This is a genomic window from Streptomyces sp. NPDC093598, from assembly GCF_044764825.1.
Classification (GTDB): Bacteria; Actinomycetota; Actinomycetes; order Streptomycetales; family Streptomycetaceae; genus Streptomyces.
On the sequence record NZ_JBIWIV010000001.1, the window covers coordinates 620587 to 676070 of the forward strand.

Here is a 55484-nt window from a genome sequence, read left to right on the forward strand (position 1 = left end):
GCCCCCAAGGGCTCCGACGAGCTCCGTCCAGGGGGGACCCCCACCGTCCAGCAGACCTCCTCCGGCCCCGGCCGGCACCGTGGTGAGGTTTCCACGCAGGACGGCGAGACGGCTCCGCGCGGACGCCACCGCAAGCCGGTGGCGGAGACCGAGCAGGCCGTGACCGCGGCCTGACGGCACGCCGGTCACCAGACGGCGAACGGCCCTTCCCGCCACAAGCGGGGAGGGCCGTTCCGTGTCACTCATCCGCGTTTCAGTCCGAGCACCTCCGTCGCCGCGAACGTCTCCCCCGCCGGCCGGTCCGCGTAGTACGGCCCGAGGACGGACTCCAGCTCGTCGTACGTGAAGGTGTCCTGCTTGCTGTCGAACTTGGCGGCGACCCGCGGCCGTTCGACGACGGCGACCGTCCCGCCGTGCACCACGAGGAGCTGCCCGTTGACGTGGGCGGCGGCCGGTGAGGCCAGATAGCCGACGAGCGGCGCGACATGTGCGGGGGCGAGCGGGTCGAGGCCGGTGCCGGAAGGCTGCTCGACACCCGCGAAGACGTCCTCGGTCATCCGGGTGCGGGCGCGGGGGCAGATGGCGTTGGCCGTGACGCCGTACCTGCCGAGGGCGAGGGCGGTGGAGGTGGTGAGGCCGACGATCCCGCCCTTGGCGGCCGCGTAGTTGGGCTGCCCGGCGGAACCGGCGAGGAACGCCTCCGAGGAGGTGTTCACGATCCGCCCGAACACCGGCTCCCCGGCCCGCTTGGACCGCTCCCGCCAGTGCGCGGCGGCGAACCGGGTGGTGTTGAAGTGACCCTTGAGGTGCACGCGGAGAACGGCGTCCCACTCCTCCTCGGACATCGAGAACACCATGCGGTCGCGCAGGATGCCCGCGTTGTTGACGAGGATGTCGAGCTTGCCGAACGCGGCGACGGCCGACTCGACGAGCGTGCGCGCCTGTGCGAAGTCGGAGACGTCGCCGGTGTGCGCGAGGGCGGTCCCGCCCGCCGCGCGGATCTCGGCGGCGACCTCCTCGGCGGGCCCGGCCGAGGCCTCGCCGGTGCCGTCGCGGCCGGGCTGTCCGTAGTCGTTGACGACGACGGCGGCGCCGAGCCGGGCGAGTTCCAGCGCCTCGGCCCGGCCGAGCCCGCGGCCCGCGCCGGTGACGATCGCGGACAGTCCCTTCAGGGGCAGCGCCATGGGGTGGGCCCTCACATCTCGATGCAGGTGCGCAGGGCCGTCCCGGTCCGCATCTGGTCCAGGGCCTCGTTGATGTCGGCGAACGGGACCCGGTGGGTGATCAGGCCCGCCAGATCGACCCGGCCCGCGCGCCACAGTGCGATGGTGCGTTCGTAGGAGCGCAGCACGTCTCCGCCGCCGTACATGGACGGCAGGATCCGCTTCTCGTCGAAGAACAGCTCGAACATGTTGAGCTGGAGGAAGTCGTCCATGGCCCCGGCGCCGACCACCACGAGCGTGCCGCCGCGCCGGGTGCTGTCGTACGCGGTGCGTGCCGTGGCGGACTTGCCGACGACCTCGAAGACGTGGTCGAAGCCCTCGCCGGCGGTGATCTGCTGTGTCGCGTCGGGCAGTTCGTCGGGGGCTATGGCCCGGGTGGCGCCGAACTTCAGCGCGGACGCGCGGCGCGCGGCGATCGGGTCGACGGCGACGATCTCGGCGGCGCCCTTGAGCCGGGCGCCCTGGATCACGGAGATGCCGACGCCCCCGCAGCCGATGACCGCCACCGAGGAACCGGCCTCCAGGTCGGCCGTGTTGAGCGCGGCACCGAGGCCGGTGGTCACTCCGCAGCCGATGAGGGCGGCGATGTCGAAGGGCACGTCGTCGGGTATCGGCACCGCGCAGCCGGCGTCGACGACGACCTCCTCGGTGAAGGTGCCGGTACCGGCGAAGCCGAAGACGTCCCCGCCGGGCCGCTTGAAGTTGGGGGTGCCCGCGTTCATGAACCCGGCCAGGCACAGCTCGGTCTGCCCGCGCTTGCAGGCGGGGCAGGCACCGCAGGCCGGCAGCCAGCACACCACGACCCGGTCACCGGCCTTCAAGTGGCCGACGCCCTCCCCGACTTCGAGGATCTCCCCCGCTCCCTCGTGCCCGGGCACGAACGGCGCGGGCTGCGGCAGCACCCCGCTCATCGCGGACAGGTCCGAGTGGCACAGCCCCGTGGCGCGCACCCGGATCCTCACCTTGCCGGGCCCGAACCCCACCGCCTCGACGTCGTCGAGGACCTCCAGCTTGTCCTGGCCGATCTCGTGCAGTACGGCTGCGCGCATGGTGCGGGCTCCCCTCGTACGGCGTTCTGGACTCAGGTGTGTTCGACGACGGTGTCGGCGAGGACGGGCGCGTCGTCCCTCTCGACGGCGCTGACGGCGACCCGGGTGGACTCGGGCGTGTGCCACATGCGGATCCGCAGGGTCTCCCCCGGGTACACGACCCCGGCGAACCGGGTGGCGTAGGACCGCACCCGGGTCACGTCGCCGCCGAGCAGCGTGTCGACGACGGCCTTGAGCGTGATGCCGTAGGTGCACAGGCCGTGCAGGATGGGCCGTTCGAATCCGGCGACCTTGGCGAACTCCGGGTCGGCGTGCAGGGGGTTCCAGTCGCCGGAGAGGCGGTAGAGGAGGGCCTGGTCCTCGCGGACCGGCCGCTCGACGGCCTGGTCGGGTTCCCCGGCGGGGGGTTCGAGTCGGGCGGACGGGCCGCGGTCGCCGCCCCAGCCGCCCTCGCCGCGGATGAAGATCTGGGCGTCGTTGGTCCACAACGGGCCGTCGGCGTCGGCGACGTCGGTGCGCAGCACGAGGACGGCCGCCGTGCCCTTGTCGTACACGGCGGCGATCCGGCTGGTCGCGGTGGCGGTGCCCGCCGCCGGGAGGGGCCGGTGGATCACGAGGCTCTGGCCGCCGTGCAGGACGCGGGCCAGGTCGACCTCGACGCCGGGCATGGACAGTCCGCTGGTCACACCGGGCTTTCCGCCACCCGCGACGGTGGCGAAGCTCGGCAGGACGTGCAGCCGGGACTCCAGGGTGTAGCGCAGTTCGTCGGGGTCGGTGGCGGGGCTGCCCGCGCCGATGCCGAGGTGGTAGAGCTGCACGTCCTTGTGGTCCCAGGAGAGCTCGCCGGTCCGGGGTCCGGCCGCGAGCGCCTTGGCTGCGTCGATGGGCATGGGGCTCCTGATCGCCGGGAGAAGGACCTCGGTACGGCCGTCCGCACCGTCGGCCGCACCGAGGCCGTCTGGGACCGAACTGGAACACGAACTGGAACGCGTTCCAGTCCTGCGCCCTCTGTATAGCCGAGCCCCCGGCAGTTGTGAAGTCTCCTGACACTGTGTCAGATTCCAGTGGCGATGACATCACCTGGTCCGGCCGGCTCCGACGGCACGGGTCTGACCGGGCTGACGGAACGCCTCGCGGTGGCGGGCGGTTCGCTGACGGCGGGGGCCTCGGGCCAGGGGCGGGTCCGCGGTGACGGCGGAGCCTCCGCTCGACGCGGGGGACGCACAGCCCACGGGGGCAGGACGCTTCCGCAGCGACGCGGACGTGTACGTTGGCCGGTGGTCCGCGCCACCACACGTCGAGAGCGCCGGCAACGGCTGGGGGAACGGGAGCACATGGGACGCGTCGCCGTCATCACCGCACCGAACATCGGGTACCGCAACACGGGCATGCTGACCGTGGACTTGGCGTTCGAGTCCCTGCGGCGGCGGATGGAGACCGCGTTCGACGCCACCTGGTACACGCTGCACACGCCGGAGACCGTGCCGCTGCGCGACGCTGCGCGCGGCACCGAGTTCCCGTTCCGCTTCCGTCCGCTGGCCGAGCATCTCGACTCGCTCCGCGACCATGACGCGGTCGTCTTCTGGGGCGACTTCCTGCACACCCGGCACTACCTGGCGCAGGACGCCACGAACCGCCTGCTCGACTTCGGCTTCGCCGCGGACCGGGACGACGCCCGGGGGCAGCTGAACCGGGCCCTGCTGTTCGCGGACCAGCCGGACGAGCTCCTCGCGCGGACCCTCAGCTACGGCGGGACGATCCTGCACAACACGCAGTCCGACTACGAGGACAAGGAGTACGGCCCGCTGTTCTCCCGTCTGGTGAGGCGCAGTCACCGGATGTGGGTGCGCGATCCGCTCTCGGCGGCGAAGGTCGCGCATCTGCGCGGGGACCGTGCGACCGACCACTTCGGTTCGGACGCGGCGCTGCTGTCCCGCCCCGGCGACCTGGACCACCTCCCGACCACGCCGTGGTCCCGGTCGCTCCCCGACGGCGGCGCGATCGGTGTCTTCCTCGGCGCGCGTACGCCGGTGCCCGACTGGCTGCCCGCCTTCTGCCAGAGCCTGTCCGACCGGCTGGGCGCCCCGCTGGAGTGGCTGCCCTGGTTCGACCGGGACGTCCCCGCTCCGGTCGGCCACATCGCGGCCCGCCCGGGCGATCCCACCGTCGGCGACCTGGTCGGGGTCCTGCCCCGCTACCGGCTGGTCATCACCGACACGTACCACCTGGCCGTCAATGCGTGGGGCGCCGGTACCCCTGCGGTGTGCGTCGGCGCGCCCGAGCCGACCCCCAAGACGCACGACGACTACCTGACGCTGAGCGATGTGAAGAAGCACGTCTTCCACATGGCGTACGACGCCACGGACTTCTATCTGACGACCCAGGAGGGGCACGGGCGGGACCTCGACCGGATCGCCGGCCTCCTGGAGGGCGGCGGAGCGGAGGCCGTCGCGGCGCGCATCCGCGATCACGCCGACCACTCGGCGACGTCCTTCGTCCGGACGCTGACCTCGCTGCTGGACACGCCCCGCCCCACTCTGGGCCCGTGACCGACCGGCCGATCCGCGTACTGCTCGCCGAGGACCAGGTGGCGGCGGGCGACGCGATCCTGGACGCGGCCCTCGCCCACCGCCCCGACGTCGCCCTCCTCGACATCGAACTCCCCGGCAGGAGCGGCCTGGACGCCGCCGCCGACCTGCGCGACCGGGTCCCCGACTGCCGCGTGCCGATGCTCACGGCCTTCGGCCGCCCCGGCTACGTGCGCCGCACCCGGAAGCGCATGGAAGCCCTGCGCGAGGCCCGCCGCCAGGGCCGGCTGTAGTCCTACGCCCGCTGGAAGAGCGCGGTCCACAGGAAGGACTCGCCGAAGCACTCCGACTCCTCCGGCTCGTCGCGCATCCGCCGCAGTTCGAGCTCGGTCAGACCGGAGAAGATCCCGCGCAACGCCTCGGGCGTGTACGCGAGCCCGCCCCGCAGTCCGGCCGCCTCACGGTAGAAGTCCGCGTCGGACAGCTCCGAGCCCATCCCGCCGGCGCCGGCGGCGAAACACGTGAGGCCGAACAGGCCACCGGGCGCCAGGAGTTGCTCCAGCAGGGCGAGATAGCTGACCCGGCGGTGGGGAGGCAGGTGGTGGAAGCAGCCGGAGTCGTGGACGAGGTCGTAGGGTCCGGCGAGTTCCGTACCGGCGAGCGCGAAGGCGTCCCCGCAGTGGAACCGTACGCCCTCGGCTCCCGCCTCACGGGCGCGCTCCCGGGCCCAGTCGACCGCTGCCGAGGACAGGTCGACCGCGTCGACCTCGTAGCCCCGCGCGGCCAGATACAGCGCGTTGCGCCCCGGCCCGCATCCCAGATCGAGCGCCCGACCTCCGCGGACCGGCCCCCGCTCCACGGCGGCGACCAGGCTTTCGTCCGGCTTCGCCACGAAGAACGGCACCGGCCGGGAACGGTCGGTGTAGAAGCCGTCCCACCAGTCGGCACCGCGCCCCGTCCACCGATCGGCCTCGGGTGCGAACAGCCCGTCGAGCAGGGCGAGTACGTCGTCGACGGTGCGTATGTTCCGGTCCATCCGGTCCCCCTTCCGCGTCCGCCCACGGTAGGTCGCGAGGGGCTGAAAGACCAGGTCAGGGCGGGTAGCCCGGCATCAGCGAGAGGCCGTGCACGGGCCGCCGCGCGGCGGGGAGGCACCCCGGGGACGGGCCACACCGCCCCCTGACCGACGAAGCGGCGGCGCACCCGTGGCGGGCCGTCACGCCCCCGTTCCCGGCCACGCCGGCCGCGGTTTTTTTCAGGCGCCCTGCCGCTCCCCGGCCTTCCGCGGCAGCCACACCCACATCAGCACCACCCCGGCCGTCAGCACCCCGGCGCCCACCCGGAACGCGAGTGCGTAGCCCTCGGTCAGGGCCCGCGGAGTCGTGCTGCCGGCCGACTCGGCCGCCGCCAGGGTGGACAGGACGGCCAGGCCCAGGGAACCGCCCATCGTGCGAGACGTGTTGACGAGGCCCGAGACCAGGCCTGCCTCTTCGGGGGCCGTGCCGGACGTGGCCAGGGAGGCGAGGGGGGTCGCGGCCAGGCCCGCGCCGAGCATCATGAGGACGCCGGGGACGAGGATCGCCGTGGCGTAGGAGCCGTCGGGGGTCATCGTGGACTGCCAGGCGAAGCCCGCCACGGCGACCAGGGTGCCGAACGCGGCGACGTTGCGCGGGCCGATCGGCCGCATCAGGCGGGGTGCGAGCTTGGAGCCGAGGATGACGGCGAGGGAACTCGGGACCAGGGCGAGGCCGGCCTCCAGCGGGGTGTAGCCGAGGACGTTCTGGGCGTAGAGGGTCATGAAGAACCACATGCAGAACATCGCGGAGCCGCACAGGAACATCGAGACGTTCGCCGCGGAGACCGAGCGGACGCGCAGGAGGCCGAGCGGCATCAGCGGACTCGCCGTGCGGGCCTCGACCGCGAGGAACGCCCCGAGCAGGACCAGCCCGGCGAGCAGCGGCAGCAGGGTGGCCGGTGCCGTCCAGCCCTCCGCCTCCGTCTGGGAGATGCCGTAGGCCAGCGTGCCGAGACCGGCCGTGACGAGCAGCGCGCCCGGCAGGTCGAGGCGCCGCCCGTCCCCGGCCCGGCCCTCGGTGAGGAACCAGGCGGCGGCGCACAGCACCACGGCCCCGACGGGCACGTTGATCAGCAGCACCCAGCGCCAGGAGAGGGTCTCCACCAGCAGCCCGCCGACCAGGCCGCCCGCCGCGCCGCCTCCGGCGCCGACCGCCGTCCAGGTCCCTATCGCCCGGGCCCTCGGGGCCCCTTCCGGCACCGATGCCGTGAGGATCGTCAGCGTCGAGGGCGCCAGCACCGCCGCGCCCAGTCCCTGCACGGCCCGCGCCACCAACAGTTGCCAGTCGTCCTGCGCCAGCCCACCGGCGGCCGAGGCGAGGGTGAACAGGCCCAGCCCGACGAGGAACATCCGCTTGCGGCCGTAGAGGTCCCCGGCGCGCCCGCCGAGCAGCATGAACCCGGCGAAGGCGATGGCGTAGGCGTTCACCACCCACTGCAGGCCCTGCTCGCTGAGCCCCAGCCCGGTCCGCATCGACGGCAGCGCCACGTTGACGACGGACACGTCCAGCACGACGAGGAACTGCCCGGCGCAGGTGAGCGCCACCACGAGCCACATCGGCGGCGCTCCGCGCGCACGCAGGCGGGAGAGCCGGGAAGAACGGGCCGTGGCGGTGTCGGCGGACTCGAGCATGGGTGTCATGCTCTCAACCGCCTTGCACCCCTTGCATCGGGATTTCGCCGGGCCAGGGCCTCCGCCCCTGGCCCTAGGACTTCGGCAATCCCAAGGGAAGGTCAAGTTTTCGTTAGGGTGCCAAAGCAACGGAATAGTTGCCTGGAGATACAAGGTTCAGAGCCCACGTAACCCTGACGCTCCCCGGCCTGGAGGCCCCCTTCCATGACGCAGACGACGACAGACCGCCCGGCCGGCAGAGCGAGCGGGGCCGTGGTCCCGGTGCTCGCGTTCGCGGGCATCGTTGTCGCGGTGATGCAGACCCTGCTCGTTCCGGTGATCAAGGATCTGCCGCAACTGCTGGACACCACCCCCAGCAACGCCACCTGGGTCCTCACCTCGACCCTCCTCTCGGGCGCGGTGGCCACTCCCATCATGGGCCGCCTCGGCGACCTCTACGGCAAGCGCCGCATGCTGATCCTGAGCCTGGCCGTGATGGTCGTCGGCGCCCTGGTCAGCGCGCTCACCAGCGATCTGCTGCTCATGATCACCGGCCGTACGCTCCAGGGCTTCGCGATGGGCGCGATCCCGCTCGGCATCGGCCTGATGCGCGACATGCTGCCCCGCGAGAAGCTCGGCTCGGCGATGGCCCTGATGAGCTCCTCCATAGGCGTCGGCGGCGGCCTCGCCCTGCCCGCCGCCGCCCTGGTCGCCCAGCACAGCGACTGGCACGCCCTCTACTACGGCGCCGCCGGCCTCGGCGTGGCCGCCATCGCCCTCACCCTGCTCGTCGTACCGGAGTCCCCGATGCGCGCCGAGGGCACCTTCGACCTGCCGGGCGCGCTCGGCCTGTCCGCCGGGCTCGTCCTGTTCCTGCTGCCCATCACCAAGGGCAGCGACTGGGGCTGGACCTCCGGCACCACCCTCGGCCTGTTCGCCGCGTCGGCGGTCGTGCTCGTGCTGTGGGGCGTGATGGAGCTGCGTCTGAAGGCCCCGCTGGTCGACCTGCGCACCACGGCCCGCCCGGCCGTCCTCTTCACCAACCTCGCCTCGATCATGGTCGGCGTCTCCTTCTACGTCGTCTCCCTGGTCCTGCCCCAGCTGCTCCAGCTGCCCGAGTCCACCGGCTACGGCCTCGGCCAGTCGATGGTCGTCGCGGGTCTGCTGGTCGCGCCGCTCGGCCTGACGATGATGTTCACCGCGCCCGTCTACGCCCGGCTGTCCGCGAAGTACGGCCCCAAGGTCACCCTGATCCTCGGCCTGCTGATCATCGCGATCGGCTACGGCGCCGGCCTCGGCCTGATGAGCGCCGCCTGGCAGAGCCTGGTCATCTCGGTCCTGCTGGGCGCGGGCATCGGCCTCGCCTACTCCTCCCTGCCCGCGCTGATCGTGGGCGCGGTCCCGGCGTCGGAGACGGGTGCGGCGAACGGCCTCAACACCCTGATGCGTTCCATCGGCACGTCGGTGTCGAGCGCCGTGATCGGCATGGTGCTGGCGAACACCGCGAACAACGTGGGCGGCGTCGAGATCCCGACCATGCACGGCTTCCGGGTCTCCTTCCTGATCGCGACGGGCGCGGTGGCGGTGGGCCTGCTCCTGGCGCTGTTCCTGCCGGGCCGGCGGCCGTCGAACGGGCCGCAGTTGCGCGCGAGCAGCGAGGAGGACGCGGCGCTGGAGCGCGCCGAGCAGGTCCTGCGCGGCTTCCGGGGCCGGGTCCTGACCGCCGACGGCTCCCCGGTCGCCCGCGCCAAGGTCACGCTGATCGACCGCCGCGGCCGCCAGGCCGGCGCGACCCTCTCCGCCGAGGACGGCAGCTACGCGCTCATCGTCCCCGCCCAGGGGTCCTACGTCGTGGCCGCGCGCGCCACGGGGCACGGCCCGCTCGCCTCGTCCGCGACCCACGCGGGTGACGAGCGCCCGGTCGACCTGGACCTGTCGCTGCCGGGCGAGACGGTCTCCGCCTGACCTTCCGCCCGGCCCCGCTACTCACCGGTACCCCCTGTCGTGCTCTCGGCAGGGGGTACGGCACGATGGGCGCCCTGACCGTCGTACGACCGAGAGGAACCCCATGCCCGCGGCCCCGAAGCCCGAGATCCTGGCCGCGTTCGAGGCGGCGAAGGGGTTCATGCCCGCCGGTGAGGGCCTGGCGCTGTACGCGGCGGCCGTGGAGGCCGGGCGGCTCGGACTGCCGCTGCTGGAGGTCGGCACGTACTGCGGCCGGTCCACGATTCTGCTCGCCGACGCGGCCCGCGAGGCCGGAGTCAGCGCGCTCACCGTCGACCACCACCGCGGCAGCGAGGAGCAGCAGCCCGGCTGGGAGTACCACGACCCGGAGACGGTCGACCCCGAGATCGGCGTGATGGACACGCTGCCCACGTTCCGCCGCACGCTGCACCGGGCGGGCCTGGAGGAGCACGTGGTGGCGCTGGTCGGGCGTTCCCCGCGGATCGCCGCGTTCTGGCGGACGCCGCTGGGGTTCGTCTTCATCGACGGCGGCCACACCGACGAGCACGCCACCGCCGACTACGAGGGCTGGGCCCCGCACGTCGCCGAGGGCGGCCTGCTGCTCATCCACGACGTCTTCCCCGACCCGCAGGACGAGTTCACCGGCCAGGCCCCGTACCGCGTCTACCTCCGGGCCCTCGCCTCCGGCGCGTTCACCGAGGTCTCGGCGACGGACTCGCTGCGCGTCCTGCGGCGCACCGGCCCGGGCATCTGAACGAACGGCTGGGCGGGTGAACTGCGCCCCCCGCACCCCTTCCCGGTCGGCCCACGGACGGCGTGGCGAGTCGGCGGGCGAGAGCCGCTGCCCAAGGATCCGGGCGCGTGGCACACACCTTCGCAGAGCTCGTGGAGAAGCAGCGCGCGGCGGACGAGGCGTACGCCCTCGTGCGTCAACTCCAGGACGCGTACGGGCCGCCCACCCAGACCAAGTGGAGCGACCAGCAGACCACCACCTGGGAGACGGCCTGGCGCGCCTGGCGCGATCTCGCCCGGGACGTCCAGGCTGCGGTGACCGGGTACGCGCAGCAGGAGGGCACACCGCGCCAGGAGATCGAGGCGCGGGTGAAGGAGGCGGTACGGCACGGGGACGGCGGCGGGAACGGGACGTAGCCGCCGCCCGACCGGACCGTCCGCGGCCCACCGCCCCCGCGGACGGCCGCTAGGGTGGCAGGCGTGTCGTACGCAGGCCCGGACTTCGAACCTCCCCAGCCCCGCCGCCCCCGGCGCGGCCCCCTGACCGTCGCGCTCGCCGCGCTGGTGCCGGGGGCGCTGCTCGGCTGGCTGGTGTACGAGACGGTGGGCGGTTCGGGGGACGACGGGGGCTCGGGGCAGGCGAGCGTACGGTCCTCCTCGCCCGCCGCGTCGAGCGCGCCCTCCGACGACGCCAAGGAGCCGAGCGCCTCCCCGAAGCCCTCGGACCCGCCCCCGGACTCGCCCTCGGCCTCCGCGCCCGCCGCCTCCGGCCCGCTCAAGGGCAAGGTCGTCGTCATCGACCCGGGGCACAATCCGAGCAACTTCCAGCACGCGTCCGAGATCAACCGCAAGGTGAACATCGGCACGAACTGGAAGGAGTGCGACACCACGGGCACATCCACCAACGACGGTTACACCGAGGCGAAGTTCACGCTGGACGTGGCGCACCGGATGCGCACGCTGCTGGAGAAGCAGGGTGCCACGGTGAAGCTGACGCAGGACGGCGACCGGCCGTACGGGCCGTGCGTGGACGAGCGGGCCCGGATCGGCAACCAGGCGAAGGCCGATGCCGTGGTCTCGATCCACGCGGACGGCTCGGGCGCGGGGAACCGCGGCTTCCATGTGATCCTGCCCGGCGCGGTCCACGCGGGCGCCGCGGACACCCGGGCGATCGTCGGCCCCTCCCGCGATCTCGGTGAGCGCGTCGCGGGCCGCTTCGTGGCCGTCACCGGCAGCGCGCCCTCCAACTACATCGGTGACGGCGGCGGACTCGTCACGCGTAAGGACCTGGGCGGTCTCAATCTGTCAACGGTTCCCAAGGTGTTCATCGAGTGCGGCAACATGCGCGATAGCAAGGACGCGGCGTCGCTCACCAGCGGCGCGTGGCGACAGAAGGCGGCGCAAGGGATCTCTGAGGGAATCGTGAGTTTCCTGCGCGGGTAGTCCCGGACCGGCAGATCCCGGCGGACACCCTGATCGGGCGGACGATAGGGTCCTCCTTACGATGAGGGGCCACCCCCGCGCTTCACACCGAGTCCGGACGGCGGCATGGTGACAGCGACGCCTCTACCGACGATGAGACGACCTACGAAGGACCTGAAGTGAATATCCGCTCCCTCACTCGGGGCGACGGCGTGGTGATCGGAGCAGCGGTATTGCTGTTGATCGCGTCGTTCCTCGACCTCTACTCGTTCGACAATGTCCCCGACAGCGTCGACCTCCCCAGCCTGTGGGGCAGCGGCCCGGTCGTGTTCAGCGTCGTGCTGGCCGGGATCATCGGCGCCGCGCTCGTCGTCGTGGCCCGTGGCCTTCCGCAGGCCCCGAAGATCGCGGGGATCGAGCTCGGCCAGTTCGGCGCCGCCTTCACGGTGTTCGCCGCGTGGAGCGCGCTCGGCAACATCTTCGACGTGCCCGGCGGCTTCGACAACATCGGCGACAACGCGAGCGACGGCGCCCCGAGCCCCGGCATCGGCCTGATCCTCGCCCTCGTCGCCACGCTGCTGCTCGCCGCCGCCGCCCTCGCCACCCCCCTCGTCCCGGCCCTCAAGGGCGCCCTCCTCCCGGCCCCCCGCCCGGCCGCCCCGCAGCCCTACGGCGCCCAGCCTCCCGGCGGTTACGGCTACCCGGGCGCGCAGCAGCCCGGTGGTTACGGCCACCCGCAGCCGGGCCAGCCGCAGCAGCCCGGGCAGCCGTTCGGCGGCCAGCCCCAGCAGGCCCAGGCGCCGCAGCCGCCGGCCGGGGACTTCTCCCCGTTCTGGTTCGCGGTGCCGGTGCCGCGGCCGCTGTTCGCGGAGGACGGCTCGCCGACGCCGATCGCCGAACTCGCGCCGGGCACCTGGTACCTGGCCGTCGAGCAGCGCGGAGCGGCCCTGGTCGCCCAGACGCAGGACGGCCGCCGCGGTGTCCTGCAGGACACGTCGGGCATCCAGCGCGGCTGAGCCCCCTCGGCCTCTCACGGCCCCTCGCCCTTCCGGGCGGGGGGCCGTTGTCGTACAGTCGGCGTCCCGTCAGCTGACACACCGTCAGGAGGCAGGCATGCGGCTCGGTCTCGCGCTCGGCTACTGGGGCCGCGGCCCCTCCCCCGGCCATGTGCACCTGGCGCAGGAGGCCGAGCGGCTCGGCTACGACTCCGTCTGGACGGCGGAGTCATGGGGCTCGGACGCCTTCACCCCGCTCACCTGGATCGCGGCCCACACGTCCCGCATCCGCCTCGGCACCGCGGTCGCGCAGATGGCGGCCCGGTCGCCGGTCACGACCGCGATGCACGCCCTCACCCTGGACCACCTCTCCGGCGGCCGTGTGATGCTGGGCCTCGGCCTGTCCGGCCCGCAGGTCGTCGAGGGCTGGTACGGCCGTCCGTTCCCCGCCTCGCCGCTCACCGCCACCCGTGAGTACGTCGACGTGCTGCGGCAGGTGCTGCGCCGCGAGGCCCCCGTCGAACTGGCCGGCCGCTTCCACTCCCACCCCTACCGGGGCCCGGACGCCACGGGCCTCGGCAAGCCTCTCAAGCCGATCACGCACCCGCTCCGCCCGGACCTGCCGATCCTGCTCGGTGCGGAGGGGCCGAAGAACGTCGCTCAGACGACCCGGATCGCCGACGGCTGGCTGCCGTTGTACTGGGCGCCGACCCGCCCGGAGGTCTACGGCCCGGCCCTGGCCGACCTGCCCGAGGGCTTCCTGGTCGCGCCGATGGCGCAGGTCCGGGTCTGCGACGACGTGTCCGAGGGCCTGCTGCCCGTCAAGGCGATGCTCGGCTTCTACATCGGCGGCATGGGTCACGCGTCCCGCAACTTCCACGCCGACCTGATGGCACGCATGGGCTACGAGGAGGAAGCCCGCCGGATCCAGCGGTTGTTCCGCGACGGCCGCCGGGAGGAGGCCGTGATCGCCGTCCCTGACGCCTTCGCCGACGAGATCTCCCTGGTCGGGCCGCGTGAACGCATCGCCGAGCGGCTGGAGTCGTGGCGGAAGGGGCCGGTGACCGACCTGCTGGCCCTCGCGCCCGACCCGCACACCCTGCGGGTGCTCGCCGAGCTCGGCTCCCGGTGAGCGGCGGTGTCACCAGACGATAACCACCCGCGGGGAACGTGGGTTGCGACAGGAAGCGCACGGCGAAGGCCGTCGGAGGCGACTCGACGGGCCGGGTTTCATCCAGAGTTCAAGGGCAATCCGGAAGGTATGTCCCCTCGATATCGCAACGGTGCGAATCAAGCCGGCACGATCGTCGCGGTCGTGGCCGACATCATGGCCCTGATCCTGGGTCTGTGGATCCTGATGTACCTGCTGGACGCCAACCCCGGCAACTCGTTCGTCCAGTTCATCCACGACGCGGCCCGCTGGCTCGCCGGCTGGTCGCACGACCTGTTCACGTTCGACGAGGCGTGGGCCCGAGTGGTCTGCGGCTACGGCCTGGCAGCGGTGGTGTACCTGTTCGTCGGCCACGCCATCGCCAACCGAGCACACCGGCACTGAAGATGCCCGATGGGGCTCGCCCCTCAGGGGCGCGGGGAACTGCGCGAGCAAGCACATACAACCCGCGCCCGCCGAGCTCGGCGAGCCCCCCCGGCTCTCAGGCGCAGCAGTCCGACTCGAGCCCGACGGGCAAGTCCGCACCACCGAACACCTGGCACGTCGCCTCGTGACCCCCGAGCGCGGCCACGGCCAGCAACAGCGACCCGGCCGTCCATGTCGTGAGTTCACGGGGCCAGACCGCGTCGTCGTCGAAGACGTACCCGGTCCAGTACAGCCCGCTCTCCGGATCGCGCAGGTGCTGGATCGACTGCAGGATCTCCAACGCCCGGTCGGACTCCCCCATCGCCCACAGCGCGAGCGCGAGTTCCGCGGACTCGCCCCCCGTCACCCACGGGTTGGGAACCACGCAGCGCACCCCCAGCCCGGGGACGACGAACCGGTCCCAGTCCTCCTCGATACGGTTCTTGGCCTCCGCACCGGTCAGCGCACCGCCGAGCACCGGGTAGTACCAGTCCATCGAGTACCGGTTCTTGTCGAGGAACCGCTCGGGGTGGTGGCGTATGGCGTGCCGCAGCGCGCCCGCCGCCAACTCCCAGTCCGGTTGCGGCTCTTCCCGCTGCTCGGCGATGGCCAGCGCGCAGCGCAGGGCGTGGTGGATCGAAGAGCTCCCCGTCAGCAGGGCGTCCGTCGTCTCCGTACCGTCGTCGTCGCGCCGCCAGCCGATCTGGCCGCCCGGCTGCTGGAGGCGCAGGACGAACTCCACCGCCGCGTACACCGCCGGCCACATCCGGTCCAGGAACGCGTCGTCGCCGGTGGAGAGGTAGTGGTGCCAGACGCCCACGGCTATGTAGGCGACGAAGTTGGTCTCCCGGCCCCGGTCGGTGACCGCGTCGAACTCGCCGTCGGTGTAGGCGGCGTACCAGGAGCCGTCGTCGTTCTGGTGCCGGGCCAGCCACAGGTAGGCCCGCTCGGCGGCCTCGTGCTCGTCGGCCGTGTCGAGGGCCATGGCCGCCTCGACGTGGTCCCACGGGTCCAGGTGGTGCCCCCGGAACCAGGGGATCGCCCCGTCCTCGCGCTGCACGGCGAGGATGCCGGCGACGGTCGCGGCGGCCTCCCCCGCGGTGAGGACCCCGGGCAGGACCAGATGTTCCGTCCGGGGAGTGGTCACTTGGCGTCCGCCCCGGTGTCGGCCAGACGCGGCAGGTGCGGCTTGGTCGCGTACGCCACGAAGCTCTTGCCGATCAGCGGGTTCAGCGCCTGCTCGGCGACCCGGGTGGCCAGCGGCTTCTTCATGATGTCCCAGACGAGCAGCTTGTGGTACGCCCGCACCGGCAGCGCCTTGTCGTTGTCGACGCCGAACGCGCACTTGAGCCACCAGTAGGGCGAGTGCAGGGCGTGGGCGTGGTGCGTGCCGTAGGGCTCGAGGCCGGCTTCGCGGATCTTCTCCAGCAGTTCGTCCGCCTTGTAGATGCGGATGTGACCGCCCTCGACCTCGTGGTAGGCGTCGGAGAGGCTCCAGCAGACCTTCTCGGGGCCGTAGCGCGGGACGGTGACGGCGATGCGCCCGCCGGGCTTCAGTACCCGCACCATCTCCGCGAGGACGCCCTTGTCGTCCGGGATGTGCTCCATGACCTCGGAGATGATCACGACGTCGAAGGACTCGTCGGGGAAGGGCAGCGCGAGGGCGTCGCCCTCCATGGCCGTGGCGGTGGCGCCCTCGGGGGCCTCACCGGCTTCCTTCATCGCCGCGAACCACTTCGCGACCTCGCGGATCTCCTCGGCGTTCTGGTCCAGCGCCACGACCTGCGCGCCGCGCCGGTAGCACTCGAACGCGTGCCGCCCGGCCCCGCAGCCGAGATCCAGGACGCGGTCGCCCGGGGCGAGCGGGAACCGGGAGAAGTCGACGGTCAGCACGTGGCCCTGCTTTCGGAGTTGACGCCTTCTACATCTGCCGGGGCTGCGGAGACAGCACCTGCTGTGCCTGCGGGGGCTGTGGGTACAGCACCTGTGGGGGCTGCGGAGACAGCACCCGTCGAGGGGGCCGGACGGCCGGAAGCCCGCGGCACGGCGCGCATCCCGGCCCTGTCGATCTCCTCGCGGTACCGGGCCACCGTGCCCTGCGCGGCCCTGGCCCAGGTGAAGTGCCGCAGCACCCGCTCACGTCCGGCCGCGCCGAGCCGTGCGCGCAGTTCCGCGTCACCCAGCAGGCGGCTCAGGCCCGCGGCCAGGGCGCCCGCGTCGCCGGGCGGTACCGCAAGGCACGTCTCCCCGTCCCGGCCGGCGACCTCGGGGATGGCCCCACCGGTCGTGGCGAGGAGCGGCGTCCCGGTGGCCATGGCCTCCGCGGCCGGCAGCGAGAAACCCTCGTACAGCGACGGCACGCACGCGACCTGCGCCGAGCGGACGAGGTCGACGAGTTCCGCGTCGGAGATGCCCTTGACGAACTCGACCGCCCCGGCGAGGCCGTACCGCTCCATCGCCTGGGCGACCGGCCCTTCGGTGGGCCGCTTGCCGACGACGACGAGATGGGCGGCGGGGTGCTCCGTGCGCACCTTCGCCAGCGCCTCGACGAGATGGACCAGGCCCTTCAGCGGTACGTCCGCGCTGGACGTCGTCACGATCCGGCCCGGCACGACCGGCACCGAGGGATCCGGCGAGAACAGGTCGGTGTCGGCGCCGATGTGGACCACGTGGATGCGGTCCTGCCGGACACCGAGGTGGTCGATGATCTCCTGCTGCGAGGTGCCGGAGACGGTGAGCACGGACGGCAGCCGGCGCGCGACACGCTTCTGCATGCGCGTGAAGGCGTACCAGCGCCGCACCGACCAGCGCCGCTGCCGGCCCTCCGCGGCGTCCAGCTCCAGCTGCCGGTCGACGGTGATGGGGTGGTGGATGGTCGTCACCAGGGGCGCGCCGACATCGCCCAGCAGGCCGTAGCCGAGGGTCTGGTTGTCGTGCACGACGTCGAAGTCGCCGCGGCGGGCGCGCAGGTGGCGGCGGGCGCGAAGCGAGAACGTCAGGGGTTCCGGGAAGCCGCCCGTCCACATGGTCGCGACTTCCAGCGCGTCGATCCAGTCGCGGTACTCGCCGCGTCCCGGCGTGCGGAAAGGATCCGGCTGGCGGTACAGGTCGAGGCTGGGCAGCTCGGTGAGGCTCAGCCCGTCGTAGCCCTCGTCCAGGACGGGATACGGCTGGGCGCCGATGACCTCGACCCGGTGGCCGAGGCGGGCCAGTTCGCGCGAGAGATGCCGGACATAGACGCCCTGCCCGCCGCAGAACGGGTTCCCTTTATAGGTGAGGAGCGCGATGTGGAGCGGTCGCAAGCCGTCGGCAGCGGGGCCCTGGGGAGCCCCGGCCTCCCTGGCCTCTGCGGTCACTCTGGGCCCCCTTCTCCCTGCACTGTCCCGCGAGATTACGCCGGGACGCTAATCTAGAACAAGTTCCAGACTTGATCGTTCGGAGGCTCTGAATCTACCGGCAGGTAAGGGCGCTGTGACCAGTGGATCAGGTGATTCACGCCACGGCCGGTGCCGTGCCATGCTGTGTGATCACTCGTCCTCACGGACGGTCACGGAACGGGATCGACTCATGCCCGCAGAAGCCAAGGTGAGCGCCAAGGTGAACAAGCCGGCCAAGGTGGAAGCCAGAGCGGCAGCCCCCGCCTCCCCGCCCCTCACGGAGCGGCAGGAGGCCCGCCGTCGCCGCATCCTGCACGCGAGTGCGCAACTGGCCAGCCGGGGCGGCTTCGACGCCGTGCAGATGCGCGAGGTCGCGGAGTCCTCGCAGGTGGCGCTCGGCACGCTGTACCGCTACTTCCCTTCCAAGATCCACCTGCTGGTCGCCACGATGCAGGACCAGTTGGAGCACATGCACGGCACGCTGCGGAAGAAGCCCCCGCAGGGCGAGACGGCCGCCGATCGGGTCGCGGAGACGCTGATGCGGGCCTTCCGGGCGCTGCAACGCGAGCCGCATCTGGCCGACGCGATGGTCCGCGCGCTGACGTTCGCCGACCGCAGTGTGAGCCCGGAGGTCGACCAGGTCTCCCGTCAGACGACGGCGATCATCCTGGACGCGATGGGCCAGGAGAACCCCACCCCGGAGCAGCTCTCGGCCGTCCGGGTCATCGAGCACACCTGGCACTCGGCACTGATCACGTGGCTGTCGGGGCGCGCCTCGATCGCCCAGGTGAAGATCGACATCGAGACGGTGTGCCGCCTGATCGACCTGACCGCGCCGACCACGCCGTAAGCCCCCGGCACGACGAGGACCTACGAGACGGGTTCCCTTCGCCGGCATGGTCCGGATCAGGTGATGGGGGTCGCCTTCCGGTCGCCCGGCCTCTCGGCCCTGCGCCCTTCCGGCCTCTCAGCCCTACCGTCGCAGTCGGCACCAGCGGAAGCCGAAACTTCCTGCCGACGTCGGCTACTCCGGTCGGACTCCCTCACTCGCCTCGTAGGCCGATTTCCAGGATAGAACGCCTGCCGGGGAATAAAACCCCTGTAACCATGATTTTTCGGGCGCTACTCCTCCGGCGGGAACACCGCTTCCCCGCCCTCCCCCAGCGTGATCACGATCGCCTCCGTCGGACAGCTCTCCGCCGCCTCCAGCACCCGCTCGTTCGCGTCCATGTCCGGGGCGGCCGGGTGGGACTGGCGGGCGGAGTCCAGGCGGAAGCCGTCCGGCGCGTGGTGGAGGCACTGCGCCGAGCCGATGCACAGGGAGCGGTCGACCTCGACGTGCCAGCGGTCGCCCATCGTCACGCCTGCGCCGGGAGGTGGATCATCTTGTGCTCCAGGTACTCGCCGTACCCCTCGGGCCCGAACTCCCGCCCCAGGCCCGAGTTCTTGTAGCCGCCGAAGGGGCCCAGCATGTCCAGGCTGAAGGTGTTGACGGAGTACGTGCCCGTACGGACCCGGCGCGCGATGTCGATGCCGTGCTCGACGTCAGCGGTCCAGACGCTGCCGCTCAGCCCGTAGTCGGAGTCGTTCGCGATCTTCACGGCGTCGGCCTCGTCGTCGTAGGGCAGCAGGCAGATCACCGGGCCGAAGATCTCCTCGCGGGCGACGCGCATGGAGTTGTCGACGTCGCCGAAGAGGGTCGGCTCGACGTACCAGCCGCGGTCCAGGCCGGCCGGACGCCCGCCACCGGTGAGGATCTTGGCGCCCTCCTCCTGCCCGATGCGGATGTAGTCGAGGTTGCGCTGCTGCTGCCGCCGGGCCACCAGCGGCCCCACCTGGGTGGCCGGGTCCAGCGGGTCGCCGACCGTCAGGGCGCCCGCCGCGGCGGCGAGGGCGTCGGCGAACTCGTCGTAGCGCGAGCGCGGCAGGAGGATGCGGGTCTGGGCGACGCAGGCCTGCCCGTTGTTCATCCAGGCGGCGGGGGCGATGCCCGCCACGGCCGTCTCGACGTCCGCGTCGGGCAGCACGACGGCCGCCGACTTGCCGCCCAGTTCGAGCGTCACCCGGGTGAGGTTGCGGGCGGCCACCTCCATGACGCGCTTGCCCGCCGCGACCGACCCGGTGAAGGACACCTTGTCGACGCCGGGGTGCCCGACCAGGTACTCGCTCACCTCCCGGTCGGCGGGCAGGATCGACAGCACGCCCTCCGGCAGCCCGGCCTCGCGGGCGATCTCGCCGAGCAGATAGGCGTCGAGCGGCGATTCGGGCGAGGGCTTGAGGACGACCGTGCAGCCGGTGAGCAGCGCGGGGGCGAGCTTGGCGGCGGCGACGAACTGCGGGACGTTCCAGGGGACCACGGCGGCCACGACCCCGACGGGCTCGCGGCGCACGAGGATCTTGCCCAGTACGCCGTCGCGCCGCTCCTCGTGGGTGAAGTTCCGGGCGACGGTGATCGCCGAGTCCCAGACCATCACCGCGCCGAGCGCCTGGGCGAGGACGCTCCAGGAGTAGGGCGAGCCGTTCTGCGCGGAGATCACGCGGGCGATCTCGTCGTGCCGGACGGCGATGGCGTCCTTGATCCGGCTCACGACCTCGATCCGCTCGTCGAGGCTCATGCGCGGCCAGGGCCCCTCGTCGAACGCCCGCCGCGCCGCCGCCACGGCCCGGTCCACGTCCGCCGTCGAGGCGTGCGGGACGCGTCCGATGACCTCCTCGGTGTGCGGCGAGATCACCTCGATGACGTCCTGGCCCAGGGGGTCGGTCAACTCCCCGCCGATGAACAGCTGTCCGTGTTCCACGAGCTCGGTCATGGCCGACTGCCTTTGCATCTGACGGTGTTTCAGAAACTGATACCAGTTCTCGTTATAGTGGGCAATGGCCGTGGGACGGAGGGCAGATGACAGGCAGCCAGGGCCGTGAGCCCACACCGGTGGTGACCGACCACGGCGGAGGCGTCCGGTCCCTGCGGGTCCCGATCCCGGACAACCCCCTCGGCCACACGCTGGTGTACGTCGTCGACACCGACCGCGGCCCGGTGCTGATCGACACCGGCTGGGACGACCCGGAGTCCTGGGACACCCTCGCGCAGGGCCTCACGGCGTGCGGCACCTCGGTCGCCGACCTCCACGGCGTGGTCATCACCCACCACCACCCGGACCACCACGGCCTGTCCGGCCGGGTCCGGGAGGCCTCGGGCGCGTGGATCGCGATGCACGCGGCGGACATCGCGGTCGTACGGCGGACCCGCGAGGCCCCTCCCGAGCGCTGGTTCGCGTACATGGCGGCCAAGCTCACCGCGGCCGGTGCGCCCGAGGAGCACATCGCGCCCCTGCGCCGGGCCCGGCCCCGCACCCTGCCCGGCCTCTCCCCCGCGCTGCCCGACCGCGACATCGTCCCCGGCGAACTCCTGGAGCTGCCCGGCCGCCGCCTGCGCGCGATCTGGACGCCGGGGCACACACCGGGCCACGTCTGCCTCCATCTGGAGGAGACCCACCCCGCCCGGCTGCCCGGCCGGGGCCGTCTGTTCTCCGGTGACCATCTGCTCCCCGGGATCACCCCGCACATCGGCCTCTACGAGGACCCGGACGACGCCACCGTCACCGATCCCCTGGGCGACTACCTCGACTCCCTGGAGCGCGTCGGCCGCCTTGCCCCCGCCGAGGTCCTCCCGGCCCACCAGCACCCGTTCTGCGACGCGGCGGCCCGTGTGCGCGAACTCCTCACCCACCACGAGTCCCGCCTGAGCGCCCTGCTGGCCCTCCTCGCCCAGCCCGTCACCCCCTGGCAGCTCGCCGAGCGCATGGAGTGGAACCGCCCCTGGGACCAGATCCCCTACGGCTCCCGCACCATCGCCGTATCGGAGGCGGAGGCCCATCTGCGCCGGCTGGTGAAGCTGGGGCGGGCGGAGGCGGTGCCGGGGAGCGAGCCGGTGACGTACGTGGCGGTGTGAAGGCGGCGCGAGGGAAGCGCGCTTTCGCGGTGCGATCGCCTCGCCGGGCGGCCCGTCCGGGTGGTACGAAACCTCCATGGACCCCATGGAACGCCTCCTCGCGGAACGCGCCTGCGAGCGCCTGATCCTCGACTTCGTGCACCGGCTCGACCTCGGTGAACCCTCCTCCGTCGCCGAGCTGTTCACCGAGGACGGCGTCTGGCAGTGGCCGGAGGACGGGCGTCTGGTCAAGGGCCGCGACGCCCTGCGTACGTACTTCGGCTCCCGTCCCGCCGACCGGCTCTCCCGCCGCATGATGTCCAACGTCCTGGTCACGGTGACGTCCCCGGACACGGCCGGGGCGATCTCCTCCTTCACGACGTACCGCGTCGACGGCTACGAGGGCGGCGTCATCCCGGCCGGGCCGCCGGTCCAGATCGGGCACTACGAGGACGGCTTCCACCGGGCCGACGGGACCTGGCTGCTCACCTCACGGACCCTCCACCTTCCCTTCGGCGGCCCCACCCCGCGCCTGAACGTGCCCGCGTCATAAGGCCCTTGACGTCGTGGGCGCCCCCTAGGATGGTCGGAAGCAACGCTCGCACCGGGAGAGACGCCCATGGGCACCGAAGAGGCCGCACGCACATCGACCGGCGGCGGGGCCCTGGACGGCGGGTGCGCCGGGCCCATGGTGCCGCGACTGGCCCTGGGCGCCCGGCTGCGCGGGCTGCGGGAGGGGCGGGGCATCGGCCGGGCGGACGCGGGTCATGTCATCCGCGCCTCCGCCTCCAAAATCAGCCGGATGGAGGCCGGCCGCCACGGCTTCAAACTGCGGGACGTCGCCGATCTGCTCACCCTCTACGGCGTCACGGACGAGGCCGAGCGCGCCACCCTGCTGGCACTGGCCGAGCAGGCCAACACCCCTGCCTGGTGGCGGTACTACAGCGATGTGGTGCCCTCCTGGATGCAGACCTACCTCGGGGCCGAGCAGGCGGCGAGCCTCATCCGCTGCTTCCAGGTCCAGCGCGTCCCCAGCCTGCTGCAGACCGCCGACTACGCCCGGGCGGCTGTCCGGCTCGTCCACCCGGACGCCGGTGCGGCGGAGATCGACCGCCGGGTCGCGTTACGGATGGCCCGCCAGCGGATCCTGCACCGGCAGCCGGCGACCCAGCTGTGGGCCGTGATCGACGAGGCGGCGCTGCGCCGCCCGGTGGGCGGCATCCGCGTGATGCGGGACCAGCTCAGGCATCTCATCGAGCTCTGCCGGCTCCCGCAGGTCACGGTCCAGGTCCTGCCGTTCCTCGCCGGCGGTCATGCGGCGGAGGGCGGCCCGGTCACCATTCTGCGGTTGCCCGGTGGGCAGTTGCCCGACGTGGTCTACCTGGAACAGCTCACCACCGCCCTCTACCCCGACCGGCCGGCCGACATCGAGTGCTACTGGGACGCCATGAACCGGCTGGTGGTCGAAGCCGAGTCGCCGGACGAGACTTTGACCATCCTGCACCGCATCCTCCAGGAGACCTGAGGGTCAGCGCTTGCGGGCGACACCGCCGTACTGGTGCACCTCCGCGGGCAGACCCAGGGCCGCGGCGTCGGGCCGCCAGCGCGAGCAGGACGCCACGCCCGGTTCGAGCAGCTCCAGACCGTCGAAGTAGCGCTCGATCTGCTCCGGACTGCGCAGGATGTACGGGATCGAACCGCCGTCGTTGTACTGCTGGATGGCCCGGACGTAGTCCTCGCTGGTGTCGGTGGAGTCGTACTGCACCAGGTAGCTACCCGGGGGCAGGGCGTCCACCAGCTGCCGCACGATCGAGCGGGCCTCGTCGTGGTCCTCGATGTGGCCCAGGATGCCCATCAGCATGAGGGCGACGGGCCGGTCGAAGTCGAGGGTCTTCCCGGCTTCCCGGACGATCGCGCCCGGCTCGCGCAGGTCCGCATCGACGTAGTTGGTGACGCCTTCCGTCGTGCTGGTCAGCAGCGCGCGGGCGTGGGCCAGCACCAGCGGGTCGTTGTCGACGTAGACGATCCGGCTCTCCGGGGCCACCCGCTGGGCGATCTGGTGGGTGTTGTCCACGTTGGGCAGGCCGGTGCCGATGTCCAGGAACTGGCGGATGCCCTCTTCGGCGGCCAGGTGGCGCACGGCGCGGGCGAGGAAGTAGCGGGCGGCGCGGGCCCCGGTCTCGATGCCGGGGAAGATCTCGCGGAACTCGTCACCGGCCACCCGGTCGACTTCGTAGTTGTCCTTGCCGCCCAGCCAGTAGTTCCAGATCCGGGCCGAGTGCGGCACCGAGGTGTCGATCTTGGGGAACGGCTCCTGCGCGGAGTTCTCCACCAGGTCGGTCATGGACGCTCCTGCGTGTGTGGTCGGGAGCCCCACGTTAGCCGGTCCATGCCTGGGAGAGGATCAACTCCTCTGCGGCACGCAGGAGTTCGACTTCCGCCTGAGTCATTGTCGCGTTGGCGCCGCGGCGGCGCAGGGCCTCGGTCAGGGCCGGGCGCGTGAGAGGGGGCGGCGGGCCGGCGTGGAGGTCGCGCAGCAGCCGGGCCAGGATCGAGCCCGCCTCCGCCGCGTCCAGGGTGCCCGCCAGGCAGGCCTGGAGCATGGTCGGGCCGGTGAGCCGTTCCATCACCAGGTCGGTGCGCGATCCGGACGGGCGGACCCGGGGCACCGGACAGCCGTGGGCGTGCACATGCGCCATCACCGCACCCTCGGCCGCCGCGTCACCCCCACCGTCGCGCTCACGCCGCAGGACCCACGCCTCGTCGATCTCGTACACGTCGGCCCGACGGCCGGAGCCGAGGAGCTTTCCGGGTGGTGTGGTCGGCATGGAGCGAAGCTACCCTGCCCGCCCGGTGTCCTCTGGGCGCCCTCGTCGGCCCGGGGCGGCTCCCCTCCGGCCGCTTTCTACGGGCGGGTACAGTAAGCGGGTCGTCATCACACCGTACGGGGGGAAGCCGGTGCAATTCCGGCGCTGCCCCTTCCCCAGGTTCTCGACTTCGCTCGAACAGGGGACACCCCTATCGTGAACCGCCGCACCGAGGCGGTGAGCCGGATCGCTTCGTACGGTTTCGTGACCGGCTCACGTGCCCGGCAGCCCGCCGGTGCACGGCACCGTCGAGGTATACGGAGCCGAGCCGCGCGGGGGTGCCCCGTGCTGCCCGGCTCCCCGCAGGGAGAGGCACCCGCCGATCATGAACGTCCGCCGCAGCGCCGCGGTCCTGGCCGCCGTCGCCGTGATCGGCGCCGCCACCCCGGCCGCCGCCGACCCGTCCCCGTCGCCGTCCCAGGCGCTCCCCTCCGCCCTGTACGGCGACACCGACCCGAAGTTCGACGGCGTCTGGCGCCAGTCGCTCGCGCTGCTCGCCCAGGACACGGTGGGTGTGAAGCCGGCCGCGAAGTCCGTGCAGTGGCTGGTGCGCCAGCAGTGCGCGGACGGCTCCTTCGCCTCGTACCGCCCGGACCCCACCACCGCGTGTGACGCCAAGACCATGCGCGACACCAACGCCGCGTCCGCCGCCGTCCAGGCCCTCGCCGCGCTCGGCGGGCACGACGACGTCACCGGCAAGGCCGTCGACTGGCTGAAGTCCGTCCAGAACAAGGACGGTGGCTGGGGCTACTCGCCCGGCGGCGCCAGCGACACCAACTCGACGTCGATCGTCATCGGCGCGCTCACCGCGGCGGGCGAGAAGCCGGACCAGGTCGCGAAGGACGGCAAGTCGCCGTCCGACGCCCTGCTGAAGCTCGCGCTGCCCTGCGGCGGGGAGGGCGACGGCGCGTTCGCGTTCCAGCCGGACAAGAAGGGCAAGATGGCCGCCAACGCGGACGCCACGGCGGCGGGTGTGCTGGGCGCGCTGGGCAAGGGCATGGTGGTGCGGCCCGGCAAGAAGTCCGACGCGACCTGCGCGAAGGCCGCGACGCCACAGCAGGCGGCGGCGAACGGCGCGAGCTACCTCAGCGCCGCCCTGGCCAAGGACGACGGGCACCTGATGTCCGCCCTGGCCGGTGCCGAGCCGCAGCCCGACTTCGGCAACACCGCCGACGCGGTCGTCGCGCTCGCCGCGCGGGGCGACATCGCGCAGGCGGAGAAGTCCGTTCGGTGGCTGGAGAAGAACTCCGCGTCCTGGGCCGCGCAGAGCGGTCCGGCCGCCTACGCCCAGCTGATCTTCGCCGCCCACGCGACGGGCACGAACCCGCGCGACTTCGGCGGCGCGGACCTCGTCAAGCGGCTCAACGCGACGGGCCCGGCCCCGCAGGCCGCCGCGCAGACCAAGGCCTCCGACGACCAGGACGACTCGAACTCCTTCTTCGGGGTCTGGTGGTACATCGGCGTCTGCCTCGTCGCCGGGATCGGCATCGGGTTCCTGTTCACCGGCCGCAAGAAGCAGCAGCAGCTGTGATCCGCCGGGCCGTTCTCCTCCTCCTGGCCTCGCTCCTGCTGTGCGCGGGCGCGGGCCAGGCCCAGGCCCAGGCCGCCGGTTACCGGTACTGGTCGTTCTGGGAGCGCGACGCCGACCGCTGGGTGTACGCCACCCAGGGCCCGTCCCTGGTCCGCCCCTCGGACGGCGACGTCCAGGGCTTCCGCTTCGCGGTGAGCGAGGACTCGGCGGACGCGACCCGGCCGCGCGGCAAGGCCGACTTCCAGGCGATCTGCGCGAAGACGCCCGCGCGGGACGGCAGGAAGCGGGTGGCCCTGGTCATCGACTTCGGCACACCGTCGGACGCCCCGGAGGGCGAAACCCCTCCGGCCGCCCGCACGGCCTGCGCCCGGGTCTCCCCCGACGCGACGACGGCACAGGCCCTGGCCGCGGTGGCCGAGCCGCTGCGCTACGACACGAACGCCCTGCTGTGCGCGATCTCGGGCTACCCGGAGAAGGGCTGCGGCGAACAGGTCGGGCAGAGCCAGAAGGAGAAGGAGCAGCCGGCAGCGGAGGAGAGCTCCCCCTCGGACGGCGGGCCGTCCCTGGGCCTGGTCGCGGGTGTCGCCGTGGTGGTGGTCCTGGGCGGCGCGGCGATCTGGCAGGTACGACGGCGTGGGTAGCAGCACCCGGCACCGGCACCGGGGTCAACTGCACCCCGGCGCCTGGTGGCTGTGGTCCCTTTCCCTCGGCACCGCCGCCACCCGCACCACCAACCCCCTGCTCCTCGCCCTCCTCATCACGGTCTCCGCCTACGTCGTGGCGACCCGCCGCCCCGACACCCCCTGGTCCCGTTCCTACGGCGCCTTCGTCAAACTCGCCCTCGCCGTGATCCTCATCCGCCTGCTGTTCGCGACCGTCCTCGGCTCCCCCATCCCGGGCACGCACACCCTCCTCGCCCTCCCCGAACTCCCCCTCCCGGCCTGGGCCCAGGGCATCCGCCTCGGCGGCGAGGTGACCGCGGAAGGCCTCACCTTCGCCCTGTACGACGGTCTGAGGCTGGCCACGCTCCTCATCTGCGTCGGCGCCGCGAACGCCCTCGCCAACCCCTCCCGCCTCCTCAAGTCCCTCCCGGGCGCCCTGTACGAGATGGGCGTCGCGGTCGTCGTCGCCCTCACCTTCGCCCCGAACCTCATCGCCGACGTCCAGCGCCTGCGCGCCGCCCGCCGCCTGCGCGGCCGCCCGGACAAGGGCATCAGGGGCCTGCTGCACGTGGGCCTCCCGGTCCTGGAGGGCGCGCTGGAGCGCTCGGTCTCCCTCGCCGCCGCGATGGACGCCCGTGGCTACGGCCGTACGGCCCAGGTCCCGCCCGCCGTACGCCGTACCACCGCCGCCCTCACCCTCGGTGGTCTGCTCGGCGTCTGCGCGGGAACGTACGGCCTCCTCACGGCCGAAGGTGCCGGCTACGGCTTCCCCGTACTCCTCGCCGGCCTCGCCGCCGCCCTCGCGGGCCTCAGACTCGGCGGCCGCCGCTCCCCGCGCACCCGCTATCGCCCGGACCGCTGGGACGTGCGCGCCTGGCTGGTCGTCGCCTCCGGCGTCGCGGTAGCGGCCCTGCTCGCCCTCGCCGCCGCCCGCGACCCCGCGGCCCTGCACCCGGGCGTGGTCCCCCTGGTCGCCCCCACCCTTCCCCTCTGGCCGGCCGCTGCCGTACTCCTCGGCCTGCTGCCCGCGTTCGTCGCCCCCGATCCCAAGGAGCCGTCGTGATCCGCTTCGAGGACGTCTCCGTGACGTACGACGGGGCCGCCGAACCCACCGTCCAGGGCATCGACTTCGAGGTCCCGGAAGGCGAACTCGTCCTGCTGGCCGGCCCGTCCGGCGTGGGCAAGTCCACCGTCCTGGGCGCGGTCAGCGGACTCGTCCCGCACTTCACCGGCGGCACCCTGCGCGGCCGGGTCACGGTCGCCGGCCGCGACACCCGCACCCACAAGCCGCGCGAACTGGCCGACGTCGTGGGCACGGTCGGCCAGGACCCGCTCTCCCATTTCGTCACCGACACCGTCGAGGACGAGCTCGCGTACGGCATGGAGTCGCTGGGCCTCGCCCCGGACGTGATGCGCCGCCGCGTCGAGGAGACGCTCGACCTGCTCGGCCTCGCGGACCTGCGCGACCGGCCGATCGCCACACTCTCCGGCGGCCAGCAGCAGCGCGTCGCGATCGGCTCGGTCCTCACCCCGCACCCGAGCGTCCTCGTCCTGGACGAGCCGACCTCCGCGCTCGACCCGGCGGCCGCCGAGGAGGTGCTGGCGGTGCTCCAGCGGCTCGTGCACGACCTCGGCACGACGGTCCTCCTGGCCGAACACCGCCTGGAACGCGTCATCCAGTACGCCGACCAGGTCGTCCTGCTGCCGAGCCCGGGCGCACCCCCGGTCCTGGGTCCGCCGGCCGAGGTGATGGCAGTGTCCCCGGTGTGTCCGCCGGTGGTGGCTCTGGGCCGCCTGGCGGGCTGGACCCCTCTGCCCCTGACGGTCCGCGACGCCCGGCGCAGGGCGGCGGATCTCAAGCAACAGCTGGAGTACGTCCCTCAGGGGCGCGGGGAACTGCGCGACGAGCCACAGACAGCCCGCACCCGCAAGCGATCCGCACACCCCACCCCCGTAGGCCAAGCAGAAGCCCTCTCCGTCACCCGCGCCCGCATCCAAGCCCTGCACGACATCACCCTCACCATCACCCCCGGCGAGACCATCGCCCTCATGGGCCGCAACGGCGCCGGAAAGTCCACCCTGCTCAACTCCCTGGTCGGCCTGGTCGCCCCCAGCTCGGGATCCGTCCGGGTCGGCGGCAGCACCCCCCACCGGACGGCGCCCAGGGACCTCGTCCGCAAAGTCGGCCTGGTCCCGCAGGAGCCCCGCGACCTGCTCTACGCCGACACCGTCGCCGCCGAGTGCGCCGCGGCCGACCAGGACGCGGGCGCGGACCCCGGCACCTGCCGGGCCCTGGTCGCCGAGCTGCTGCCGGGCGTCACCGACGACACCCACCCCCGGGACCTCTCGGAGGGGCAGCGGCTCGCGCTCGCCCTGGCCGTCGTACTGACCGCCCGGCCGCCGCTGATCCTGCTGGACGAGCCGACCCGGGGCCTGGACTACGCGGCGAAGGCCCGCCTGGTCGCGGTGCTGCGCGCACTGGCCGCCGAGGGGCACGCCATCGTGCTGGCCACGCACGACGTGGAACTCGCGGCCGAGATCGCCCACCGGGTGGTGCTGCTCGCCGACGGCGAGGTGATCGCGGACGGACCGACGGCCGGCATCGTGGTCTCCTCACCGTCGTTCGCCCCGCAGGTGACCAAGATCCTGGCCCCGCAGCAGTGGCTCACGGTCTCCCAGGTCCGCGCGGCCCTCCCTCCCGAGGCCACCTCATGAGCACGCAGCGGCAGGCCCGGGCCGTCCGCCTCGGGCCCCGCTCCGTCGCCGCCCTGGCCCTGGTCAGCGCGGTGGGCGTCGCCGGCTTCGGCTGGCCCTTCCTCACCCCGCCCACCTCACGGCTCAGCGCGCACGCGCAGGACGCGCCCTGGCTCTTCGCGGGCCTGCTGGTGCTGCTCGTGGCGGTCGTGGCCGCGGCGATATCGGAGTCCGGGCTCGGCCCGAAGGCGGTCGCCATGCTCGGCGTGCTGGCCGCCGCGGGAGCGGCGCTGCGGCCGATCGGCGCCGGTACCGCGGGTATCGAGCCGATGTTCTTCCTGATGGTGCTGAGCGGCCGGGTGCTCGGTCCGGGCTTCGGGTTCGTCCTCGGCTCGGTGACGATGTTCGCGTCGGCGCTGCTCACGGGCGGGGTCGGGCCGTGGCTGCCGTTCCAGATGCTGGCGATGGGCTGGTTCGCGATGGGTGCGGGCCTGCTGCCGGGCCCGGACCGCCTGCGCGGCCGGGCCGAACTCGCGGTGCTCGCCGGGTACGGCTTCCTCGCCGCGTTCGCCTACGGCACGGTGATGAACATGGCGGGCTGGCCCTTCATGAGCGCCCTCGCCTCGAACGTGGCCTTCGACCCGCACGCGCCGGTCGCCACGAACCTGGCCCGTTTCGTCGCGTACTGCGTCGCCACGTCGCTCGGCTGGGATCTGGGCCGGGCCGTCGTCACGGTCGTCCTCACGCTCGCCCTCGGCCCCGCGGTCCTCAGGGCGCTGCGCAGGGCCACGCGCCGGGCGGCCTTCGAGACGCCGGTCACGTTCGAGGCGCCCCGGTAGGTGAGGCCCCCCACATGACCTGCGTCACGTACGAAGCAGGGTCGTAGGAACAAGTCCGCGGTCAGACGAGCAGAGCCGCGCCGGACATGCGGCCCGGCCTAGTACGACGGGGCTTTGCCGGCACGGGCGGGCCCTGTTTCCCTGGACGACCAGGCGACGGCCCCCTGATCCCCGGGGCCGTCGCCTGCGCCATGTCCGGCCCGGTGCGTCAGCCCGTGCTCACCGGGAGCTCCTTCACCCCGTTGATCCACGCCGACCGCAGTCGGCGCGGGTCCCCGACCAGCTTCAGCCCGGGCATGGCGTCGGCGATCGCGTTGAAGATGAGGTTGATCTCCAGCACGGCGAGGGACTTGCCCAGGCAGTAGTGCGGACCGCCGCCGCCGAAACCGAGGTGCGGGTTGGGATCGCGGGTGACGTCGAAGGTGTCCGGGTCGTCGAAGACCTCCGGGTCGTGGTTGGCCGAGGCGTAGAACAACCCCAGCCGGTCGCCCTGGCGGATGCGCTTGCCGCCGAGTTCGGTGTCCTGCGTGGCCGTGCGCTGGAAGGCGGCGACCGGGGTCGCCCAGCGCACGATCTCCTCCGCCGCCGTGTCCGGGCGGTCGCTCTTGTACAGCGCCCACTGCCCTGGGTGGGTGAGGAAGGCGTGCATGCCGTGGGTGATGGCGTTGCGGGTGGTCTCGTTTCCCGCGACGGCCAGCATCAGCACGAAGAAGCCGAACTCGTCGGAGCTGAGGTTGCCCTCGTCCTCCGCCGCGACGAGCTGCGTGACGATGTCGTGGGCCGGGCACTGCTTGCGGTCGGCGGCCATGTTCATCGCGTAGGCGATGATCTCCGTGGCCGACTCGGCGCCGACCTCCTCGGTGATGGCGTACTCCGGATCGTCGTACGCGATCATCTTGTTGGACCAGTCGAAGATCTTGTCCCGGTCCTCCTGGGGGACGCCCATCAGCTCGGCGATCGCCTGGAGGGGCAGTTCGCAGGCGACGTGGGTGACGAAGTCGAAGGGCCCGGTGTGCGTACGGGCGTTCTCGACGATGGCGTGCGCGCGGTTGCGCAGCCGCTCCTCCAGCGCCCGGATCGCCCGGGGCGTGAACCCGCGCTGCACGATCTGCCGGACCCGGGTGTGCTCCGGCGGGTCCATGTTCAGCAGGATCAGCCGCTGTGCGTCGATGGCGTCGCGCTCGATGTGCTCGTTGAAGCGGATGATCGCCGTGTTGAGGGACGACGAGAACAACTCCGGGTGCGTGGAAACGTACTTGACGTCGGCGTGCCGGGTGACCGCCCAGTAGCCCTCGTCCTGGAAACCGGCGAGACCGGCGGGCTGCGGAACCCAGCAGACCGGTTCGGCCCGGCGCAGCTCGGCGAACTCCGGCAGCGGCACGCGGTGGTGCAGCAGGTCGGGGTCGGTGAAGTCGAACCCGTCGGGCAGCGCGGGACAGGGCATGGGCGGCTCCCACCACTCGTACCGACTCTGAGGTCTGACGGCCCATCAGCTGTGCGGAGTTGCGGTGACGGTAGTAACGGGTTCTACAAGTAGCAAGGGGCACGGGCCCTCCAATTGCCCGCACGACCCTTGCGGTCACGGAGCGGGCCTCAGCACACTGCTTACAGAACTAGAACGCGTACTAGTTCCGCTGAGCCTCCCGGAGAGGACCCGCACCCATGGCTGCCGAACCCGTGATCGTCGAAGCCGTACGCACCCCCATCGGCAAGCGCGGCGGCGCGCTCGCCCATCTGCACCCCGCCTACCTCCTGGGCGAGACCTACCGCGAACTCCTCGGCCGCACCGGCATCCCCGCCGACTGCGTCGAGCAGATCGTCGGCGGTACGGTCACGCACGCCGGCGAGCAGTCCATGAACCCCGCGCGCACGGCCTGGCTGACCATGGGGCTCCCGTACGAGACGGCCGCGACGACGGTCGACGCGCAGTGCGGGTCCTCCCAGCAGGCCTCGCACATGGTGGCCAACATGGTCGCGGCGGGCGTGATCGACGTCGGCATCTCGTGCGGGGTGGAGTCGATGTCACGGGTGCCGCTGGGGTCGGGCTCGAAGCACGGGCCGGGCAAGCCGTTCCCCGACGAGTGGAACGTGGACCTGCCGAATCAGTTCGAGGCGGCGGAGCGGATCGCCCGGCACCGGGGCCTGACCCGCGAGGACGTCGACGCGCTCGGCCTCGCCTCCCAGGAGCGGGCCGCACACGCCTGGGCGGAGGAGCGTTTCAAACGAGAGACCTTCGCGGTCCAGGTCCCCACGACCGAGGAGGAACAGCACGCCGGGCAGGGCATGTGGCGCTTGGTCGACAAGGACGAGGGCCTGCGCGACACGACAGCGGAGGCCCTGGCCTCCCTGAAGCCGATCATGCCCACGGCGGTGCATACGGCCGGCAACTCGTCGCAGATCTCCGACGGGGCGTCGGCGATCATGTGGGCGTCGAAGCGGATGGCTCGCGCCTTGAAGCTGCGGCCCCGGGCCCGGATCGTGGCCCAGGCCCTGGTGGGTTCCGACCCCCACTTCCACCTCGACGGCCCGATCGACGCGACGAAGGCGGTGCTGGGCAAGGCGGGGATGTCCCTCGGGGACATCGACCTCGTGGAGATCAACGAGGCGTTCGCGTCGGTCGTGCTGAGCTGGGCGCAGGTCTTCGACCAGGACCTGACGAAGGTGAACGTCAACGGCGGCGCCATCGCGCTCGGGCACCCGGTGGGAGCGACCGGGGCCCGGCTCATCACGACGGCGCTTCATGAACTGGAGCGCGCGGACAAGGAGTTCGCGCTGATCACCATGTGTGCGGGGGGCGGTTTGGCCACCGGCACGATCATTCAGCGGCTGTAGACGTCCAGTTGACGAAGGTGGTGAACGCGGCGGGATCGAGGGTGAGCATCGGTCCCGCCGGGTTCTTGCTGTCGCGTATGGCGATGGTGGCAGAGGATTCGGCGACCTCTACACAATCACCGCCCTGGTCACCGCTGTAGCTGGACTTACGCCACAGGATCCCCGCCTTGCTGGCCATAGCGTTCCTCCATTACGCGCCGGATCAACTCCGCCGAGTCCTTGAGGGAAAGCGCGGCGGCCCGAAGATGATCGTAACGGAGCGAGCAGTCCTTGACGGTGTTCGGGTTTGCAGTCGGATGCCCGCTGCCGTACCCCTCGGTATAGACGATGTCCGGGTCGCGTTCGAAGCGGTAGAGGTTGAATGCGCCTTGGAGTCCGACGTGCGCTCCGGCCGAAAACGGGAGCACCTGGATGTTGATCCGGGAGTTGTGCTCGAAGGACAACAGGTGAGCCAGTTGACCCCGCATGGTCTCTGCACCGCCGATTTCCTGGTGCAGCGCTGCCTCGCTGATGACCATCCACAGGACCGGGGGCATTCCCCTCTCGAAGATGCGCTGACGGGCCAGCCGTACGGCAGTGCGGTCGTCCAGCTCGGTTTGATCCAGGACACCGAGGACGGCACGGGCGTACGACTGCGCTTGGAGGAGCCCGTGCACCACGTGAGTCTGGAACGTGCAGATCTCCAGCGCCCTGCCTTCCAGCTCCGCCACCTGCTGGAACCAGGCCGGAAGGCGGCTTCGCAGCACCAGCTCGACGAGGCGGGAGAACATACCGTCCGTTCCCAGCGCCGCATCCGCCCGTTCGCTGAACTCCGGCGTCGGAAGCTTCCTGGCCGTCTCGATCTGGCCCACCAGCGAGCCGGTGTAGTTGAGGATGTCCCCCAACTGCCGCTGTGTCAGCCCGGCCGCCTCCCTGTGGCGCCGTAGCTCAAAGCCGTAGTAGTCGAGCGGGGACGCACCTGGATCAAGGGCGTTGATGTTGGTCACGCAGAGCCCCTCTCACGCAACCCCGTCCACCAAGAGACGGGTTGTATCCGTTCTGTAGCCGAGGGTAGTCACCGCACGTCAGGCTCGTCCTGTGAACGAATACATTCCCGCCCGGTACTCGATGCGCCTCACCGTCGGCTCGCACGCCCCCCGGCACATCCGCCGTATCGTCCGCTCGTTCCTCGGCGAATGGGGCATGTCCGAGCTGTCGGACGCCGTGGAACTGGGCATGACGGAACTGCTCGCGAACGTCGTACGGCACGTACCGGACCGCCGCTGCACCCTGCTGTTGCTGCGGCAGCGCACCGGCGTGCGGGTGGAGGTCACGGACGGCAGCGATGAACTGCCGTGCACACCGGACGCGTTGGACGCAGAGGCCGAGAACGGCCGAGGGCTTGTCCTGCTGGACGCGATGGCCGACAAGTGGGGCGTGGATCCTGTGCCGGGTGGTGGAAAGGCGGTGTGGTTCGAGTGCTGGAGCGGAAGTGACCGGACATGTCGGTGCTCCAGCGCATCAGGACGGCCTGGTGTTTGCCCCCTCTGCCCGCCGCTCCTCTTGTTCAGGGACAGCGCTCGCCGTGCGGGCCCGCGGGCCCTGGAGGAGGTACGTGAGGCCGAAGCCCGCAGCGACCACCACCGCTCCCCCGACCGCGTCGAGCACCCAGTGGTTCGCCGTCGCGACGATCGAGGAGGCCGTGAACAGCGGATGCAGCAGGCCGAGGGCCTTCATCCACCAGCGCGTCGCCAGGACGGCGATCACGACGCCGCACCACAGGGACCAGCCGAAGTGCAGGGACGGCATCGCCGCGTACTGGTTGGTGAGGGCCGTGAGCGTGCCGTAGTCGGGCTGGGAGAAGTCCTGGACTCCGTGGACGGTGTCGATGTAGCCGAGCCCCGGCATCAGACGCGGCGGGGCCAGCGGGTAGAGCCAGAAGCCGGCCAGGGCGAGCAGCGTGGCGAAGCCGAGGGCGGAGCGGGCCCAGCGGTAGTCGCCGGGGCGGCGCCAGTAGAGAACCGCGAGGACGGCCAGCGGGACGATGAAGTGGAACGACGTGTAGTAGTGGTCGAGGAAGTCCCGCAGCCAGTCGATCCCGACGACGGTGTGGTTGACCCAGTGCTCGATGTCGAGGCGCAGGGCGCGCTCGAGGTCGTGGATCTGCATGCCGTGCTCCTCGGCCTCGGCCCGCCCGGCGGAGTTGCTGCCGCCGGTGGCGGCGAGGCGGACCTTGGAGTAGGCGGCGTAGGTGACGCGGAGGAGGAGCAGCTCGAGGAGGAGGTTGGGCCGGGTGAGGACCCGGCGCAGGAACGGCACCAGCGGCACGTGACGGAAGCGGGCCGGGACGGCGGGCGCGTACGCGATCGGCAGCGGTGACCGGTAGTACGGCGAGGTGCGGGGCAGGAACGGCACGGCGGTGGCCGCGGCCAGGGCGGCGAGCAGGACGACGTTGTCACGCAGCGGGTGGAGGGACGCCATGTCCGGCAGGATCATCTTGGCCGGCAGGGTCATGACCAGGATGACGGTGACCGGCCACACGTACCGGTCGGAGGCGCGTCTGCCGACCCGGCCGACGACCGCGAGCAGCACCCACAGCAGCTGGTGCTGCCAGGCCGTGGGCGAGACGACGATCGCGGCGCATCCGGTGATCGCGACGGCGAGCAGCAGCCGGCCGTCGCGGAAGCAGCGCACGGCCCGGCGCAGGGCCAGGACGGCGACGGCCGCGCCGAGCGACAGGAAGAGCGCGACCTCCAGGGGGCCGTTCAGGCCGAGCCGGAGCAGGGCGCCGTGCAGGGACTGGTTGCCGAGGTCGTCGGCGGGTCCGCCGAGGCCGACGCCGGCCATGTGGTGGACCCAGTAGCGGTAGGAGTCGTGCGGCATCGCCGCCCAGGCGAGCCCGGTGCAGGTGGCGAAGGTGACGCCGGTGGCGAGCGCGGCGCTTCTGCGGCCGGTGCACCACAGCAGGGGCGTAAAGAGCAGCAGGGTGGGCTGGAGCGCCGCCGCGACGCCGATGAGCAGGCCGCTGGTCCGCTGGCCGTGGACGGCGAAGCAGCCGAGCAGGACGAGCAGGACCGGGATGATGCTGGTCTGGCCGAGCCACAGGGTGTTGCGGACGGGCAGGGACAGCATCAGCAGGCTGACGGCGACGGGGGCGGCCAGCAGTGCCGTGCGGCGGCTGACGGGCTGGGGCAGGGCGCGGGCGGCGATCAGGCCGAGGGCGACGACGAGCAGCAGGGTGCCGAAGGTCCAGCCCCAGCCGAGGGCCTGTTCGGCCGAACGGGTGAGGGGCTTGAGGACGAGGCCGCCGAAGGGGGTGCCGGTGAAGCGGGTGGAGTCGTAGAGCGAGCCGTTCACATGCAGGACGCCGTTCGGCCCGACCCAGGTCTCCAGGTCCGTGAGCCGCTCACCGCGCGGGGTGGCGAGGACGACGGCCACCTGCCGGGCGGCGAGGAGGGCGGCGATCAGCCACAGCCCGAGGCGGGCGACGCGCAGGCGTGCGCGGGTCCCGCCGGCGGCCGTCGCTCCGAAGGCTTTCGCCGGTCGTCCGCCGTGATCCGCATTCGCCACGCCTCGTCGGCCTCCCGCACCAGTTCATCCCACATATCCCGTATGTGGGAATTCCTCCTGCGAACCCTATGGGGAACGCGTGGTTCCGGAGAAGAAGACGCGGGTGACGGCGACCGTGCGCGGAGGGTGCGATCACTCCTCGCGGACGCGATATGGATCACATGAAGATCGGTTGTGAACCGCTTTCCGTCGGGCAGAAGCACCAGCACAGCCGCGATTTACGTGCAGTGTGCAACGAAAGACGCACCGCCCGTAAGCGGAGAAAATCCGCCTATCGTCGCTTTTTCGGCCCGTACGACAGCGCCGCCGCGCGGGACCGCGTCCCTGTCCCCGTCGAAAGGTAGGCGAACGAGTCTTGTCGACTGTCTCAGTCGTCGCCCCCGCGTCCCTCGGGAAGAACCGCACAGCGAAGGCCCCCGACCCCACCGTCACCGACCCCGCGCTCGTCAAGCGCGCCGTGAAGGCGGCCGCGCTCGGCAACGCGATGGAATGGTTCGACTTCGGCGTCTACAGCTACATCGCGGTCACGCTGGGCAAGGTCTTCTTCCCCTCCGGCAACCCCACCGCCCAGCTGCTGTCCACGTTCGGCGCCTTCGCCGCGGCCTTCCTGGTCCGACCCCTCGGCGGCATGGTCTTCGGCCCGCTCGGCGACCGCGTCGGCCGCCAGAAGGTCCTCGCCCTCACCATGATCATGATGGCGGCGGGCACCTTCGCGATCGGCCTGATCCCGTCGTACGCGACGATCGGCGTCGGCGCGCCGATCCTGCTCCTGGCGGCCCGCCTCGTGCAGGGCTTCTCCACCGGCGGCGAGTACGCGGGCGCCTCCACGTTCATCGCCGAGTACGCCCCCGACAAGCGGCGCGGCTTCCTCGGCAGCTGGCTGGAGTTCGGCACGCTCGCCGGCTACATCGGCGGCGCGGGCCTGGTCACGATCATGACCGCCCTGCTCTCCGCCGACGACCTGACCTCCTGGGGCTGGCGCATCCCGTTCCTGATCGCGGGCCCGATGGGCATCATCGGTCTCTACCTGCGGCTGCGCCTGGAGGAGACCCCGGCCTTCGCGGCCGAGGCGGAGAAGGCCGAGAACAACCGCCCGAAGACGCCGCTGCGCGAGATGGTCACCGGCCAGTGGCGCGCGCTGCTGCTCTGCGTCGGCCTGGTGCTGGTCTTCAACGTCACCGACTACATGCTGCTGTCGTACATGCCGAGCTACCTGACCGGTCAGCTCCACTACGACGAGACGCACGGCCTGCTGGTCGTCCTCGGCGTGATGGCCGTGATGATGATCGCCCAGCCGTTCATGGGCGCGCTGACCGACCGTGTCGGCCGCCGCCCGGTGATCGCCACCGGCTGCGCGGGTTTCCTGCTGCTGTCCGTCCCGGCCCTGCTGCTGATCCGCGAGGGCAGTCTGCTCGCGGTCGCGCTCGGCATGGGCGCCCTCGGCCTGCTGCTGGTCTGCTTCACGGCGGCGATGCCCTCGGCGCTGCCGGCGCTGTTCCCGACGAAGGTCCGCTACGGCTCGCTGTCGATCGGCTTCAACGTCTCCGTGTCCCTGTTCGGCGGCACCACCCCGCTGGTGGTGACGGCCCTGATCGGCGCCACCGGGAACATGATGATGCCCGCGTACTACATGATGGCCGCGGCCGTGATCGGCGGTTTCGCGGTGTGGCGCATGGCGGAGTCGGCGGGTCGTCCGCTGCCGGGTTCGGCACCCTCGGTGGCGGGCCGACACGCCGAGTGAGTTCCCGCTGACAGGGGCCGCCCGCACCAACTATCGTCGTGACGCCAGTAGTTAGGGATGCTAACTATGCGTACGAAAGGTAGGGGCGCATGAGCGAGTCGCACGTCTGGGACGAGGTCGACGCCTACTTCACCGCCCACCTCGCACCGGACGACGAAGCCCTGGCGGCCGCCCTGCGGGACAGCGACGCCGCCGGGCTTCCGCACATCAACGTCGCGGGGAACCAGGGCAAGCTCCTCCAGCTCCTCGCCCAGATCCAGGGCGCCCGCCACATCCTGGAGATCGGCACGCTCGGCGGCTACAGCACCATCTGGCTGGCCCGCGCCCTGCCCGCCGACGGGCGGCTGGTCTCCCTGGAGTACGACCCCCGGCACGCCGAGGTCGCCGTCCGCAACATCGCCCGCGCCGGTCTGGACAAGCTGGTCGAGGTGCGGGTGGGTCCGGCCCTGGAGTCGCTGCCCAAGCTGGCGGACGAGAACCCGCCCCCGTTCGACCTGGTCTTCATCGACGCCGACAAGGTCAACAACCCGCACTACGTGGAGTGGGCGATCAGGCTCACCAGCACGGGCAGCCTGATCGTCCTCGACAACGTCGTCCGGGGCGGCCGGGTCGTCGACGCGGACAGCACCGCCCCGGACGTGACGGGCACCCGCACCGCGATCGAGCTGATCGCCGGCCATCCGAGACTGAGCGGCACCGCGATCCAGACGGTGGGCATGAAGGGCTACGACGGGTTCGCGCTGGCGCGCGTGCTGGCGTGAGCCCTCGCCGTCACACCTCGTGGTAGAAGCCCACGTTGACGCTGCGCGGGGCGGTGCGGTCCTGGATGATGATCTCGCCGCTGCCGCCCCTGGGCAGCGGGACGGTGCCGCCGTAGGCGAGGGGCTGGGCGTACTCCCCCGTCGTCAGCCGCACCTCGGAGGACGGGTCGGGCTGGGAGCCGCGCAGCCAGGTGACCTGCCAGGTCCCCTCCGGTCCGCACAGGAACTCCAGGTGGACGCGGGAGACGAACAGCCAGTCGTCCGGCGTGCTCAGCCGGCACACGGACTTGTCGCGGCCCACCCGCAGCACCGCGCCCGGCTCGCTGGGCGCTTCGGCCATGAGCATGCCGGCCGTGGCGCCCGCCTCCGCCTCCGCGACGGTGGCCATGGTGAGTTCGAGCACGTGCGCTCCTTCTGAGACGTCCTGGTGGTCAGACAGACAGGCCCTCGGCCCGCCGCATGATAAAACGCCCGGCCGCGCGGTGTCCGGCACAATGGCCTCATGACCGAGCGAAAGCCACCAGGCGTCGACTTCGAGTCCTGGGTCGACAAGCAGATCCGTGACGCGGAGGCGCGCGGGGAGTTCGATCGGCTGCCGGGAGCGGGCGAACCCCTCCCGCGCGACATCGAGACCACCTACGACGAACTGTGGTGGGTCAAGCGGAAGATGGCCCGCGAGGGCTTCTCCGTCCTCCCGCCGGCGCTGGCGCTGCGCAAGGAGGCGGAGGACGCGCTGGAGGCCGCGCTCGCGGCCCCCTCGGAGCGGATCGTCCGGAAGATCATCGACGAGGTCAACGACAAGATCCGCGACATGATGTTCAAGCCGCCGCCCGGCCCCCCGCTGGGAAAGAAGCCGTACGACGTCGAGGACGTCGTACGGCAGTGGCGGGAGCGCCGGGCGGACCGGTGACCGGGGGCTTTCCCCCGGCTCACACGTGCAGCAGCCGTTCGGCCAGCTCGCGGTAGTCCTTCAGGGCCAGCCGGAGCTGCTCGGTGTCGGCCGACGAGACGGACTTGCCCTCGCCGCCCTCGACGGACTGCCAGGAGTGGCGCAGCGTGCGACGGCGCTGCGTCACGGCCTCGGTGAAGCGGGCCGCTATCTCCTCCAGCACGTGGTCGGCCTCCTCGACGGCGGCCCTGGGCCCGTCGACGAACCCGGCGACGGCGTGCTGCAACTGCGCACCGAGCTTGTCGGACTCGTCGTGGGCGAGGAGGTGGGACCGGTTCTTCGCGGAGCCGGTCTTGTCCGGGCCGGTGCCGTAGGAGTCGCCGCGGGGGGCCTCGGTGCCGTGCCGACCGGTGCCGGGCACGTCGGTTCCGTGGGCCGCGGCACGGTCCGCGTCGGTGCCGTGCGTGACGCCGCGGCCGGCATCGGTGACGTGCGTGGCGCCGCGGTCCGTTTCGATGCCGTGCGTCGTGCCGCCGCGGGCCGCTTCCGTGTCACGGGCCGCGCCGCGGTCGGTGCCGGGTGCGGTCGTGCCGTGGCCGGTGCCCAGGGCGCTCTCGCCGCGGGCGTCCGGGGTGGTCGGCGTATGGCCGCCGGGCGGTCGGGTCATGTCGGTCATCTGCCTCAACTCTCCTTCGCCTGACGTCGGTTGATCGCCCACGGCATGTGCCCGCCGCGGGCCGGAGCCTTGCGGCCGCCGTTCAGTCCGGCACGGTGGTGCCCGTCGTGCCGTCCCTCCTCGTGGCGTCCGCCCGTGTGGCCGCCGCCGTCGTGGCGGGCCGGCTTCACCAGCTCCTCGAACAGGGCGCGGGCCGCCACCATGGCCTCACGCATGTCTTCCGTGCCCTGGCCGCCGTCACGGGCGTCCTCCGCGCGCAGATGTGCCGCGCGGTGCACGCGCCGGTAGCCGTCCACGTGGTGGGCGTGGTGCACGGACAGCGCGGCCAGCTGTTCCTCGTACTGCCCGCCGTCCGGGAAGCCCCGGGCACCGGCCAGCTCGGCGAGCAGCCGGTCCGCCTCGGCGACGGCATCGCGCGGCGAGTCGACGAACCGCTCCTGGGCGGCCGTCCAGCGCGCCTCGTACTGCTCGCGCTGCGCCGGCTCCAGCGACCGCTCGCGCAGGTCGCCGTGGCGGTGCAGGCGCTCGGTCAGCTCGCGCTCGGCCGCTTTGGCGTCACCGTCGTGCCGGGCGACGGCCCGGTCGTACTCGGGTCCGAAGCGGCGCTTCAGGCTCGGGCCGCGCCGAGGCCCGCGGGCGCGCAGGGTCATGACGGCCGCGATGATGACGACGACCGCCGCGATCACGATCAGAGCAATGATCAGGCCAGTGGACATGAATGCCTTCCGGGTTCTCGGCCCAACCGACTCTCCTCGCGAGCCGGTTCGCCCGTCGGGTTGCCCCAAACCCCGTATCCAAACGGCGCCCGGGCGCAACCGGGGCGCGAACACTTGGCCGGGACTATTCGGTTGCGCGTCCGCTGGGGTGCCTGTGAAGAATGCGGTTCATGACGTGGACCGTGACCCCGGAACCGTACGACTCCCCCGTAGCCGCCGCTCTTTGGCGGGCGTACTACACCGAGGTCAGCGACCGCTGGTACCTGCTGCACGAGGGGCGCCGGACCGACCCGGCCGAGCTGGAGCGGGAGATCGCCGCCCGGCCGGGTGCCGATCTGGCGCCGCCGCGGGGCCGGTTGCTGGTCGCCCGGTACGGCGGTGAGCCGGCCGGCAGCGCGGGCGTACGGCTCCTGGACGGCACGACCGCCGAGCTCACGCGGGTGTTCCTGCACGAGTCGATGCGCGGCAGGGGCGGCGCCCCGCTCCTGGTCGGGGCCGCCGAGGACGCCGCACGCGCGCTCGGCGCCACCCGGATGATCCTCGACACCCGCGGCGATCTCGTCGAGGCCCGCGGCCTGTACGCCCGCCTCGGCTACCGGGAGACCGCACCGCACAACGACGACCCGTACGCAGAGCACTGGTTCAGCAAGGACCTGGCCTGAACTCAGACCCGCTCGTCCGTGGGGAGCGCGCTGTACGGCCGCTCGCGCCGCGATCCGCACAACTCGCCGTTCATCTCCCGCACGAGGTCGACCAGATCGGTCGGCCGGTCCGGCCCCCACCAGTCGCCGAGCAGCTCGGCGAGGGACTCCTCGCGGGCCTCGGCCAGCCGGTCGGCGACCTCGCGTCCCCGGCCGGTCAGCATCATGTCGAGGCCTTGGCGCACGGCGAGGCGGCGCTCCTCGGCCTGTCGGGCGGCCTCCATGACGACGGTCAGGGGCACGGGCATGTGATCGGCCAGCGCACCCGGTTCCACCGAGCCGTACCGGCGGATCCGCAGCAGCAGCCAGCTCGTCGCGGGCCGCAGGTCGTAACCCGCCCGGGCGGTGATCTCGCGGTAGATATCGCGCCGCCCCGCGCGGGTGCCGAGCACCGACAGCGCACGGCACACCTCGTCGTACGAGGACCGCTCGACGGGGTTGCTGGCCAGGGTCTCGGTGACGTCGGGCGCGGTGACCGAGCCGCGCAGCCGGTCCTCCTTCAGGAACCAGGCCAGCAGGAATCCGAGGAGTGCGACGGGGGCGGCGTACAGGAAGACGTCCGTGATGGAGACGGCGTAGGCGTGCAGGGCCGGCGGGCGCAGGCCGGGCGGCAGGGCGGCGATGCCGCGCGGGTCGGCCTCGAGGGTGTCCACGGAGACGCCGGGCGGGAGCCGGGCGCCCCGGAAGGCGTCCGTGAGCTGGTCGCCGAGCCGGCCCGCGAAGACCGTGCCGAAGACGGCGACACCGAACGAGGCGCCGATGGAGCGGAAGAAGGTCGCGCCGGAGGTGGCCACGCCCAGGTCCTCGTACGGGACCGCGTTCTGCACGATGAGCACGAGGACCTGCATCACCAGGCCGAGGCCGAGCCCGAAGACGAAGAAGAAGCCGCTCAACTCGGCGGTGGAGCTGTGCTCGTCGAGCTGGTGGAGCAGGAGCAGCCCGAGCGTGGTGATGCCGGTGCCGGCGATCGGGAACACCTTCCAGCGGCCGGTGCGGCTGACGATCTGCCCGGAGGCCGTCGAGGCCAGCAGCAGGCCCAGCACCATCGGCAGCATGTGCACACCGGACATGGTCGGGCTGACGCCCTGCACGACCTGGAGGAAGGTCGGCAGGTAGGTCATGGCGCCGAACATCGCGAATCCGACGACGAAACTGATGACGGCGGAGAGGGTGAAGGTGCGCACCCGGAAGAGCTTGAGCGGCAGCACCGGTTCGGCGGCCCGCCGCTCGACGGCCACGAAGGCGACGGCGAGGACGACGCCCAGGACCGCGAGGCCGACGATCCGCCAGGACCCCCAGGGCCAGGTCGTCCCGCCGAGCGAGGCGACCAGCACCAGGCAGGTGGCGACGGCGGCGATGAGGAAGGTGCCGAGGTAGTCGATGACGTGCCGTTGCGCCTTTCGCGGGATGTGCAGGACGGTCGCGATCACGGCGAGCGCGACGACGCCGACGGGCAGGTTGACGTAGAACACCCAGCGCCAGCTCAGGTGCTGGGTGAACAGCCCGCCGAGCAGCGGTCCGAGCACACTGGTCGCGCCGAAGACGGCGCCGAACAGCCCCTGGTAGCGGCCGCGTTCACGGGGCGGCACCAGATCACCGACGATCGCCATCGACAGCACGATCAGTCCGCCGCCGCCGAGGCCCTGGAGGGCCCGGAACGCGATCAGCTGAGCCATGTCCTGCGCCGCGCCGCACAGCGCGGACCCGATCAGGAAGATCACGATCGCCGTCTGGAACAGCCTCTTGCGCCCGTACTGGTCGCCGAGCTTGCCCCACAGCGGGGTGGCGGCCGTCGCGGCCAGCAGATACGCGGTGACCACCCAGGACAGGTGATCCAGGCCGCCGAGATCGCTGACGATCGTGGGCAGCGCGGTCGACACGATGGTCTGGTCGAGGGCGGCGAGCAGCATGCCGAGGAGCAGGGCGCCGATGGAGACCAGGACGTTCCCGGGCACCCGCTCCTGAGCCGCAGCGTCGTGGGGTGACAGTGTGGTGGCGTTCCCGTCCCCGGCCATGAGACCTCCTGTGTCTCCTGTGACATTTTCCATCGTGACCGCTGTGACCTGTTATGGCCCGCCGGGCCCTTTTGGAAGCCGTGGTTCCGGGGGCTCGTCGCCCGCGCTGTGGAGAAGATCTGGATAATCTCTGGAGTTCGCGAGGGGAGGGAGGAACGCGTGGAACCGTCGAACGGCCACCCGTGCCCGGAGTGCGGCGCCCCCAGACGCCGGGACAACACCCCCGCCTGCGCCTGCACCCACCGCGCCGCAGAGGCCCTCCGCGACGCCCGCACGGCCCAGGCGGCGGCAGCGGAGGACTTCGATCCGCTGCGGATCCGCCCGTACGTGGAGATCGACGCGGGGCGCTCCGGGCCGGACACCGGCGAGGGGCTGCCCTCCTCACCGGCCGGGACGACGACGCCCCCGCGCCCGGGGGAAGCCGTGAGGGCATCCGAGGCGGCCCAGGCCGCGCCGTCCCGCACCACACCCCCGGCCGAGTCGGCCGCGACCCCGTACGCCTCCCCCACGGACGCCACGGCCACGCCCCCGCGGACACGTCCCGGCACCCCCGGGCGGCCCGGGGCCGACGCCGCGGAGCCACCGCAGGCCGAGAAACCCGGACCCACGCCCCGAGGCACACCAGGCCCAGCCGCAGCCGACATCAGCGCAACGGCCCCGCGCCAGGACACCCCGCGGACACCCGCACCCGCCCCCTGGCAGCCCGGCACCGGCCTCGCGAAGGCACCGCACGCCCAGGGCCCCGGGCCCGCGGCCGACAGCACGCCGGGGCGGCCGGCGACGGCCGGCGGCGGCGTCGCCCTCCCGCACGGCGGGTCCTCACACCCCGGAAGCACCGCTCGGCCGTCCTCCCCCGCCGACGTCACCATGCCGCTGCGCCCCGTCGACGCGGACGCGACCACCGTGCTGCCGGCCACCCCCGCCACCTCGGTGACTCCGACGCCCCTGGCCCCTGCCGCGGCCGAGCCGAGCGTCACCGACCTGCGGATGTCCGACGGGACGGCGGGGGCGGCTCGCGGCGCGCCGGAAGGGGGCGACCCCGGTGCGCGGAGGTCCGGGCGACGGCGCCGGATCCTCCTGATCGCCGCCGCCGCCTGCGTCGCCGTCGTCGCGGCGGCCGGGTACGCGAGTGGGCTGTTCTCCTACGAAAGCCCGTCCCGGGACACCGCCCTGCCGGACGGCATCCGGGCGAGTGTGCCGGACGCCCCGTCGAGCAGCGCGGTGTCCGCACCCGCGAAGGGCAGCGCGTCGGCGGTCGTGCCGACCCCGGCCGCACCGGCCCCGTCGCCGTCCCGCGGCGGGAGCCCGTCCGCCTCCCCGTCGCCGTCGGCACCGAGCGCCTCGGCGAGCCCGTCGCAGTCGCCCTCCCCGTCGGCACCGCGGACGTCCGCCACCGCGACCGGCCCCGGGCAGGCGCCTGTGGACAACTCCCGCCAGAGTGACGGTCCCGCTGTCCTGCGCCTCGGCGACCGCGGCCCGGAGGTCACCGAACTCCAACGCCGCCTGCGCCAGTTGTACCTCTACGACGACGACACCGACGGCACCTTCGACGACCGGCTCGAGGAAGCGGTCCGCACCTATCAGTGGTCACGCGGCATCCAGGCCGACGACCTCGGCGTCTACGACCGGGAGACCCGGGCGAAGCTGGAGTCGGAAACCCGGGAGCCATGACCGGCCCGGCCGCCCTACTGTGACACCGTGGCTACTCAGGTGATCGTTCTCAACGGCGGTTCGAGCTCGGGCAAGTCCGGGATCGTCCGGTGCCTGCAAGAGGTCCTGCCCGGTCCGTGGCTGGCCTTCGGTGTCGACTCGTTCGTCGAGGCGCTGCCCGCGAAGCTGCGGGACTCGGACAGCGGGATCACCTTCGCGGCGGACGGCGGCGTGAGCGTGGGCGCGGAGTTCCGGGCCCTGGACGCGGCCTGGACCGAGGGCATCGCCGCCATGGCGCGCGCGGGCGCCGGGATCATCGTCGACGACGTCTTCCTCGGCGGCCCGGCGTCCCGGCAGCGGTGGGAGAAGGCCCTGTCCGGACTCACCGTGCTGTGGGTCGGCGTCCGGTGTGACGGCGAGGTCGCCGCGGGGCGCGAGATCGCCCGGGGGGACCGGATCCGCGGCATGGCCGCGTCACAGGCCCGGGTGGTGCACGAGGGCCTGGGCTACGACGTGGAGGTGGACACGACACACACCGAGTCCCTGGAGTGCGCGCGCATCATCGCCGCCCAGGTGACGCCTGCTCCGGCGCCGCCCGGGTGACGCATGCACCGGCGCCGCCGGGGGACGCCGTCGCCGCCCAGGTGACCCCGAGCGGCCGGATCACCCGATGGTGAGGCGGATCGTCCCGTCCGCCGCGGCCTCCACGCGCACCTTCGTGAGGTCCTCCACCACCACGTCCGGCGCGTGGGACGCGGCCCGGGGCCCGATCCCGACCACCGTCATCCCGGCGGCGCGTCCGGCCGCTATCCCGGCGCCGGAGTCCTCGAACACCACACAGTCCGCGGGGCTGATCCCCAGCTCCGCGGCGCCCTTCAGGAAGCCCTCCGGGTCGGGCTTGCTCGCCCCGACGGACTCCGCGGTCACCCGCACGTCGGGCTGCTCGAGACCGGCCGCCGCCATCCGCGCCGTCGAGAGCGGCACGTCGGCGGAGGTCACCAGCGCGTGCGGCAGCCCCCGCAGTGAGGCCAGGAACTCCCGCGCCCCGGGGATCGCGACGACACCGTCCGTGTCGGCCGTCTCCTCGGCGAGCATCCGGGCGTTGTCGGCGTGGTTCTGCTCCATCGGCCGTTCGGGCAGGAGCAGCGCCATGGAGGCGTAGCCCTGCCGGCCGTGGACGACCTTCATGACCTCGTCCCCGTCGAGCCCGTGCCGTTCGGCCCAGCGCCGCCAGACGCGTTCGACCGAGGCGTCGGAGTTGACGAGGGTGCCGTCCATGTCCAGCAGGAGGGCGCGGGCGGTGAGCACGGCGGTGGCCGTCATCGGCAGCTCCAAGGCTCGGTGCGCGTTCCAGCGCGGGAGAGGGGCGGACGACGGATCGCGACCGTCACACCCCCGGGAGGGACAAGGCGGCCCCGCCCGCCGGTCAGGGAAAACGGGCGGAGGCCACTTTGTTCCCCCACGGTACAAAACAAGGCGGCCCTCGCGCCAGGGGCCCCCTGCGGACGTTCACCCACTGTTCAGCTCGCCCGGCTCAGCCGGTCACGGCCTCCCACAGGCTCCAGACCCCGAGCCCCAGCATCACCAGCGCCGCGATCTGCGTGATCAGCCGCAGCGGCACCTTCTTCATCAGCGCCTTGCCGCCGACGATGCCGAGCCCGGCCACGGCCCACAGCGCGAGCACCGCGCCCAGGCCGACGGAGAGCGGGTCGTCGTAGCGGGCGGCCAGGTTCGCGGTCATGATCTGGGTGAGATCGCCGAACTCGGCGACCAGGATGAGCATGAAACCGGCGCCCGAGACCTTCCAGAAGGACTGGTTCTCCGGCTTGCGGACCTCTTCCTCGTCCTCGCCCTTCTTCAGCAGCAGCACCGCGGCCCCGCCCAGGAAGAGCACGCCCGTGAGGGCCTGCACGATCTGCTGCGGCAGCAGCGTCAGCACACTGCCGGCCGCGACGGCGAGCGCGACGTGCAGCGCGAAGGCGGCGGCGACACCGGCGAAGACGTAGGAGGCGCGGTAGCGCGTGCCGAGGACGAGGCCGGCGAGGGCGGTCTTGTCCGGCAGTTCGGCGAGGAAGACGACGCCGAAGACGACGGCCGTCACGGTCAGGCTGATCAAGGGTTCCTCAATCGGTCGGGGCTGCCCCACCGAGAGTGCTGGATCTTCACACACGACACCTCGGCACGGCAGCACACTCGGCGCCCGTGCCGGGAGGCACAGGCGTGCACTGCTTTGCCGAAGGTCTCGCCGGCAGGTCCGTGAAGGACCGGCCTCCGGGCGCCGGCTCAGGCGGGCTGAGCAGTATGTCGACGGTCCGGCGAAGAGCTACTCCCCTTCTGCGCCGTCCATGGTACGCGACGCCTCTGGCGTGAAAACTTTCCGCCCGAACCTTGTCATGTCATGGACGCGTCACTAACTTCTCACCGGGCGCACACCTGTGCGCAACACGGCACCGCGAGCATTCCCCTCGCTCGCAAGCCAACACCCCCCTCTCCCCAGGGAGTTCGCATGCCCAGGTTCTACGCGCGTCGACGGCTCAGCCTGGCCGCGGCCGCCACCGCGCTCATATCGGCCGCCACCCTCTTCAACGCCCCCACGGCCTCCGCCGCCCTCCCCACCCCCGTGAGCGGCGCCACCGCCCGCTCCTACCTCGCCTCGCTCACCGTGGCGACCGAGGACCGCACCGGCTACAACCGCGACCTCTTCCCGCACTGGATCACCCAGTCCGGCGCCTGCAACACCCGCGAGGTCGTCCTCGAGCGCGACGGCTCGAACGTCCAGCAGGACTCCTCCTGCGCCGCCACCAGCGGCAGCTGGTACTCCCCGTACGACGGCGCCACCTGGTCCGCCGCCTCCGACGTCGACATCGACCACCTGGTCCCGCTGGCCGAGGCCTGGGACTCCGGCGCCGACTCCTGGACGACCTCCCGCCGCCAGTCCTTCGCCAACGACCTCACCCGCCCGCAGCTCATCGCGGTCACCGACAACGTCAACCAGGCCAAGGGCGACCAGGACCCGGCCACCTGGATGCCGTCCCGGACGACGTACCGCTGCACCTACGTCCGCGCCTGGGTGCAGGTGAAGTACTACTACGGCCTCTCGGTCGACTCGGCCGAGAAGTCCGCGCTGCAGAACTACCTGGCGAGCTGCTGACACGCTGATTCGTGTCGGGACCTCCCCGCTGACCTCCGTCGTTCCGTACCGTACGGGGCGACGGAGAGGGGAACGACATGAGCGCACTGCGCCTCGGACCGCTGCTGAGGTACACCGACGGCTCGTCCGCGACCGTGTGGGTCGAGACGAGCCGCCCGTGCACCGCCGAAGTGCGCTGCGCCGACGGCGCCGGCGGCACCGCCCGCAGCTTCCAGATCGCCGGCCACCACTACGCACTGGTCCCGGTGACCGGTCTCACGGCCGGCACGACCACGACGTACGAGGTGTTCCTCGACGGCACACAGGTGTGGCCGCTGCCCGGATCCCCCTTCCCGCCCTCGGCGATCCACGCACCGGGGCCGGAGGGCGACCTCAACGTCGCCTTCGGCTCCTGCCGCTGGGCCTCCCCGCCGGCGGGCGGCGACGACCCCGTCGGCCCGGACGCCCTGGACGCCCTCGCCACCCGCCTCGCGGCCGACCCGGAGGGCGAGCGGCCGCACGTCCTGCTGCTGCTCGGCGACCAGGTGTACGCCGACGAGACCTCCGACTCCACGCAGCGCTGGCTGGCGGGCCGCCGCGACCTGAAGGAAGGGCCGGGCAACGGAGTCGCGGACTACGAGGAATACACACACCTCTACTACGAGTCCTGGCTCGACCCGCGCATCCGCTGGCTGCTGTCCACCGTGCCCAGCTTCATGATCTTCGACGACCACGACGTCATCGACGACTGGAACACCTCCGCCGCCTGGCTCGCCGACATGCGCTCCACCGGCTGGTGGCAGGAGCGGCTGCTGAGCGGCCTGATGTCGTACTGGGTCCACCAGCACCTCGGGAACCTCTCCCTCGAGGAGCTGGCGGCCGACCCGGTGTACGAGGCGGTCCGCGAGGTCCCCGACGGCACCGATGTGCTGCGCACCTTCGCCGCCCGGGCCGACGCCGACGCGGCCTCGGTCCGCTGGAGCTACCGGCGCGACTTCGGGCGCGTACGCCTGGTGATGGTGGACAGCCGGGCCGCCCGGGTCCTCGCCGAGGACGAGCGCGCGATGCTCGACCCGGGCGAGGACGCCTGGCTGCGCGAGCAGGTGCGGGACACGCCCGAGGCGTACGACCACCTGCTGATCGGCACCTCGCTGCCCTGGCTGCTGCCGCATCTCGTGCACGACGCCGAGGGATGGAACGCGGCGCTGTGCGGCGGCGAGCGGGGTGCCCGCTGGGCGCGCTTCGGGGAGAAGGTGCGGCGCGCCGCCGACCTGGAGCACTGGTCCGCGTTCCCGGAGTCCTTCGCGGGGCTGGCGGAGCTGATCGCCGAGGCGGGCTCGGGGCGGGACGCGCCGGCGACGGTGTGCGTGCTGTCCGGGGATGTGCACCACGCCTACATCGCCGAGCCGTCGTGGCCCGGCCCGGGCCCGGACGCCCGGGTGGTGCAGCTCGTGTGCTCGCCCGTCCACAACTCGGTCCCCCTGTCGATGCGTCTGGCGTTCCGCATCGGCTGGAGCGCGATGGCGCGGGGCCTCGGCCGCGGCCTCGCCCGGCACGGCCGCCTGCCGAACCCACCGGTCAGCTGGCGCAAGACCGGCGGCCCCTGGTTCGGCAACCAGCTCATGACGCTGACCATGCGCGGCCGTTCGGCCCGGCTGCGACTGGAGCAGGCCGAGGCCCGCCGGGGAACGGGTCCACGCCTGACGACGCTCCTGGACTCCGAACTCGCCCCGTAACCCACCGTTTCCCCTGATTACCACCGCTGTGTTCCGTGATGCCCCGGGATGCTAGTGAGGCATCCCACAGCGACCGTCAATCCTTTCCCACGAGCCTCGGTTCCCGCTCCCGGCGACGGCATGATGAGGCGGACCGTCCGCTTCCTGCCCGGCGGACCGCCGACCCGCGCCCCATACGTCCGGGAGTCCCACCCTTGTCTGCGTCGCCCGAGGAAACCGAGGAATCCGTACCGGCCGAGGGTCAGGGACCGGCCGCGAGACCCGCGAGTGTCTCCGTCGCCCTGGTCGGCGCCGGACCGCGCGGCACCAGCGTCCTGGAGCGCCTGTGCGCCTCCGCCCCGGAACTCCTCCCGCCCGGTGTCCGGCTGACGGTTCATGTGATCGACCCGGACCCGCCCGGCCCCGGCCGCGTCTGGCGCACCACCCAGTCGCCCGAGCTGTTGATGAACACCGTGGCCTGCCAGGTGACCCTGTTCACCGACGACAGCGTGGACTGCTCGGGCCCGATCCGCCCCGGCCCGAGCCTGCACGAGTGGGCGGGCGGCAGACTCGGCCCGGACGAGTACCCGACCAGGGCCGACTACGGCCGCTACCTGGAGTGGGTGTTCGCCGAGGTCGTACGGCAAGCGCCGCCGGCCGTACGGATCGAGACCCACCGGGCCCGCGCGGTGCGGCTCGACGACACTCCCGGCGACCGCCAGGCCCTCACCCTCGACGACGGCCGCACGCTGACCGGCCTGTCCGCGGTGGTCCTGGCCCAGGGGCACCTGCCGACGGCCGCCGACCCGGACCTGCTGCGCCTGGCGGCCCACGCCGCCCGGCACGGCCTGCGCCACGTCCCGCCCGCGAACCCGGCCGACGTCGACCTGTCGTCCATACCCCCGGGCGAGCCCGTCCTGCTGCGCGGCCTCGGTCTCAACTTCTTCGACCACACGGCCCTGCTGACGACCGGCCGGGGCGGCCGTTTCGTCCGGGACGCCGAGGGGCTGCGCTACCTCCCCTCCGGCTTTGAACCGCGGCTCTTCGCCGGTTCGCGGCGCGGCGTCCCGTACCAGGCGCGCGGCGACAACGCGAAGGGGCCGTACGGCCGGCACGTCCCGCTCGCCCTCACCCCGGAGGTGATCGCGGGGTTCCGCAAGCGCGCCGACTCCGGGGAGGCGCCCGATTTCCGCAGGCACATATGGCCCTTGGTGGCGAAGGAGGTGGAGACGGTCTACTACGCCGCGCTGATCCGGCGGGCCCCGGCCTCCGCGTGGCGGGAGCGGGAGTTCGCCGACCGCTTCGTCGCCGTCCCGCACGGGGACCCCCGGGAGGCGCCGCTGCTGGACGAGTTCGGGGTGCCGGAGGCCGACCGCTGGTGCTGGGAGCGGATTTCCCGCCCGTACGCCGGACGGGACTTCGCGCATCCCGGCGAGTGGCGCGACTGGCTGCTGTCGTATCTGCGCGAGGATGCCGCGCAGGCCGCGCTGGGCAATGTGCACGGGCCGGTGAAGGCGGCTCTCGACGTGCTGCGCGACCTGCGCAACGAACTCCGGCTGATCGTCGACCACGGCGGCCTGGCCGGCGCCTCCCGCCGGGACCACCTGGACCGCTGGTACACGCCGCTCAACGCGTTCCTGTCCATCGGCCCGCCCCGGCGCCGCATCGAGGAACTCGCGGCCTTGATGGAGGCGGGGGTGGTGCAGGTGCTCGGGCCGCGGCTGCGCGTGTCGGACGAGGACGGGGCCTGGACGGCGTACTCCCCCGACGTGCCGGGGTCGGCGGTCCGTGTGAGAACCCTCATAGAGGCCCGTCTGCCCGAACCCGACCTGCGGCGCACCGACGACGACCTCTTGGCCGGCCTGCTGCGGAGCGGGCAGTGCCGCCCGCACACCGTGGACGGTTATGAGACAGGCGGTTTGGACGTCACCTCCCGCCCCTATCGGCTGATGGATCGTCAAGGAGTTGCACACACAAGGCGGTTCGCGGTCGGAGTGCCGACAGAAGGCGTGCACTGGGTGACCGCCGCGGGAGCCCGCCCAGGGGTGGATTCGGTCACCCTTTCGGACGCGGATGCGGTGGCGAGAGCCGTTCTACGTGCGGCTGGGCCCGAGACAGGGACCCAATGGGAGGCAAAGCGGTGGCCAAATGTTGAACTTGAAAGCATCAATTAGGCACACCTAACGTGGGTTACTCCGCGGTATCCGTCCCCGACCGGCCTCCCCAGGGCCGGCCAACCGAAGGAGAGACCCCCCACATGACCGCTCGCCTCAACGGCGCACAGCCGTACGCGCTCGGACTGTTCCGGATCGTCGTCGGCCTGCTCTTCGCCTGCCACGGCGCCGTCGCCCTCTTCGGCGTCCTGGGAGGCGTGGACGGCAAGGGCGGCACCGCCGCGACCGGCGCCTGGCCGAACTGGTACGCGGCCGTCATCGAACTCGTCGGCGGCACCCTGGTCCTGCTGGGCCTCGGCACCCGCATAGCGGCCTTCATCTCCTCGGGCGCGATGGCCTACGCGTACTTCAAGGTCCACCAGCCCCAGGGCCTGTGGCCGATCGAGAACAGCGGTGAGGGCGCGGCCATGTACTGCTGGGCCATGTTCCTGCTGATCTTCACCGGCTCCGGCGCGTTCGGCCTGGACCGGCTGCTGAGCAAGCGCACCGCGGCGCAGGAGCAGCGCTCCGCCGGCCAGACCCCGGTGGCCGCCTGAGCCGCCCGGCCGGACACACAGCGGCGCCTTCCCCTGGGGGAGGCGCCGTTCCGTCTGTACCGGCCCGGTCGCCCGTATGCCGACAACTCGGGACGAGCCACGACGAGGTGAACACTCCGCACCGAACGTATGAGCCCCCCGTGAACCGCCCGTCACACCCCAGGCGTACGCTCTAAGGCTGTCATGGCCACTCCTGCCGTTCCCCCCGCGACATCGCGGCACGGTCTGGCCCACGGGGGAGTCACGGGGAGTTGCGGTGCTGGAGCAAGTGGGGCTGCTGGTCGGCAGCCCATGGATCTACGCGGCGGTGGCCCTGTCCGTCCTGCTCGACGTGTTCCTGCCGGTGCTGCCCAGCGGCGTCCTGGTGATCACGGCGGCCACGGCGGCGGCAGCGGGCACGGCGACCGATGTGCCCGACATCCTCGCGCTGACCCTCTGCGCGGCCACCGCCTCCGTCCTGGGCGACCTGATGGCCTACCGCCTCGCCTGGCGCGGCGGCGCCCGTCTGGACCGGGCGATCTCCCGTTCCCGGCGCCTGACCACCGCCCAGGAACGTCTCGGCGCGGCCCTCGCCCGGGGCGGTGGCGCCCTCGTCGTCCTCGCCCGTTTCGCTCCGGCCGGCCGCTCGGTGGTCTCCTTCGGCGCGGGTGCCGCCCACCGCCGCGTCCGCGACTTCCTGCCCTGGTCGGCCCTGGCCGGTTGCACCTGGGCCGCGTACAGCGTCGCCCTCGGCTACTTCGGCGCCCACTGGCTGGGCGCGAGCTGGCTGGCGACGGCGGTGTCGGTGGGGGCGCTGTTCGGCGCCGGGGCCGGGGCGGCGTATCTGATGCGGCGAGAGCCGCGGACGTCGTAGACCGAGCTCCGACTCACCACCCCGACCACTCCGAGACCTGGAAGCGGCTGAGACATTGACCACCACGGCGTCGCGGGAAGCCTCTCGAATACGACGGATCACGCTCGCCGCGAGACGGCATCCACGGGCGATGCTGTGGATCACGGCAGGCTTGATCACGCTCGGATTCCTCGTCGCGCTCCAGATCGCCGCGCACCACCTCGGCATCCCGGGGCCGATCACCACGCAGGCCCGCGAGGTGATCCACGCCCCCAAGTCAGGCTTCCTGCTGTACGCCAGCATGGCGCTGATGATGGTGGTGCTCACCTGGCGGCAACGGCTCATCGCCCTCGGCGCCGCGATCGGCATCGACCTCGTCTTCCTGCTGGTGCGGTGGGCGATCGGCGCCCATCCCGCCGAAGGCCATCCGTTCGGCAACGGCGCGCTGTGGGTGATCCTCGGCGTCGCGGTCTTCGCCCTCACCCGCCGCACCGGCCGGGAACGCGTCCTGATGCTGAAGGGCGTGGGGCTCGGCCTGCTGCTGGTGACCGGCCGCAAGACCGGTGACACCTGGCTGCTGATCACGTCGAAGACCCGCCCGGCCGTCCTCGACCCGTACGTCGCCATGGCCGATCACGCGCTGGGCAACCCGTCATGGCCGGCGGGGCGGCTCCTCAGGGCGAGCGGCCCGGTCGGTGAGCACGCCCTCGACTACGTCTACGCCCAGCTCGCGGTGGCCGCGGTCTGTGTGGCGCTGTACCAGCTGCGCAACGTGGCGGCCGAACGGCGCTTCCCGCGCCACCACCTGGTGCGCACCTTCCTGCTGATCGGCGTGCTCGGACCGGCCGTCTACATGATCTACCCCGTGGTCGGGCCGATCTTCGCCTACGGCCCCGAGGGCGGGAGTTGGGCGGCGGCCGACCTGTGGCCGAACACCCTGCCGCCGATCACCACCCCCTACGAGATGCCGTTCGACGGGATCACCCCGCGCAACTGCATGCCCAGCCTGCACACGGCGTGGGCCATCACGATCTTCATCCACTCCCGCAAGGGACCGCGCGCTCTGCGTCTCGCCGGCACGTTCTGGCTGGTCGCCACCCTCGCGGCGACGCTGGGATTCGGCTGGCACTACGGCGTGGACCTCGTCGCCGGCGTGGTGTTCGCGTACACGATCGAGGCAGGGCTGCGCACGTACGACCGCGGCTGGGACCGCGCGGGAACGCAGCTGATCGTCCACGGGACGATCGTCTTCGCGGCGCTGCTGGCGTCCTACCGCTTCCTGCCGCTGGAGATGGCCGCCCACCCGTGGCTCTCCGGCCCCCTCCTCCTGCTGGCGATGGCCTCGGTGGTCCACGGCTACCAGCGGACCACCCGGCTGTGGGAAGCGGAGGCCGCACCCGCGCCGCGACCGGAACCGCAGCCCGAACCGGCGATCTGAGGCCCTGGGGCCGGCTAGCTCGCCTTCCGGGCCGCGGCCCCGCGCACCTCCAGCC

54 protein-coding genes and 2 pseudogenes (2 of these 56 only partly in view) are annotated in these 55484 nt (G+C 72.3%); 33 read left to right on the forward strand and 23 right to left on the reverse strand.

What is annotated here, in order from left to right; translation table 11 throughout:
* Positions 1-174, forward strand: the 3' portion of a protein-coding gene (locus tag ACIRDU_RS02870; RefSeq protein WP_403573502.1) for a hypothetical protein. Its footprint begins 33 nt before the window's first position; 174 of the gene's 207 nt are visible here — the last part of the coding sequence; its start codon lies off the left edge, out of view; its stop codon occupies positions 172-174.
* A 68-nt stretch (positions 175-242) separates the two neighbouring features.
* On the opposite strand, the gene ACIRDU_RS02875 is transcribed toward ACIRDU_RS02870, so the two are convergent.
* From ACIRDU_RS02875 to ACIRDU_RS02885, 3 genes are read right to left on the reverse strand one after another with little or no spacing between them, the layout of a single operon-like run.
* Positions 243-1184: a 3-oxoacyl-ACP reductase gene (locus ACIRDU_RS02875; RefSeq protein WP_403573504.1), complete on the reverse strand. Its 942-nt coding sequence runs from the start codon at positions 1182-1184 to the stop codon at positions 243-245.
* Between the two features lie 11 nt (positions 1185-1195).
* On the reverse strand, positions 1196-2272 hold the full coding sequence (locus ACIRDU_RS02880) for a Zn-dependent alcohol dehydrogenase (protein ID WP_403573507.1): 1077 nt from the start codon (positions 2270-2272) through the stop codon (positions 1196-1198).
* Positions 2273-2304: 32 nt separating this feature from the next.
* Positions 2305-3162 carry a MaoC/PaaZ C-terminal domain-containing protein gene (locus ACIRDU_RS02885; protein ID WP_403573509.1) on the reverse strand — a complete coding sequence of 286 codons (858 nt, stop codon included), beginning with the start codon at positions 3160-3162 and terminating at the stop codon, positions 2305-2307.
* A gap of 444 nt (positions 3163-3606) precedes the next feature.
* Here ACIRDU_RS02885 and ACIRDU_RS02890 point away from each other — a divergent pair, with 444 nt between their 5' ends.
* Positions 3607-4821, forward strand: coding sequence for a hypothetical protein (locus ACIRDU_RS02890; RefSeq protein ID WP_403573512.1), 1215 nt, complete (start codon positions 3607-3609; stop codon positions 4819-4821).
* Positions 4818-5039: pseudogene (locus tag ACIRDU_RS02895) on the forward strand (response regulator); the annotation flags it as partial. The gene ACIRDU_RS02890 and the pseudogene ACIRDU_RS02895, both read left to right, overlap by 4 nt.
* Positions 5040-5095: 56 nt before the next feature.
* Here the strand turns inward: ACIRDU_RS02895 and ACIRDU_RS02900 are convergent.
* Together ACIRDU_RS02900 and ACIRDU_RS02905 are read right to left on the reverse strand one after the other, a co-directional pair.
* Complete coding sequence (locus ACIRDU_RS02900) at positions 5096-5836, reverse strand: class I SAM-dependent methyltransferase (RefSeq protein ID WP_403573515.1); 741 nt, start codon at positions 5834-5836, stop codon at positions 5096-5098.
* Positions 5837-6055: 219 nt separating this feature from the next.
* Positions 6056-7516 carry an MFS transporter gene (locus tag ACIRDU_RS02905; protein ID WP_403573518.1) on the reverse strand — a complete coding sequence of 487 codons (1461 nt, stop codon included), beginning with the start codon at positions 7514-7516 and terminating at the stop codon, positions 6056-6058.
* Between the two features lie 195 nt (positions 7517-7711).
* Here ACIRDU_RS02905 and ACIRDU_RS02910 point away from each other — a divergent pair, with 195 nt between their 5' ends.
* The 7 genes from ACIRDU_RS02910 to ACIRDU_RS02940 all read left to right on the forward strand — a co-directional run bounded on the left by ACIRDU_RS02910 (position 7712) and on the right by ACIRDU_RS02940 (position 14155).
* Complete coding sequence (locus ACIRDU_RS02910; protein WP_403573521.1) at positions 7712-9451, forward strand: MFS transporter; 1740 nt, start codon at positions 7712-7714, stop codon at positions 9449-9451.
* 103 nt (positions 9452-9554) lie between these two features.
* The gene (locus tag ACIRDU_RS02915; protein WP_403573524.1) at positions 9555-10205 is read left to right on the forward strand and encodes a class I SAM-dependent methyltransferase; all 651 of its coding nucleotides are present in this window, start codon (positions 9555-9557) and stop codon (positions 10203-10205) included.
* Between the two features lie 107 nt (positions 10206-10312).
* Positions 10313-10600, forward strand: a complete 288-nt coding sequence (locus ACIRDU_RS02920) for a hypothetical protein (protein ID WP_403573526.1) — start codon at positions 10313-10315, stop codon at positions 10598-10600.
* A gap of 63 nt (positions 10601-10663) precedes the next feature.
* Positions 10664-11626, forward strand: coding sequence for an N-acetylmuramoyl-L-alanine amidase (locus ACIRDU_RS02925; RefSeq protein ID WP_403573529.1), 963 nt, complete (start codon positions 10664-10666; stop codon positions 11624-11626).
* Between the two features lie 158 nt (positions 11627-11784).
* Positions 11785-12621, forward strand: coding sequence for a hypothetical protein (locus ACIRDU_RS02930; RefSeq protein WP_403573532.1), 837 nt, complete (start codon positions 11785-11787; stop codon positions 12619-12621).
* Between the two features lie 97 nt (positions 12622-12718).
* Positions 12719-13732, forward strand: a complete 1014-nt coding sequence (locus ACIRDU_RS02935) for an LLM class F420-dependent oxidoreductase (protein WP_403573535.1) — start codon at positions 12719-12721, stop codon at positions 13730-13732.
* 129 nt (positions 13733-13861) lie between these two features.
* A complete protein-coding gene (locus ACIRDU_RS02940; protein WP_175432264.1) occupies positions 13862-14155 on the forward strand; it encodes a hypothetical protein in 294 nt (97 codons plus the stop codon).
* A gap of 97 nt (positions 14156-14252) precedes the next feature.
* Here ACIRDU_RS02940 and ACIRDU_RS02945 read toward each other — a convergent pair whose 3' ends face one another.
* The 3 genes from ACIRDU_RS02945 to ACIRDU_RS02955 are packed head-to-tail and all read right to left on the reverse strand — an operon-like array spanning position 14253 to position 17532.
* A complete protein-coding gene (locus tag ACIRDU_RS02945) occupies positions 14253-15323 on the reverse strand; it encodes a prenyltransferase (RefSeq protein WP_403573538.1) in 1071 nt (356 codons plus the stop codon).
* The gene (locus ACIRDU_RS02950; RefSeq protein WP_031103643.1) at positions 15320-16069 is read right to left on the reverse strand and encodes a class I SAM-dependent methyltransferase; all 750 of its coding nucleotides are present in this window, start codon (positions 16067-16069) and stop codon (positions 15320-15322) included. The genes ACIRDU_RS02945 and ACIRDU_RS02950 overlap by 4 nt, the downstream gene beginning before the upstream one ends.
* On the reverse strand, positions 16063-17532 hold the full coding sequence (locus ACIRDU_RS02955; protein WP_403573541.1) for a glycosyltransferase family 4 protein: 1470 nt from the start codon (positions 17530-17532) through the stop codon (positions 16063-16065). The genes ACIRDU_RS02950 and ACIRDU_RS02955 overlap by 7 nt, the downstream gene beginning before the upstream one ends.
* Before the next feature lie 211 nt (positions 17533-17743).
* On the opposite strand from ACIRDU_RS02955, the gene ACIRDU_RS02960 reads away from it, so the two are divergent.
* Entirely contained in the window at positions 17744-18403 is a 660-nt protein-coding gene (locus ACIRDU_RS02960) for a TetR family transcriptional regulator (protein WP_403573544.1), read from the forward strand.
* A gap of 272 nt (positions 18404-18675) precedes the next feature.
* Here the strand turns inward: ACIRDU_RS02960 and ACIRDU_RS02965 are convergent, their stop codons facing one another.
* A complete protein-coding gene (locus ACIRDU_RS02965) occupies positions 18676-18909 on the reverse strand; it encodes a ferredoxin (protein WP_403573547.1) in 234 nt (77 codons plus the stop codon).
* Positions 18910-18911: 2 nt separating this feature from the next.
* Positions 18912-20363 (reverse strand): aldehyde dehydrogenase, encoded by a 1452-nt coding sequence (locus ACIRDU_RS02970; RefSeq protein WP_403573550.1) that lies wholly within the window; start codon positions 20361-20363, stop codon positions 18912-18914.
* A gap of 86 nt (positions 20364-20449) precedes the next feature.
* Here ACIRDU_RS02970 and ACIRDU_RS02975 point away from each other — a divergent pair, with 86 nt between their 5' ends.
* The 3 genes from ACIRDU_RS02975 (at position 20450) to ACIRDU_RS02985 (ending at position 23006) form a co-directional block, all read left to right on the forward strand.
* The gene (locus ACIRDU_RS02975) at positions 20450-21502 is read left to right on the forward strand and encodes an MBL fold metallo-hydrolase (RefSeq protein WP_403573553.1); all 1053 of its coding nucleotides are present in this window, start codon (positions 20450-20452) and stop codon (positions 21500-21502) included.
* A gap of 76 nt (positions 21503-21578) precedes the next feature.
* Positions 21579-22034, forward strand: a complete 456-nt coding sequence (locus tag ACIRDU_RS02980) for a nuclear transport factor 2 family protein (RefSeq protein WP_403573556.1) — start codon at positions 21579-21581, stop codon at positions 22032-22034.
* 66 nt (positions 22035-22100) lie between these two features.
* Positions 22101-23006 carry a helix-turn-helix domain-containing protein gene (locus ACIRDU_RS02985; RefSeq protein ID WP_403573559.1) on the forward strand — a complete coding sequence of 302 codons (906 nt, stop codon included), beginning with the start codon at positions 22101-22103 and terminating at the stop codon, positions 23004-23006.
* A gap of 3 nt (positions 23007-23009) precedes the next feature.
* Here the strand turns inward: ACIRDU_RS02985 and ACIRDU_RS02990 are convergent, their stop codons facing one another.
* On the reverse strand, positions 23010-23825 hold the full coding sequence (locus ACIRDU_RS02990) for an SAM-dependent methyltransferase (RefSeq protein WP_403573562.1): 816 nt from the start codon (positions 23823-23825) through the stop codon (positions 23010-23012).
* Positions 23826-23859: 34 nt separating this feature from the next.
* Positions 23860-24309 (reverse strand): phosphotransferase, encoded by a 450-nt coding sequence (locus tag ACIRDU_RS02995; RefSeq protein WP_403573565.1) that lies wholly within the window; start codon positions 24307-24309, stop codon positions 23860-23862.
* A 364-nt stretch (positions 24310-24673) separates the two neighbouring features.
* Here ACIRDU_RS02995 and ACIRDU_RS03000 point away from each other — a divergent pair, with 364 nt between their 5' ends.
* The 5 genes from ACIRDU_RS03000 to ACIRDU_RS03020 are packed head-to-tail and all read left to right on the forward strand — an operon-like array spanning position 24674 to position 30074.
* Positions 24674-25879: a prenyltransferase/squalene oxidase repeat-containing protein gene (locus ACIRDU_RS03000; RefSeq protein WP_403573567.1), complete on the forward strand. Its 1206-nt coding sequence runs from the start codon at positions 24674-24676 to the stop codon at positions 25877-25879.
* Positions 25876-26520, forward strand: a complete 645-nt coding sequence (locus ACIRDU_RS03005) for an SCO2322 family protein (RefSeq protein ID WP_403573569.1) — start codon at positions 25876-25878, stop codon at positions 26518-26520. Before ACIRDU_RS03000 ends, ACIRDU_RS03005 begins: the two co-directional genes overlap by 4 nt.
* Complete coding sequence (locus ACIRDU_RS03010; RefSeq protein WP_403573572.1) at positions 26513-27604, forward strand: energy-coupling factor transporter transmembrane component T; 1092 nt, start codon at positions 26513-26515, stop codon at positions 27602-27604. Before ACIRDU_RS03005 ends, ACIRDU_RS03010 begins: the two co-directional genes overlap by 8 nt.
* On the forward strand, positions 27601-29256 hold the full coding sequence (locus ACIRDU_RS03015) for an ABC transporter ATP-binding protein (protein WP_403573575.1): 1656 nt from the start codon (positions 27601-27603) through the stop codon (positions 29254-29256). The genes ACIRDU_RS03010 and ACIRDU_RS03015 overlap by 4 nt, the downstream gene beginning before the upstream one ends.
* Entirely contained in the window at positions 29253-30074 is an 822-nt protein-coding gene (locus ACIRDU_RS03020; protein WP_403573578.1) for an ECF transporter S component, read from the forward strand. Before ACIRDU_RS03015 ends, ACIRDU_RS03020 begins: the two co-directional genes overlap by 4 nt.
* 208 nt (positions 30075-30282) lie before the next feature.
* Here ACIRDU_RS03020 and ACIRDU_RS03025 read toward each other — a convergent pair whose 3' ends face one another.
* Positions 30283-31518: a cytochrome P450 gene (locus ACIRDU_RS03025; protein WP_403573581.1), complete on the reverse strand. Its 1236-nt coding sequence runs from the start codon at positions 31516-31518 to the stop codon at positions 30283-30285.
* Between the two features lie 218 nt (positions 31519-31736).
* On the opposite strand from ACIRDU_RS03025, the gene ACIRDU_RS03030 reads away from it, so the two are divergent.
* Positions 31737-32906 carry a steroid 3-ketoacyl-CoA thiolase gene (locus tag ACIRDU_RS03030; RefSeq protein WP_403573584.1) on the forward strand — a complete coding sequence of 390 codons (1170 nt, stop codon included), beginning with the start codon at positions 31737-31739 and terminating at the stop codon, positions 32904-32906.
* On the opposite strand, the gene ACIRDU_RS03035 is transcribed toward ACIRDU_RS03030, so the two are convergent.
* Both ACIRDU_RS03035 and ACIRDU_RS03040 read right to left on the reverse strand, forming a co-directional pair.
* On the reverse strand, positions 32890-33084 hold the full coding sequence (locus ACIRDU_RS03035; protein WP_403573587.1) for a DUF397 domain-containing protein: 195 nt from the start codon (positions 33082-33084) through the stop codon (positions 32890-32892). The genes ACIRDU_RS03030 and ACIRDU_RS03035 overlap by 17 nt on opposite strands.
* The gene (locus ACIRDU_RS03040; RefSeq protein WP_403573590.1) at positions 33053-33892 is read right to left on the reverse strand and encodes a helix-turn-helix domain-containing protein; all 840 of its coding nucleotides are present in this window, start codon (positions 33890-33892) and stop codon (positions 33053-33055) included. Before ACIRDU_RS03040 ends, ACIRDU_RS03035 begins: the two co-directional genes overlap by 32 nt.
* A gap of 121 nt (positions 33893-34013) precedes the next feature.
* Here ACIRDU_RS03040 and ACIRDU_RS03045 point away from each other — a divergent pair.
* Positions 34014-34367 (forward strand): annotated as a pseudogene (locus ACIRDU_RS03045) (ATP-binding protein); the annotation flags it as partial.
* 39 nt (positions 34368-34406) lie between these two features.
* Here ACIRDU_RS03045 and ACIRDU_RS03050 read toward each other — a convergent pair.
* Positions 34407-36455, reverse strand: a complete 2049-nt coding sequence (locus tag ACIRDU_RS03050) for a bifunctional glycosyltransferase 87/phosphatase PAP2 family protein (protein WP_403573592.1) — start codon at positions 36453-36455, stop codon at positions 34407-34409.
* 355 nt (positions 36456-36810) lie between these two features.
* Between ACIRDU_RS03050 and proP the strand changes: the two genes are divergently transcribed.
* Both proP and ACIRDU_RS03060 read left to right on the forward strand, forming a co-directional pair.
* A complete protein-coding gene (gene proP, locus ACIRDU_RS03055; RefSeq protein ID WP_403573595.1) occupies positions 36811-38196 on the forward strand; it encodes a glycine betaine/L-proline transporter ProP in 1386 nt (461 codons plus the stop codon).
* Positions 38197-38285: 89 nt separating this feature from the next.
* A complete protein-coding gene (locus ACIRDU_RS03060; protein ID WP_403573598.1) occupies positions 38286-38957 on the forward strand; it encodes an O-methyltransferase in 672 nt (223 codons plus the stop codon).
* Positions 38958-38967: 10 nt separating this feature from the next.
* Here the strand turns inward: ACIRDU_RS03060 and ACIRDU_RS03065 are convergent, their stop codons facing one another.
* Positions 38968-39360: a hypothetical protein gene (locus tag ACIRDU_RS03065; protein ID WP_403573600.1), complete on the reverse strand. Its 393-nt coding sequence runs from the start codon at positions 39358-39360 to the stop codon at positions 38968-38970.
* Positions 39361-39459: 99 nt separating this feature from the next.
* Here ACIRDU_RS03065 and ACIRDU_RS03070 point away from each other — a divergent pair, with 99 nt between their 5' ends.
* Positions 39460-39867 carry a DUF1992 domain-containing protein gene (locus tag ACIRDU_RS03070; protein ID WP_403573603.1) on the forward strand — a complete coding sequence of 136 codons (408 nt, stop codon included), beginning with the start codon at positions 39460-39462 and terminating at the stop codon, positions 39865-39867.
* A 19-nt stretch (positions 39868-39886) separates the two neighbouring features.
* Here ACIRDU_RS03070 and ACIRDU_RS03075 read toward each other — a convergent pair whose 3' ends face one another.
* Positions 39887-40522 (reverse strand): hypothetical protein, encoded by a 636-nt coding sequence (locus ACIRDU_RS03075; protein ID WP_403573605.1) that lies wholly within the window; start codon positions 40520-40522, stop codon positions 39887-39889.
* Positions 40523-40527: 5 nt separating this feature from the next.
* Positions 40528-41238, reverse strand: coding sequence for a hypothetical protein (locus tag ACIRDU_RS03080; RefSeq protein ID WP_403573608.1), 711 nt, complete (start codon positions 41236-41238; stop codon positions 40528-40530).
* 170 nt (positions 41239-41408) lie between these two features.
* Between ACIRDU_RS03080 and ACIRDU_RS03085 the strand changes: the two genes are divergently transcribed.
* Positions 41409-41900 carry a GNAT family N-acetyltransferase gene (locus ACIRDU_RS03085; RefSeq protein ID WP_403573611.1) on the forward strand — a complete coding sequence of 164 codons (492 nt, stop codon included), beginning with the start codon at positions 41409-41411 and terminating at the stop codon, positions 41898-41900.
* Positions 41901-41902: 2 nt separating this feature from the next.
* On the opposite strand, the gene ACIRDU_RS03090 is transcribed toward ACIRDU_RS03085, so the two are convergent.
* Positions 41903-43954 carry a DHA2 family efflux MFS transporter permease subunit gene (locus ACIRDU_RS03090; RefSeq protein ID WP_403573614.1) on the reverse strand — a complete coding sequence of 684 codons (2052 nt, stop codon included), beginning with the start codon at positions 43952-43954 and terminating at the stop codon, positions 41903-41905.
* Between the two features lie 159 nt (positions 43955-44113).
* Between ACIRDU_RS03090 and ACIRDU_RS03095 the strand changes: the two genes are divergently transcribed.
* Together ACIRDU_RS03095 and cpt are read left to right on the forward strand one after the other, a co-directional pair.
* On the forward strand, positions 44114-45625 hold the full coding sequence (locus ACIRDU_RS03095; RefSeq protein ID WP_403573616.1) for a peptidoglycan-binding protein: 1512 nt from the start codon (positions 44114-44116) through the stop codon (positions 45623-45625).
* Positions 45626-45652: 27 nt separating this feature from the next.
* Entirely contained in the window at positions 45653-46207 is a 555-nt protein-coding gene (gene cpt, locus ACIRDU_RS03100) for a chloramphenicol phosphotransferase CPT (RefSeq protein WP_403573619.1), read from the forward strand.
* 60 nt (positions 46208-46267) lie between these two features.
* Here cpt and ACIRDU_RS03105 read toward each other — a convergent pair whose 3' ends face one another.
* Both ACIRDU_RS03105 and ACIRDU_RS03110 read right to left on the reverse strand, forming a co-directional pair.
* Entirely contained in the window at positions 46268-46927 is a 660-nt protein-coding gene (locus tag ACIRDU_RS03105) for an HAD-IA family hydrolase (RefSeq protein WP_403573621.1), read from the reverse strand.
* 211 nt (positions 46928-47138) lie between these two features.
* Complete coding sequence (locus tag ACIRDU_RS03110) at positions 47139-47720, reverse strand: TMEM165/GDT1 family protein (RefSeq protein WP_403573623.1); 582 nt, start codon at positions 47718-47720, stop codon at positions 47139-47141.
* Between the two features lie 390 nt (positions 47721-48110).
* Here ACIRDU_RS03110 and ACIRDU_RS03115 point away from each other — a divergent pair, with 390 nt between their 5' ends.
* From ACIRDU_RS03115 to ACIRDU_RS03140, 6 genes are all read left to right on the forward strand, one after another.
* Positions 48111-48755, forward strand: a complete 645-nt coding sequence (locus ACIRDU_RS03115; protein WP_403573626.1) for an HNH endonuclease family protein — start codon at positions 48111-48113, stop codon at positions 48753-48755.
* 77 nt (positions 48756-48832) lie between these two features.
* Positions 48833-50470 carry an alkaline phosphatase D family protein gene (locus ACIRDU_RS03120; protein WP_403573629.1) on the forward strand — a complete coding sequence of 546 codons (1638 nt, stop codon included), beginning with the start codon at positions 48833-48835 and terminating at the stop codon, positions 50468-50470.
* 281 nt (positions 50471-50751) lie between these two features.
* Entirely contained in the window at positions 50752-52623 is a 1872-nt protein-coding gene (locus ACIRDU_RS03125; RefSeq protein WP_403575111.1) for an FAD/NAD(P)-binding protein, read from the forward strand.
* Between the two features lie 83 nt (positions 52624-52706).
* Positions 52707-53159 carry a DoxX family protein gene (locus ACIRDU_RS03130; RefSeq protein ID WP_403573632.1) on the forward strand — a complete coding sequence of 151 codons (453 nt, stop codon included), beginning with the start codon at positions 52707-52709 and terminating at the stop codon, positions 53157-53159.
* A 256-nt stretch (positions 53160-53415) separates the two neighbouring features.
* Positions 53416-54012, forward strand: coding sequence for a DedA family protein (locus tag ACIRDU_RS03135; RefSeq protein WP_403573635.1), 597 nt, complete (start codon positions 53416-53418; stop codon positions 54010-54012).
* 130 nt (positions 54013-54142) lie between these two features.
* Positions 54143-55429, forward strand: coding sequence for a phosphatase PAP2 family protein (locus ACIRDU_RS03140; protein ID WP_403573638.1), 1287 nt, complete (start codon positions 54143-54145; stop codon positions 55427-55429).
* 14 nt (positions 55430-55443) lie between these two features.
* On the opposite strand, the gene ACIRDU_RS03145 is transcribed toward ACIRDU_RS03140, so the two are convergent.
* Positions 55444-55484, reverse strand: partial view of a DUF2277 domain-containing protein gene (locus ACIRDU_RS03145; RefSeq protein ID WP_403573642.1) — the end only. It continues 190 nt past the right edge of the window; the window shows 41 of its 231 coding nt (coding positions 191-231); the start codon falls outside the window, past its right edge — the gene reads right to left on this strand; its stop codon occupies positions 55444-55446.

Bases quoted from the DNA above. Each gene is read 5' to 3' on its own strand.
- ACIRDU_RS02875 (WP_403573504.1), bottom strand. From the start codon at position 1,184: ATGGCGCTGCCCCTGAAGGGACTGTCCGCGATCGTCACCGGCGCGGGC.
- ACIRDU_RS02880 (WP_403573507.1), bottom strand. From the start codon at position 2,272: ATGCGCGCAGCCGTACTGCACGAGATCGGCCAGGACAAGCTGGAGGTC.
- ACIRDU_RS02885 (WP_403573509.1), bottom strand. From the start codon at position 3,162: ATGCCCATCGACGCAGCCAAGGCGCTCGCGGCCGGACCCCGGACCGGC.
- ACIRDU_RS02890 (WP_403573512.1), top strand. From the start codon at position 3,607: ATGGGACGCGTCGCCGTCATCACCGCACCGAACATCGGGTACCGCAAC.
- ACIRDU_RS02900 (WP_403573515.1), bottom strand. From the start codon at position 5,836: ATGGACCGGAACATACGCACCGTCGACGACGTACTCGCCCTGCTCGAC.
- ACIRDU_RS02905 (WP_403573518.1), bottom strand. From the start codon at position 7,516: ATGACACCCATGCTCGAGTCCGCCGACACCGCCACGGCCCGTTCTTCC.
- ACIRDU_RS02910 (WP_403573521.1), top strand. From the start codon at position 7,712: ATGACGCAGACGACGACAGACCGCCCGGCCGGCAGAGCGAGCGGGGCC.
- ACIRDU_RS02915 (WP_403573524.1), top strand. From the start codon at position 9,555: ATGCCCGCGGCCCCGAAGCCCGAGATCCTGGCCGCGTTCGAGGCGGCG.
- ACIRDU_RS02935 (WP_403573535.1), top strand. From the start codon at position 12,719: ATGCGGCTCGGTCTCGCGCTCGGCTACTGGGGCCGCGGCCCCTCCCCC.
- ACIRDU_RS02940 (WP_175432264.1), top strand. From the start codon at position 13,862: ATGTCCCCTCGATATCGCAACGGTGCGAATCAAGCCGGCACGATCGTC.
- ACIRDU_RS02960 (WP_403573544.1), top strand. From the start codon at position 17,744: ATGCCCGCAGAAGCCAAGGTGAGCGCCAAGGTGAACAAGCCGGCCAAG.
- ACIRDU_RS02965 (WP_403573547.1), bottom strand. From the start codon at position 18,909: ATGGGCGACCGCTGGCACGTCGAGGTCGACCGCTCCCTGTGCATCGGC.
- ACIRDU_RS02970 (WP_403573550.1), bottom strand. From the start codon at position 20,363: ATGACCGAGCTCGTGGAACACGGACAGCTGTTCATCGGCGGGGAGTTG.
- ACIRDU_RS02975 (WP_403573553.1), top strand. From the start codon at position 20,450: ATGACAGGCAGCCAGGGCCGTGAGCCCACACCGGTGGTGACCGACCAC.
- ACIRDU_RS02980 (WP_403573556.1), top strand. From the start codon at position 21,579: ATGGACCCCATGGAACGCCTCCTCGCGGAACGCGCCTGCGAGCGCCTG.
- ACIRDU_RS02985 (WP_403573559.1), top strand. From the start codon at position 22,101: ATGGGCACCGAAGAGGCCGCACGCACATCGACCGGCGGCGGGGCCCTG.
- ACIRDU_RS02990 (WP_403573562.1), bottom strand. From the start codon at position 23,825: ATGACCGACCTGGTGGAGAACTCCGCGCAGGAGCCGTTCCCCAAGATC.
- ACIRDU_RS02995 (WP_403573565.1), bottom strand. From the start codon at position 24,309: ATGCCGACCACACCACCCGGAAAGCTCCTCGGCTCCGGCCGTCGGGCC.
- ACIRDU_RS03000 (WP_403573567.1), top strand. From the start codon at position 24,674: ATGAACGTCCGCCGCAGCGCCGCGGTCCTGGCCGCCGTCGCCGTGATC.
- ACIRDU_RS03020 (WP_403573578.1), top strand. From the start codon at position 29,253: ATGAGCACGCAGCGGCAGGCCCGGGCCGTCCGCCTCGGGCCCCGCTCC.
- ACIRDU_RS03025 (WP_403573581.1), bottom strand. From the start codon at position 31,518: ATGCCCTGTCCCGCGCTGCCCGACGGGTTCGACTTCACCGACCCCGAC.
- ACIRDU_RS03030 (WP_403573584.1), top strand. From the start codon at position 31,737: ATGGCTGCCGAACCCGTGATCGTCGAAGCCGTACGCACCCCCATCGGC.
- ACIRDU_RS03035 (WP_403573587.1), bottom strand. From the start codon at position 33,084: ATGGCCAGCAAGGCGGGGATCCTGTGGCGTAAGTCCAGCTACAGCGGT.
- ACIRDU_RS03060 (WP_403573598.1), top strand. From the start codon at position 38,286: ATGAGCGAGTCGCACGTCTGGGACGAGGTCGACGCCTACTTCACCGCC.
- ACIRDU_RS03070 (WP_403573603.1), top strand. From the start codon at position 39,460: ATGACCGAGCGAAAGCCACCAGGCGTCGACTTCGAGTCCTGGGTCGAC.
- ACIRDU_RS03075 (WP_403573605.1), bottom strand. From the start codon at position 40,522: ATGACCGACATGACCCGACCGCCCGGCGGCCATACGCCGACCACCCCG.
- ACIRDU_RS03080 (WP_403573608.1), bottom strand. From the start codon at position 41,238: ATGTCCACTGGCCTGATCATTGCTCTGATCGTGATCGCGGCGGTCGTC.
- ACIRDU_RS03085 (WP_403573611.1), top strand. From the start codon at position 41,409: ATGACGTGGACCGTGACCCCGGAACCGTACGACTCCCCCGTAGCCGCC.
- ACIRDU_RS03090 (WP_403573614.1), bottom strand. From the start codon at position 43,954: ATGGCCGGGGACGGGAACGCCACCACACTGTCACCCCACGACGCTGCG.
- ACIRDU_RS03105 (WP_403573621.1), bottom strand. From the start codon at position 46,927: ATGACGGCCACCGCCGTGCTCACCGCCCGCGCCCTCCTGCTGGACATG.
- ACIRDU_RS03115 (WP_403573626.1), top strand. From the start codon at position 48,111: ATGCCCAGGTTCTACGCGCGTCGACGGCTCAGCCTGGCCGCGGCCGCC.
- ACIRDU_RS03120 (WP_403573629.1), top strand. From the start codon at position 48,833: ATGAGCGCACTGCGCCTCGGACCGCTGCTGAGGTACACCGACGGCTCG.
- ACIRDU_RS03130 (WP_403573632.1), top strand. From the start codon at position 52,707: ATGACCGCTCGCCTCAACGGCGCACAGCCGTACGCGCTCGGACTGTTC.
- ACIRDU_RS03140 (WP_403573638.1), top strand. From the start codon at position 54,143: ATGCTGTGGATCACGGCAGGCTTGATCACGCTCGGATTCCTCGTCGCG.